Source organism: Pseudomonas vranovensis, assembly GCF_040438935.1.
GTDB classification, from domain to species: Bacteria; Pseudomonadota; Gammaproteobacteria; order Pseudomonadales; family Pseudomonadaceae; genus Aquipseudomonas; species Aquipseudomonas vranovensis.
In genome coordinates this window covers 4,443,573-4,501,243 of record NZ_CP159259.1, presented here as the reverse complement: position 1 = coordinate 4,501,243, position 57,671 = coordinate 4,443,573, and the positions used below count along the sequence as shown (strand labels likewise).

Here is a 57,671-nt window from a genome sequence, read left to right as displayed (position 1 = left end):
ACTGGATGCCAAGGGCCTGGCCATGTACGGCCAGATGACCGCCGGCAGCTGGATCTACATCGGCAGCCAGGGCATCGTCCAGGGCACCTACGAAACCTTCGTCGAAGCCGGTCGCCAGCACTACAACGGCAGCCTCAAGGGCAAGTGGGTACTGACCGCAGGCCTGGGCGGCATGGGCGGTGCCCAGCCACTGGCCGCGACCCTGGCCGGTGCCTGCTCGCTGAACATCGAATGCCAGCAGAGCCGCATCGACTTCCGCCTGAGCAGCCGCTATGTCGACGAGCAAGCCAAGGACCTGGACGACGCCCTGGCCCGTATCGCCAAGTACACCGCCGAAGGCAAGGCCATCTCCATCGCCCTGCTGGGCAACGCCGCCGAAATCCTGCCGGAACTGGTCAAGCGTGGCGTGCGTCCCGACATGGTCACCGACCAGACCAGCGCCCACGACCCACTGAACGGCTACCTGCCAGCCGGCTGGACCTGGGAACAGTACCGCGACCGCGCCCAGACCGACCCGGCTGCCGTGGTCAAGGCTGCCAAGCAATCGATGGCCGTACACGTCCAGGCCATGCTCGATTTCCAGAAGCAGGGCATCCCGACCTTCGACTATGGCAACAACATTCGCCAGATGGCCAAGGAAGAAGGCGTCAGCAATGCCTTTGACTTCCCGGGTTTCGTACCGGCCTACATCCGTCCGCTGTTCTGCCGCGGTATCGGTCCGTTCCGCTGGGCGGCACTGTCGGGCAACGCTGAAGACATCTACAAGACCGACGCCAAGGTCAAGGAACTGATCGCCGACGACGCCCACCTGCACAACTGGCTGGACATGGCGCGCGAGCGCATCAGCTTCCAGGGCCTGCCGGCACGTATCTGCTGGGTTGGCCTGGGCCTGCGCGCCAAGATGGGCCTGGCCTTCAACGAAATGGTCCGCAGCGGCGAGCTGTCGGCGCCGATCGTCATCGGCCGCGACCACCTGGACTCGGGCTCGGTGTCCAGCCCCAACCGCGAGACCGAGTCGATGCAGGATGGCTCCGACGCCGTCTCCGACTGGCCACTGCTCAACGCCCTGCTCAATACCGCCAGCGGCGCGACCTGGGTTTCGCTGCACCACGGTGGCGGCGTCGGCATGGGCTTCTCCCAGCACTCGGGCATGGTGATCGTCTGCGACGGTACCGATGAAGCGGCCGAGCGTATCGCTCGCGTACTGCACAACGACCCGGCCACCGGCGTCATGCGTCACGCCGATGCCGGCTACCAGATCGCCATCGACTGCGCCAAGGAACAAGGCTTGAACCTGCCGATGATCACAGGCTGATCTTCGCCAATTGGTTGATACTGATATCTATGCAGGCGAATACGCCTCACGAGTACGGAGCATTAACGTGACTGAATTGACCCTGAAGCCCGGCACCCTGACCCTGGCTCAGCTGCGTGCGATCTACAAGCAGCCGGTAAAACTCAAGCTGGATGCCAGCGCCGATCAGCAGATCGATGCCAGCGTCGCTTGTGTCGAGCAGATCCTGGCGGAAAACCGCACCGCCTACGGCATCAACACCGGGTTCGGCCTGCTGGCCTCGACCCGCATCGCCAGCCACGACCTGGAAAACCTGCAGCGCTCGCTGGTGCTGTCCCACGCCGCTGGTGTAGGCGCGCCAATCGATGACGCCCTGGTGCGCCTGATCATGGTGCTCAAGGTCAACAGCCTGAGCCGTGGTTTCTCCGGCATCCGTCGCAAGGTCATCGATGCGCTGATCGCCCTGATCAACGCCGAGGTGTACCCGCACATCCCATTGAAAGGTTCGGTAGGCGCATCCGGCGACCTGGCGCCACTGGCGCACATGTCGCTGGTGCTGCTCGGCGAAGGCAAGGCCCGCCACAACGGCCAGTGGCTGCCGGCCACCGAAGCCCTTGCGGTTGCCGGCCTTGAGCCGCTGACCCTGGCGGCCAAGGAAGGTCTGGCCCTGCTCAACGGCACCCAGGCGTCCACCGCCTTTGCCCTGCGCGGCCTGTTCGAAGGTGAAGACCTGTTCGCCGCCGCCATGTCGGTCGGTGCCCTGACGGTTGAAGCAGTATTGGGTTCGCGCTCGCCGTTCGATGCCCGTATCCATGAGGCCCGTGGCCAGCGCGGCCAGATCGACGCCGCCGCCTGCTACCGCGACCTGCTCGGTGACGGCAGCGAAGTCTCGGCTTCGCACCAGAACTGCGGCAAGGTGCAGGACCCGTACTCCCTGCGCTGCCAACCACAAGTCATGGGTGCCTGCCTGACCCAGTTCCGTCAGGCAGCCGAAGTGCTGGTGGTCGAGGCCAACGCCGTATCCGACAACCCGCTGGTATTTGCCAAAGAAGGTGATGTGATCTCCGGCGGCAACTTCCACGCCGAGCCTGTGGCCATGGCAGCTGACAACATGGCCTTGGCCATTGCCGAGATCGGTTCGCTCAGCGAGCGCCGCATCTCGCTGATGATGGACAAGCACATGTCCCAGTTGCCGCCGTTCCTGGTGGCCAATGGCGGCGTCAACTCGGGCTTCATGATCGCCCAGGTGACCGCTGCTGCACTGGCCAGCGAGAACAAGGCCCTGGCCCACCCGCACAGCGTCGACAGCCTGCCGACCTCGGCCAACCAGGAAGACCACGTGTCGATGGCCCCGGCTGCCGGCAAGCGCCTGTGGGAAATGAGCGACAACGTGCGCGGCATTCTGGCCGTGGAGTGGCTGGCTGCCTGCCAGGGCCTGGACCTGCGCGAAGGCCTGAAAACCTCGCAAAAGCTCGAACAAGCCCGCCAGACCCTGCGCAGCAAGGTCGCCTACTACGAGAAAGACCGCTTCTTCGCCCCGGACATCGAGGCGGCAATCGCCCTGTTGGCCGAAGGTCACCTGACCGGCCTGCTGCCGGCCAAGGTCCTGCCTAGCCTGTGATCCTCGGGCTGGCCATCGTGCCAGCCACCTGCCGCACGGACCTTCATCGGTCCGTGCCGCTTTTCGCCTACAACAAAAACAGGACGCGAAATGCACACTCAAGCACAAGGACTCACGCGCGGATTGAACGCGCGTCATATTCGCTTCATGGCATTGGGATCGGCGATCGGAACCGGTCTGTTCTACGGTTCTGCCTCGGCCATCCAGATGGCCGGCCCGGCCGTATTGCTGGCCTATCTGATTGGGGGCGCCGCGGTCTTCATGGTCATGCGCGCGCTGGGTGAAATGGCCGTACACAACCCGGTGTCCGGCTCTTTCGGCCAGTACGCCAACACCTACCTGGGGCCGATGTCCGGGTTCATCCTGGGGTGGACCTACGCCTTTGAAATGATCATCGTCTGCCTGGCCGACGTCACGGCGTTCGGCATCTATATGGGCTTCTGGTTTCCGGAGGTGGCCCGCTGGATCTGGGTGCTGGGCATTGTCTTCCTGATCGGCGGCCTGAACCTGTGCAACGTCAAGGTGTTTGGCGAGATGGAATTCTGGCTGTCCTTGCTCAAGGTCGGTGCCATCGTTGCAATGATCCTGGCCGGTTTCGGCATCATGGCGTTCGGGCTGAGCAATGCCGATGCCGGAAACGTGGTGGGCGTCAGTAACCTGTTCGAGCATGGCGGTTTCATGCCCAATGGCATCGGCGGCCTGATCGCCTCGTTTGCCGTGGTGATGTTCGCCTTCGGCGGCATCGAAATCATCGGCATCACCGCCGGCGAGGCCAAGGATCCGCAGCGCGTCATCCCCAAGGCGATCAACGCCGTGCCGCTGCGCATCCTGCTGTTCTACATCCTCACCTTGTTCGTGCTGATGTGCCTGTACCCATGGCCACAGATCGGCAGCCAGGGCAGCCCGTTCGTGCAGATCTTCAGCAACCTGGGCATCGGCTCGGCGGCGACTGTGCTGAACATCGTGGTGATTTCGGCAGCGGTATCGGCCATCAACAGTGACATCTTCGGTGCCGGTCGGATGATGTACGGCCTGGCACAGCAAGGCCATGCACCCAAAGGCTTCGCCAAGATTTCCCGTCACGGCGTACCGTGGATGACCGTGATGGTCATGGGCGCCGCCCTGCTCGGGGGTGTGGTGCTCAACTACTTGATCCCGGAAAACGTGTTCCTGCTGATTGCCTCGATCGCCACCTTTGCTACTGTCTGGGTCTGGCTGATGATTCTGGTGACCCAGGTTGCCATGCGTCGCAGCATGAGCCGTGAAGAGGTGGCCCAGCTCAAGTTCCCGGTGCCGTTCTGGCCATACGGGCCGGCAGCGGCAATTGCCTTCATGCTGTTCGTGTTCGGCGTGCTCGGTTACTTCCCTGATACTCAGGCAGCGTTGCTGGTGGGCGTGGTCTGGGTGCTGTTCCTGGTCGCTTCCTACCTGCTGTGGTGCAAGCCGCGGGCAGCCAAGGGCGAATTGCCTCTGGCCCAGGATCCTTCTCAATCTCACCGCTAACAACGGAGACACTCCATGAAAACCCTCTGGCAGCACTGCCATGTGGCGAGCATGGCCCAAGGCAGCTATTCGATCATCGAGGATGCGGCGATAGTCACCAGCGCCGGCCACATCGAGTGGATCGGCCCGCGCCAGGCGCTACCGGCCATTACCGCTGACAGAACCGTGGACCTGGGCGGTGCCTGGGTCACGCCGGGGCTGATCGACTGCCACACCCACGCGGTGTTCGGTGGCAATCGCAGCGGCGAGTTCGAGCAGCGCCTCCAAGGCGTGAGCTACGCCGAGATCGCCGCCCAGGGCGGCGGCATTGCCAGCACCGTGCGGGCTACCCGCGCAGCCAGCGAAGATGAACTGTTCGCCAGTGCCCGCCAGCGGGTGCAGGCGCTGATGCGCGATGGCGTGACCACCCTTGAGGTGAAGTCTGGCTACGGCCTGGACCTGGCCAACGAGCGCAAGATGCTCAAGGTGGCCCGTCGCCTGGGCGAGGAGCTGCCGGTTACCGTGCGCAGCACCTGCCTGGCCGCCCATGCCTTGCCGGCTGAGTACAAGGATCGCGCCGACGACTACATCACCCACATCTGCGACGAAATGCTCCCCGCCCTGGCTGCCGAAGGGCTGGTCGATGCCGTGGATGCGTTCTGCGAGTACCTGGCCTTTTCCCCGGCCCAGGTCGAGCGGGTGTTCATCACGGCCCATGCGCTGAAACTGCCGGTCAAGCTGCACGCCGAGCAACTGTCGTCGCTGGCGGGCTCGAGCCTGGCCGCGCGATACCAGGCGTTGTCGGCCGATCACCTGGAGTTCATGACCGAAGACGATGCCATCGCCATGGCTGCGTCGGGGACCGTGGCGGTGTTGCTGCCCGGCGCCTTCTACTTCTTGCGTGAAACCCAGCTGCCGCCCATGGATGCCTTGCGCACGCACGGGGTGAAAATCGCCATCGCCAGCGACCTCAACCCGGGTACCTCACCAGGGCTGTCGTTGCGACTGATGCTCAACATGGCCTGCACGCTGTTCCGTATGACCCCGGAAGAAGCCCTGGCCGGTGTTACTCTGCATGCCGCCACGGCCCTGGGCCTGGGCCATAGCCATGGCTCGCTGGAAGTCGGCAAGGTGGCTGACTTTGTCGCCTGGCAGATCGAGCGCCCGGCAGACCTGTCGTACTGGCTGGGCGGCGACCTGCCCAAGCGGGTGGTGCGCCGGGGCCATGAAATTTTCAACTGATTGAAGGAGGGCCTATGGACAAGGTACTGAGTTTTCACCAGGGCAGCCTGCCGCTGCTGATCAGCATGCCCCATGCCGGTTTGCGCCTGACCCCCGTGGTTAAAGCCGGGCTGGTGGCGCAGGCGCAAAGCCTGCCGGACACCGACTGGTACATTCCGCAGTTGTACGACTTTGCCCGTGAACTGGGCGCCAGCGTGGTGGCGGCCGAGTACTCGCGCTTTGTCATCGACCTGAACCGCCCGGACGATGACAAACCCTTGTACGCCGGCGCCACCACCGGGCTGTACCCGGCCACCCTGTTCGAAGGCGAGCCGCTGTTCGAGGCGGGCAAGGAGCCGTCGGCCGAAGAGCGGGCCGAGTACCTGGAAGGCATCTGGCGTCCTTATCACAACACCATCCGCAGTGAACTGGATCGCCTGAAAAAGCAGTTCGGTTACGCACTGCTGTGGGATGCCCACTCGATCCGTTCGCATATCCCGCATCTGTTCGACGGCAAGTTGCCGGACTTCAACCTGGGCACCTTCAACGGCGCCAGTTGTGCTCCGCAGCTGGCCGAGCGCCTGCAAGCGGTTTGCGCCAGGGCCGACCAGTACAGCCACGTGCTCAATGGTCGTTTCAAGGGTGGGCATATCACCCGTCACTATGGCGACCCGGCCAACAACATCCATGCGGTGCAGCTGGAACTGGCGCAGAGCACCTACATGGAAGAGGTCGAACCGTTCAAGTACCGCGAAGACCTGGCCCAGCCGACCCAGGTGGTATTGAAGCAGTTGCTGGAGACTATGCTGGCCTGGGGCAAGGCCCACTAGCGCTGTAGGCGCAGTGGTGATGATGCTCAAAGCGCAATTCGGGTTTATGATGCCCAACGGCAGAATAATTCCCACACGGAGTGCGTAATGCAGACCTTGTACCCGCAGATCAAACCCTACGCCCGGCACGATCTGGCCGTGGAAGCACCGCATGTGCTGTATGTCGACGAGAGCGGTTCGCCGGAAGGTCTGCCGGTGTTGTTCATCCACGGTGGCCCGGGTGCAGGCTGCGATGCCCAGAGCCGCTGCTACTTCGACCCCAACCTGTACCGGATCATCACCTTCGATCAGCGTGGCTGTGGTCGCTCGACCCCCCATGCCAGTCTGGAAAACAACACCACCTGGCACCTGGTCGAAGACATCGAGCGCATCCGCAAGCACCTGGGCATCGACAAGTGGGTGCTGTTCGGCGGCTCCTGGGGTTCGACCCTGGCCCTGGCCTACGCCCAGACCCACCCCGAGCGCGTTCACGGGCTGATTCTGCGCGGCATCTTCCTGTGCCGCCCGCAAGAGATCGAGTGGTTCTACCAGGCAGGCGCCAGCCGCCTGTTCCCGGACTATTGGCAGGACTACATTGCCCCGATCCCGGCCGAAGAGCGTGATGACCTGGTCAAGGCCTTCCACAAGCGCCTGACCGGCAACGACCAGATCGCCCAGATGCACGCCGCCAAGGCGTGGTCCACCTGGGAAGGGCGCACCGCTACCCTGCGGCCCAACCCGCTGGTGGTCGATCGCTTCTCCGAGCCCCAGCGCGCGCTGTCGATCGCTCGCATCGAGTGTCATTACTTCACCAACAATGCCTTTCTCGAACCCGACCAGCTGATCCGCGACATGCCGAAGATCGCCCACCTGCCGGCGGTGATCGTGCATGGCCGCTACGACGTGATCTGCCCGCTGGACAACGCCTGGGAGCTGCATCAGGCCTGGCCCAACAGCGAACTCAAGGTGATTCGCGACGCCGGCCACGCTGCGTCCGAGCCGGGCATCACCGATGCCCTGGTACGTGCTGCCGACCAGATGGCCCGGCGTCTGCTCGATCTGCCATTGGAAGAAGCATGAAGGGTTTGCTGCAACGCGTGCGTGGCGCGCGGGTCGATGTAGAAGGGCAAACCGTCGGGGCAATCGACCAGGGCCTGCTGGTGCTGGTGGCGGTCGAACCCGGCGACACCCCGGCCCACGCCGACAAGCTGTTGCACAAGCTGCTCAACTACCGGGTATTCAGCGACCCGCAAGGCAAGATGAACCTGTCGCTCAAGGACATCGGCGGCGGTCTGCTGCTGGTGTCGCAGTTCACCCTGGCCGCCGACACCCAGAGCGGGCTGCGGCCCAGCTTCTCGACCGCCGCGCCACCGGCACTGGGGGCCGAGTTGTTCGACTACCTGCTGGCCCAGGCCAGGCTCAAACATGAAACGGTTGCCAGTGGCCAATTTGGTGCAGACATGCAAGTGCATCTGGTCAATGATGGCCCCGTAACATTTATGTTACAAATCTGATGGCAAAAAACCCCTGTTTGTAGGAAAACAAGGGGTTTTGTGGCAGAAATAGTTTGTTTGGCCTGATGCGTTGTAACGCAGCCTGCTGGATAATCGCGCGCTATTGGGCCTGCGTTCGTGGGTTCGTTTCACTCTGACTTGAGACTGTCTGGAACCGTTTGGGGAATCATTGCGCCCTTTCGGAGTCCGAACAGTGCTCGCCAACCTGGCATTTGTCGCTGGCCGTTGGTTCTTTAGATCTGTTTTCGGCGAGGGTTGCTCGTGATTGTAAGTCCCTGTAATGCACCAAGAACTCCTGGCAATCGGCTGCGCAAGGCCCTGCTGGCGGGCGCTACGCTGGTAGGCCTGTTCAGCGCCGGCCAGCTCTGGGCGTTCAACCTTGACGATGTCGCGGCCAAGGCGAAGGATCTTGCCGGACAGAAATATGAGGCTCCAAAAAGCAATCTGCCGGCCGTGTTCCGTGACATGAAATACGGCGACTACCAGCAGATCCGCTTCCTGAATGAGAAAGCCGAATGGGCGAATGAGAAAACCCCGTTCAAGCTGTCGTTCTATCACCAGGGCATGCACTTCGACACGCCGGTGAAAATCAACGAAGTCACGGCTACCACGGTCAACGAGATCAAGTACGACCCGAGCCGCTTCGATTTCGGTACTGTGCAGTTCGATCCAAAGGCCACCGAGAACCTGGGCTATGCCGGTTTCCGTGTCCTGTATCCGATCAACAAGGCCGACAAGCAGGATGAGATCATGACCCTGCTTGGCGCCAGCTACTTCCGCGTGGTCGGCAAGGGCCATGTGTATGGTCTGTCTGCCCGTGGCCTGGCCATCGACACCGCGCTGCCGTCCGGCGAAGAATTCCCGCGCTTTACCGAGTTCTGGGTCGAGCGCCCGAAGCCTGCCGACAAGCACCTGGTGATCTACGCGCTGCTCGACTCGCCGCGTTCCACCGGCGCCTACCGCCTGACCCTGCGTCCGGGCAGCGACACCATCGTCGACGTCAAGTCCAAGGTGTTCCTGCGTGACCACGTCAGCCGTCTGGGCATTGCCCCGCTGACCAGCATGTTCCTGTTCGGCGGCAACCAGCCATCCAAGGTGCTGAACTACCGTCCGGCCCTGCATGACTCCGAAGGCCTGTCGATCCACGCCGGTAACGGCGAGTGGTTGTGGCGCCCGCTGAACAACCCGAAACACCTGGCCGTGAGCAATTTCAGCGTCGAGAACCCGCGTGGTTTCGGCCTGCTGCAGCGCCAGCGTGAATTCAGCCAGTTCGAAGACCTGGACGACAACTATCAGAAGCGCCCAAGCGCCTGGATCGAGCCGGTGGGCGACTGGGGCAAGGGTACCGTCGATCTGGTCGAGATCCCGACCGCCGACGAAACCAACGACAACATCGTTGCGTTCTGGAGCCCGGAAAAACTGCCGGAGCCAGGCACCCCGTTCGAATACGCCTACCGCCTGCACTGGACCATCGACGAGTCCGCGTTCCACTCGCCGAACCTGAGCTGGGTCAAGCAGACCCTGCGTTCCACCGGTGACGTCAAGCAATCCAACCTGATTCGCCAGCCAGACGGCAGCGTTGCCTTCCTGGTCGACTTCGAAGGCCCGGTATTGGCTAAACTGCCGGAAGACACCGCTGTGCGCAGTCAAGTCAGTGTTGGCGACAACGCCGAGCTGGTCGAGAACAACCTGCGCTACAACCCGGAAATCAAAGGCTGGCGCCTGACCCTGCGGTTGAAGGTCAAGGATCCGAGCAAGTCGGTTGAAATGCGCGCGGCGCTGCTGCGTGACGTTCCGGTCGAGCCGGCCAAGCCCGCTAAAACCGCCAAGCAGGAAAAAGCTGCGGCCAAGCATGCCAAGGCCGAGAAGCCTGCCGAGCAACCTGCCGCCGACGCGGCGCCTACCACCGGGACACCGGCCACCACCGAACAGGTGTTGACCGAGACCTGGAGCTACCAGTTGCCTGCCGATGAGTAACTCTCAAGCACGGCCAGAATCGCTTGGCGAATACCTGGCCCATCTACCACTGAGCGACGAGCAGCGGGCAGAACTTGCCAGCTGCAACTCGTTCAGCGAGCTGCACCAGCGTTTGTCTTCGCAGCCAGCTGTCCGTGATGCCGACGCCGTGCAGGCGTCGGTGGGCAGCCGCCTGACCCTGACCAGCGCCGCTGAAATGGAAGAGGCCGAGATGCTCGGCCTCGACGCCAGCGGTCGCGTGTGCCTGAAGGCCACGCCGCCGATCAAGCGTACCCGGGTGATTCCCGAGCCATGGCGGACCAACATCCTGATCCGCGCCTGGCGTCGCCTGACCGGGCGTACCAACGCCCCGGCGCCGGCCAAGCGCGAGCTGCCCAAGGCACGCTGGCGCTGGGTCGGTTCCATGCGCCGCTACATCCTGCTGACGCTGATGCTCGGCCAGACCATTGTCGCCGGCTGGTACATGAAGGGCATCCTGCCGTACCAGGGCTGGTCGTTCGTCGATCTTGACGAAGTCATGCACCAGCCGCTGCTGCAAACGGCGACCCAGGTCTGGCCGTATGCGCTGCAGACCAGCATCCTGATCTTGTTCGGTATCCTGTTCTGCTGGGTCTCGGCCGGTTTCTGGACCGCGTTGATGGGCTTCCTCGAGTTGCTGACCGGCCGCGACAAGTACCGCATTTCCGGCAGCAGTGCCGGTAACGAGCCGATCGAGGCGGGTGCGCGTACCGCCATCGTCATGCCGATCTGCAACGAAGATGTACCACGGGTATTCGCTGGCCTGCGTGCGACCTTCGAATCGGTGGCGGCCACGGGCGACCTGGACCGCTTCGACTTCTTCGTCCTCAGCGATACCAACGACACCGACATTGCCGTGGCCGAGCAACAGGCCTGGCTTGAAGTCTGCCGCGAGTCCAAGGGCTTCGGGCGGATCTTCTACCGTCGCCGCCGTCGCCGGGTCAAACGCAAGAGCGGTAACCTCGACGACTTCTGCCGTCGCTGGGGCAGCGACTACCGCTACATGGTGGTGCTCGACGCCGACAGCGTCATGAGCGGCGAATGCCTGACCAGCCTGGTGCGGTTGATGGAAGCCAACCCGGACGCCGGTATCATCCAGACCGCGCCGAAGGCTTCGGGCATGGACACCCTGTATGCGCGCATGCAGCAGTTCGCCACCCGCGTCTATGGCCCGCTGTTCACCGCCGGCCTGCACTTCTGGCAGCTCGGTGAGTCGCACTACTGGGGCCACAACGCGATCATCCGCATGAAGCCCTTCATCGAGCATTGCGCCCTGGCGCCGTTGCCGGGTAAAGGTGCATTCGCCGGCGCCATCCTGTCCCATGACTTCGTTGAAGCTGCGCTGATGCGCCGTGCCGGCTGGGGCGTGTGGATTGCCTACGACCTGCCGGGCAGCTATGAAGAGTTGCCGCCGAACCTGCTCGACGAGCTCAAGCGTGACCGGCGCTGGTGCCACGGCAACCTGATGAACTTCCGCCTGTTCCTGGTCAAGGGCATGCATCCGGTACACCGCGCGGTGTTCCTCACTGGGGTGATGTCGTACCTGTCGGCGCCGCTGTGGTTCTTCTTCCTGGTGCTGTCGACGGCCTTGCTGGCGACCAATACCCTGATGGAGCCGCAGTACTTCCTCGAGCCACGGCAGCTCTATCCGCTGTGGCCGCAATGGCACCCTGAGAAGGCCATCGCGCTGTTCTCCACTACCATCGTGCTGCTGTTCCTGCCCAAGCTGCTCAGCGTCATCCTGATCTGGGCCAAGGGTGCGAAAGAGTTTGGCGGGCGCTTCAAGGTCACCCTGTCGATGCTGCTGGAGATGCTCTTCTCCATGTTGCTGGCACCGGTGCGGATGATCTTCCACACCCGTTTCGTGCTCGCCGCGTTCCTGGGGTGGGCTGCGACCTGGAACTCGCCGCAGCGTGACGACGACTCAACGCCGTGGAGCGAAGCGGTACGCCGTCATGGCCCGCAAACCCTGCTGGGTGTGGCTTGGGCGCTGCTGGTGGCGTGGCTGAACCCGAGCTTCCTGTGGTGGCTGGTGCCGATCGTAGGTTCGCTGATGCTGTCGATCCCGGTCTCGGTGATCTCCAGCCGCGTACACCTGGGCCTGCGTGCCAAGGACGAAAGCCTGTTCCTGATCCCCGAGGAATACGCCACGCCCCACGAGCTGCTGGCCACCGACCAGTACACCCACGAGAACCGCTGGCACGCCATGCACGACGGTTTCGTCCGTGCCGTGGTCGACCCGCAGCAGAACGCCCTGGCCTGCGCCCTGGCGACTGCGCGTCATGGTGTCGCAGCGCCGATCGAATCGCTGCGCGCCGAGCGCATCGAAAAAGCGCTGGACCTGGGGCCGACCGGCCTGGACGGCAACACCCGCCTGGCCCTGCTCAGCGACCCGGTCGCCCTGGCTCGCCTGCACAATCGCGTGTGGGATGAGAAGCACGAGCCGTGGTTGAGCGTGTGGCGTCAGTCGATCGCCAACGATCCGCACTCGCCGTTGCTGCCGCTGCATCCAGAGCCGGTGGCACAGCCTTCGATGGCCAGCGCCTGATTCATCGCGGTGCAAGCCCGCTCCCACAGCCACTGTGGGAGCGGGCTTGCACCGCGATGATCTCCCCCCTTTTTCCGATACCCACAACGCTGTCCATGCGTTAGCATCCCCTCCGAATATCTCGCACCGTCCTGTAGGACGATTCGCGCTAAAAATAAAATTCGAGCTTTCTTGCTGGGGGATCTGGTGATGTTGAAAAAGTATCTGTCGATGCTGCTGGTCGGCGTCACGGCGCTGGTTGCGGTCAATGCCGCCCAGGCAGCCGGGGCTATTGATGATGCAGTCAAGCGTGGCACCCTGCGTGCAGGCATGGACCCTACCTACATGCCGTTCCAGATGACCAACAAGCGCGGCGAGATCGTCGGCTTCGAAGTCGATATCCTCAAAGCCATGGCCAAGTCCATGGGCGTCAAGCTGGAGATGGTCTCCACGTCCTACGACGGTATTATCCCGGCCCTGATGACCGACAAGTTCGACATCATCAGCAGCGGCATGACCCTGACCCAGGAACGCAACCTGAAGCTGAACTTCAGTGAACCCTTCATCGTGGTCGGCCAGACCCTGCTGATCCGCAAGGAACTGGCGGGCGAGATCAAATCCTACAAGGATTTGAACAACGAGAAATACCGCCTGACCTCCAAGCTCGGCACCACTGGTGAAATGGTCGCCAAGAAGCTGATCGGCAAGGCCAAGTACCACGGCTACGACAACGAGCAGGAAGCGGTGATGGATGTGGTCAACGGCAAGGCCGATGCCTTCGTCTACGACGCACCGTATAACGTGGTTGCCGTGAACAAGGCCGGTGCCGGCAAGCTGCTATTCCTGGACAAGCCGTTCACCTTCGAACCCCTGGCCTTCGGCCTGAAGAAGGGCGACTACGACAGCCTGAACTTCATCAACAACTTCCTGCACCAGATCAAGCACGACGGTACCTACGATCGAATCCACGACAAGTGGTTCAAGGACACCGCCTGGCTCAAGGACATGGAATAAGGCCACGGCGCAGCGCCTGGCTTGAAACCCGACGCGCAGGCTGGCCCTGCGCGTTCGCTTTTACGGAAGTACCCTTACGTGATCAAACACAAAAAATCCCAGTGGCCCTGGCACGGGCTCACCGCGCTGGTCCTGGTTGGCCTGGCGCTGAGCCTGTACTACGCGACCTCGATGATCTCCTACGAGTGGAGCTGGAACCGGGTGCCGCAATACTTCGCCTACGAGGCCGAAGTTGCCCAGCGGGCCCCCGAAAACGGCACCATCGAGTCGATTACCCCTCAAGGCACAATGGCCACCGTCACCGTGCGTGACGAGAGCGGTGCCGAGCAGGTATTCGAGGTCGAACAGACCAGTGTGCAGCTGTCGCGTGGCGATGATGTCAGCGAAGGCGACCTGATCGGCGTCACCCATCACTGGGCCGCCGGACCCTTGGCCTGGGGCCTGTGGACCACCATCTGGATCTCGGTAGCCTCTGGCGTACTGGGCCTGGTGATCGGCCTGTTCGCCGGCCTGTGCCGGTTGTCGAGCAACCCGACCCTGCGTGACCTGTCCACGGTCTACGTCGAGCTGGTGCGCGGCACACCCCTGCTGGTGCAGATCTTCATTTTCTACTTCTTCATCGGTACGGTGCTGAACCTGTCCCGGGAGTTTGCCGGGGTGGCGGCGCTGGCGCTGTTCACCGGAGCCTATGTGGCCGAGATTGTCCGTGCCGGCGTGCAGTCGATTGCCAAGGGGCAGGGCGAAGCAGCCCGTTCCCTGGGCTTGAGCGCAAGCCAGTCGATGCGCCATGTGGTATTGCCACAAGCCTTCAAGCGCGTGCTGCCGCCGCTGGCCGGGCAGTTCATCAGCCTGGTCAAGGACACCTCGCTGGTGTCGGTGATTGCCATTACCGAACTGACCAAGAGCGGGCGCGAAGCGATCACCACCTCGTTCTCGACCTTCGAGATCTGGTTCTGCGTGGCCGGGTTGTACCTGTTGATCAACCTGCCGCTGTCGCACATGGCCAGCCGGCTCGAGCGGAGGCTTGCGCAAAGTGATTGAAGTCCGTGATCTGGTAAAAGTCTTCGATACCCGTGGCCAGGTGGTGCGCGCGGTCGATCATGTCAGTACCGATGTAGCCAAGGGCGAAGTGCTGGTGGTGCTGGGGCCGTCGGGGTCGGGCAAGTCGACGTTCTTGCGCTGCCTGAACGGTCTGGAGTCCTTCGACGAGGGCACCGTGGCCATCGACGGCCTGCAACTGGCCGACCCCAGGACTGACGTCAACGCCTACCGCCGCGAAGTCGGCATGGTGTTCCAGCACTTCAACCTGTTCCCGCACATGACCGTGCTGGAGAACCTGTGCCTGGCGCAGAAGGTGGTGCGCAAGCGTGGCAAGGCCGAGCGCGAGGCCAAGGCCCGGGCACTGCTGGAGAAGGTCGGGATCGCCCAGAAGGCCAACGAGTACCCATCGCGGTTGTCCGGCGGGCAGCAGCAGCGGGTGGCGATTGCCCGCGCCCTGGCGATGGACCCGAAGGTCATGCTGTTCGATGAACCGACTTCGGCGCTGGACCCGGAAATGGTCGGCGAAGTGCTGGATGTGATGAAGACCCTGGCCCTGGAAGGCATGACCATGGTCTGCGTGACCCACGAAATGGGCTTTGCCCGGGAAGTGGCGGATCGGGTGTTGTTCTTCGACCACGGCAAGCTGCTGGAGGACTCGCCACCCGAGCAGTTCTTTACTTCGCCCAAAGACCTGCGGGCGCAGGCCTTCTTGCGTCAGGTCCTTTAGAACCTTCGCGGGGCAAGCACGCTCCTGGCTGTAGGCGCGAGCTTGCCCCGCGAAACGGTTTACAGCTGGAAGCGCCCGACCAGCATCTGCAAGTGATTCCCCAGCCGCGCCAGTTCCACACTGGAGGCCGCCGTTTCTTCACTGGCCGCTGACGTCTGATCCGACACATCCCGCACGTTCATCACGCTACGGTTGATCTCCTCAGCCACGGCGCTCTGCTGCTCGGCCGCCGCCGCAATCTGCTGGTTCATCGCCTGGATCGCCGACACCGTGCGGGTGATGGTCTCCAGTGACGTGCCAGGCGCGGCGAGTCAGTTCGACGCTGCTGTCGGTCAGGCTGCGGCTGGCGTCCATTACCGTGGCCACTTGCTGGGTACCGTTCTGCAAGCCGGCGATCAGTTGCTCGATTTCTTCAGTGGACTGCTGGGTGCGCTGGGCCAGGCTGCGTACTTCGTCGGCGACCACGGCAAAGCCGCGTCCGGCTTCACCGGCGCGCGCTGCTTCGATAGCGGCGTTGAGGGCCAGCAGGTTGGTTTGCTGGGCCACCGACTTGATCACATCGAGCACGCTGCCGATCTTGTCGCTTTCGGCCTTGAGCTGGCCCATGGCTTCGCTGGAGTGGTTCACTTCCCGGGCCAGGTGTTCGATCTGGGCGATGGCTTCGCCCACCACCCGATCCCCTTCGCGTGCCTGCTGGTCGGCCACCACGGCTGCCTCGGAGGCTTCCTCGGCGTTACGTGCGACCTCATGCACGGTGGCGGCCATTTCGTTCATGGCGGTGGCCACTTGGTCGGTCTCGACCTTTTGATTGTTGACCCCGGCGCTGGTCTGCTCGGTCACTGCCGAGAGCTCTTCGGCAGCGCTGGCGATCTGGGTGACGCCGTCACCGATGCCGCCAATCAGCTCGCGCAGGCTGACAGTCATGCGCTGCATGCTGCGTTGCAGCTGGCCCAGTTCGTCGCGACGCTCGACGTTGAGGTCCTGGCGCAGGTCGCCGCTGGCGATGCGGTCGGCGGCATTCAAGGTCTGGCGCAGGGGAATGACGATCTGGCGGGTGATGGCCCAGGCGGCCAGCAGGCTGAACAGCAGGGCCAGCACGGTGGCCAGGGTCAGCATGGACTTGGCGTGCTGCGATTCTTCATCGCGTACCTGGGTCAGGGCAATGGTCAGTTGCTTGCTCTGGTCGATCAGGGTCTGGCCCAGGCCGGCCATGTGTTGCGTCGCTTGCTCGTTGGCGCCCTGGGCAACGCCGAACTGGACGACGGCTGCGCGGTAGCTGTCCAGGGAGCGTGCGGCTTGCTGGAAGCTGCTGGTGAAGTTGGCGGGCAGTACTTCGGCCAGGGTTCGCAGTTGGGCAGTGGCCTGGTCGATGGACTCGAGTGCTGCCTGCTGGAATTCTGCCTTGGCGCTGTAGGTGTAGCCACGCACCTGGAAGCGCGCCTGCAGCAGCAGCTTGCTCGCATCGACAACGCTGTTGAACAGGTTCAGGTCGCTGCCACCGAGCAGTTGTTGTTCGACTTCGGTAATGAGCTTCACGGCCTGGTCGGCGCTGCTGCTCATCACCTGGCGGCTGGCTTCGCGCTGCCTTGCCGCCTCTTGAGCCTGTTGCAGGGCCTGGCGATACGCTCGCACCGCCTGGTTCTGCTGCTCGATGTGCTGTTTGTCCCGGGGGCGGGTGATGCGCTGGTCAATTTGCTGCAACTGGCGTTCAAGGCTGGTGAGCGTGTTGTCGAGGGTTTGGGCCGAGGCCTCGTCGCCCCGCAATTGGTAGCCCTGACGTGCGATGCGCAGGTCCAGGGTAGCTTCCAGCACCTGGGAGATGCCACCCAGGGTGTCGCCCCGTTGGGTCACGCCACTGATGCCCTGCCAGCCGGTCAGGGTAATGCTCAGGGTGAGCAGCAGCACCAGGCCGAAGCCGATGCCGAGTTTACGATTGACGCTCACGTTACCCAGGTTTTGGGCTAACCAACGGTACATGGTGGGACTCCATTGCGATCGGCAGAGGCGATTTATTGTTCTGGTGCCCATGCATCGGCGCCGGATCGCAAAACTGAAGTCAGAACAGACGAGCGAGCAGGGCGGTAACCGCCGTCTCCACGCGCAGGATGCGCTCGCCCAGTTGCACCGGGGCAAGGCCTGCCTTGCCCAGGAGGTCGATCTCGTAGGGGATCCAGCCGCCTTCCGGGCCGATGGCCAGGGTCACCGGCTCGTCAAGGCCACGCGGGCAGGGGGGGTAGGGACCAGGATGGCCGACCAGGCCGAGGGTGCCCGCGGCGATGGCCGGCAGGCGGTCTTCGACGAACGGCTTGAAACGTTTCTCGACGATGATCTCGGGGAGAATGGTGTCGCGGGTCTGTTCCAGGCCCAGTATCAATTGCTCGCGAATCGCTTCGGGCTCCAGAAACGGTGTTTGCCAAAAACTTTTTTCGACCCGGTAGCTGTTGACCAGGATCACCGTGGGCACACCCATGGTGGCGACGGTCTGGAACACCCGGCGCAGCATCTTCGGGCGCGGCAGGGCCAGTACCAGGGTCAGCGGCAGCTTGGCCGGCGGTTCGCGGTCGAAGCTGACCGAGAGCTCCGCTTCGTGACCTTCCAGGCGCAACACCCGGGCTTCACCCATCAATCCGCCGATGCGTCCAACGCGCAGGCTGTCGCCCACCGCCACGCGGTGGATTTCCTGCATGTGGGTAAAGCGCCGGTCGGCCAGGACGACGCGGTCAGCCGCGATGAAGTCGGCCTCCTCGAGGAGCAACAGGTTCACGGCTGGGTCGCTGGCGGCTGGTCGTTGTGGTCGTCGGCTGCGTCATCCTGTGGCGCGCTGCGCTTGCGGATCAACGAGCCAAACAGAATGCCGATCTCGAACAGCAACCACATGGGCACCGCGAGCAGGGTCTGGGAGAAGATGTCCGGCGGGGTCAGGACCATGCCGACCACGAAGCAGCCGATGATCACATAGGGGCGGATCTTCTTCAGGTACTTCACGTCGACCACGCCGATCCACACCAGCAGCACCACGGCCACGGGGATCTCGAAGGCGACGCCGAAGGCGAAGAACAGGGTCATGACGAAGTCCAGGTAACTGGCAATGTCCGTCATCATCGACACCCCTTCAGGGGTGGCACTGGCAAAGAACCCGAAGATCAGCGGGAACACCAGGAAGTAGGCGAAGGCCATCCCGGCGTAGAACAGGAAAATGCTCGAGACCAGCAGCGGAATGGCGATGCGCTTTTCGTGGCGGTACAGGCCCGGGGCGATGAAGCCCCAGATCTGCTGCAGGATCAGCGGGATGGCGAGGAACAGCGAGACGATCATGGTCAGTTTGAACGGCGTCAGGAACGGCGAGGCCACGTCGGTGGCGATCATCGTTGCATTGGCCGGCAAGTGCGCGCGCAAGGGCGCTGAGACCAGGGTGTAGATCTGCTGCGCGAAGGAGAACAGCCCGGCGAAGATCAGGAAGATAGCCGCGACGCAGCGCAGCAGGCGTGTACGCAGCTCGGTGAGGTGCGAAACCAGCGGCATCGGCTGGTCGTTTTCCGGAATATCGCTCATGGGGCTCGCGGGGGCTGTGTCGGTTCGGTGGTCACGCTGGCGGCTGGCGTGGTGTCGCTGCTGGCCGGGGTCGGCGCGGCGGCGGTCTCGCTGCTGGCTGCCGGGGCTACCGGCGGCTGCGGGCTCACGCTCTGCGGGTTGAGGATCTTGCGCGCTTCTTGCTCCATGGAAAGGATGTGCTCGTTGTGCAGCTGGCGACGGATGTCATCGGCGCCGATTTCACGCTCCACCTCCTGCTTGATCGCATTGAAGCTGCGCTTGAGGCGGCCGATCCACAAACCGGCGGTACGCGCGGCACCCGGCAGGCGCTCGGGGCCGAGTACCAGCAGGGCCACCAGGCCCACGAGCAGAAGTTCGCCGAAGCTGATCCCGAACATTGATCAATCTTTCCTGATGGGCTCTTCGACTTTGTGCGCCTGGCCGTCGATGGTCTGCGGCTGGTTCAGCGGCGAGGCCTGGGGCTGGACGGGCTGTGCCGGTTGCACCGGCGGCGGGGTCGATTCGGCAGGCTTGGACTCTTCTTCGTTCATGGCCTTGCGAAAGCCCTTGATCGATTCGCCCAGGTCACTGCCCAGGTTCTTCAGCTTCTTGGTGCCGAACACCAGTACCACCACGACCAGCAGGACAACCCAGTGTTTCCAGTCAAAAATACCCATGGTGCAATCCCTCGAGATAATTCAGTTAGGCCGAAGGCTGGCGCGCGGCCTTTTCGGCGTGCCCGGACAGGCCGAAGCGGCGGTCCAGCTCGTCCAGCACCGCCTGCGGGTGCTGGCCCAGTGCGGCGAGCATGACCAGGCTATGGAACCACAGATCGGCGGTCTCGTAGATGACATCGCTGTAATCTCCGCTGTGGGCGGCATCCTTGGCAGCGATGATGGTCTCGACCGACTCTTCGCCGAGCTTTTCCAGAATCTTGTTCAGGCCCTTGTGATACAGGCTGGCGACGTAGGAGCTGTCGGGTTCGGCGCCTTTGCGCGACTCCAGTACTTCAGCCAGGCGGGTCAGGGTGTCGCTCATGTCAGTGTCCTGCGCTGTAGATGGCATGGGGATCCTTGAGGACCGGGTCGACAGTTTTCCACTCACCATTTTCGTACACACGGTAGAAGCAGCTCTCGCGACCGGTATGGCAGGCGATATGCCCCAGTTGCTCGACCATCAGGATGATCACGTCGGCGTCGCAGTCCAGGCGCATTTCGTGCAGCTTTTGCACATGGCCGGACTCTTCGCCCTTGCGCCACAGTTTGCCACGGGAACGCGACCAGTAGATGGCGCGCTGCTCGGTGGCGGTCAGGCTCAATGCTTCGCGGTTCATCCAGGCCATCATCAGCACGCGCCCGGTCTTGTGGTCCTGGGCAATGGCCGGTACCAGGCCATCGCTGTTCCAGTTGATCTCGTCCAGCCAGTCTTTCATGTTCGACTCCAAATCAGGGCCTGATCCTTTGCCAGGCCCTGGCGCTAGTGTGCCAGCCGCAGGCGCGGCTGGCTATCGACGCACTATCAGGTAGAGGCCTGCAGCGAGCATCAGCCAGGCCGGCCAGGCTGCCGGGGCGCTGAGGCTCACGGCGCCGGCGGCCAGGGTTGCGCCGCCGGCGAGCAGGCCGGCACCGAGCAGGCGCAAGGCCCAGCCATCGCCCTTCTGCTGCCAGGGGCTGGGTGGGTCGGCCAGGTGCGGCTGCGACATGCGTTCGAGCAAGTCGCGGGTCATGCCGGCCAGGTGCGGAATCTGTTCGACCTGGCCGTGCAGGTTCTGCAGCAGGGTCTTGGGACTGACGCGCTCGCGCATCCAGCGTTCCAGGAATGGCTGGGCAGTGCTCCACAGGTCCAGGTCGGGGTACAGCTGGCGCCCCAGGCCTTCGATATTGAGCAGGGTTTTTTGCAGCAGCACCAGTTGCGGCTGGACTTCCATGTTGAAGCGCCGCGCGGTCTGGAACAGGCGCATCAGCACTTGGCCGAAGGAGATGTCCTTGAGCGGCTTCTCGAAGATCGGCTCGCACACGGTGCGGATCGCCGCCTCGAATTCGTTGAGCTTGGTATGGGCCGGCACCCAGCCCGAGTCGATGTGCAACTGGGCCACGCGACGGTAGTCGCGCTTGAAGAAGGCGAACAGGTTGCGGGCGAGGTAGTCCTGGTCTTCGGGGGTCAGGCTGCCGACGATGCCGCAGTCGATGGCAATGTACTGCGGGCTCCACGGCTTCACGGTGCTGACAAAGATGTTGCCCGGGTGCATGTCGGCATGGAAGAAGCTGTCGCGGAACACCTGGGTGAAGAAGATTTCGACACCCCGTTCGGCAAGCATCTTCATGTCGGTGCGCTGGTCGGCCAGGGTGGCCAGGTCGGTGACCTGGATGCCGTAGATGCGCTCCATCACCAGCACCTTGGGGCGGCACCAGTCCCAGTAGACCTGGGGCACGTACATCATCTCCGAGCCTTCGAAGTTGCGTTTTAGCTGGCTGGCGTTAGCTGCCTCGCGCAGCAGGTCGAGCTCGTCGTAGATGGTTTTCTCGTAGTCGTTGACCACCTCTACCGGGTGCAGCAAGCGGGCGTCGGCCGAGACGCGCTCGGCACCGCGGGCGATCAGGAACAGCCAGGCCAGGTCTTGGGCGATGACCGGTTTGAGGCCCGGGCGCACCACTTTGACCACCACCTCTTCGCCGCTCTTGAGCTTGGCCGCGTGTACCTGGGCTACCGAGGCCGAGGCCAGTGGCTCGACGTCGAAACGGCTGAACACTTCGCTGATCTTCGCGCCGAGCTGCTCTTCGATCAGGGCCACGGCCTTTTGTGGGTCGAAGGGCGGCACCCGGTCCTGCAGCAGCATCAGCTCATCGGCGATGTCTTCGGGCAGCAGGTCGCGGCGGGTCGAAAGCAATTGGCCGAACTTGATGAAGATCGGCCCCAGGTCCTGCAGTGCCAGGCGCAGGCGAGCACCGCGGCTGAGCTCCAGGGTCTTGCGGGGAAACCAGCGCCAGGGCATCAGGTGCCGCAGGGCCATCAGCCACCAGGGCAACGGCAGTTCGAACAGCAAGTCATCGAGACGGTAGCGGATGACCACGCTCTGGATGCGCAACAGACGGCGGACGGCAAGCAGCTTCATGCGTTATCGCTGGTATCAAGGGATCGGGCAAGGCGCTCGATGCGCGCCTCGAGGCGTTCAATATCGACTTTGAGCGTGTCGAGTTCGCTGAAGCGGGCTTCGGCTTCACGCTGGCCCACCAGGGTTCGGGCTTCTTCGGCCAGGTACTCCGAGAGGTTCTGGTTCAAGTTGGCCAGGCCCTGGCGCGTCCAGCTGGCGCGGCTGCGCAGGTGGCCACTGAGCAATTGCGTGGCGACCGGGCCGAGCCAGCGCGAGACTTCGTATTCCCAGTCCAGGTCCAGGTCCTGCAGCACCGCGACCAGATCCAGTAGCACTGCGCTGTCGCCTTCAAGTTCTACCTGCGGGCTGTGCAGCACTGCCGGTTTGTCCTGGCTGAGGGCCAGGCGAGCCAGGCTGCTGGCCGGGGCACGCAGGGTGCAGTCGGCTTCAATCTCCCAGTGGGCGGCAAGCATCAGGCCGTCTTCACCGGGCAGGATGAACAGTTGCAGCGCTGGCTGGCGACAGTCGATGGCAATCACTTTGCCATTGAGCGCCGCCAGGCGCGGCAACGCCGTGCTGTCCAGACGCAGGACACGGTTGAGGCCGTGTTCGACGCTGGCGAGAAGACCGGCCAGGAGCATCAGGGCTTGATGCCCCGGTGCAGGGCAACGATGCCGCTGGTCATGTTGTGGTAGGTGACGCGGTCGAAACCGGCCTCGACCATCATGGCCTTGAGGGTTTCCTGATCGGGGTGCATGCGGATCGATTCGGCCAGGTAGCGGTAGCTTTCCGAGTCGTTGGTGATCAGCTTGCCGGCCAGGGGCATGAAGGCGAACGAGTAGGCGTCGTAGACCTTGGACATCAGCTTGTTGGTCGGCTTGGAGAACTCCAGCACCAACAGGCGGCCACCGGGCTTGAGCACGCGCAGCATCGAACGGATGGCGTCTTCCTTGTGGGTGACATTACGCAGGCCGAAAGCGATGGTGACGCAGTCGAAATGGTTGTCGGGGAACGGCAGCTTTTCAGCGTCGGCCTGGACGAACTCGATATTGCCGGCCACGCCGCGGTCGAGCAGGCGGTCACGACCGACCTTGAGCATCGACTCGTTGATGTCGGCCAGCACCACCTGGCCGGTGGGGCCGACCAGTTGCGAAAACTTGGCGGCCAGGTCACCCGTGCCACCGGCGATGTCCAGTACCCGGTTGCCGCTGCGCACACCGGACAGCTCGATGGTGAAGCGCTTCCACAGGCGGTGCATACCACCGGAAAGCACATCGTTCATCAGGTCGTACTTGGCTGCTACAGAATGGAAAACCTCAGCGACCTTCTCCGCTTTCTGGCTTTCCGGCACGTTCTGATAGCCGAAATGGGTGACGGGTTCGGCGTTGTCGCCTTTGCGCTGATCGTTCATATCGCTTCACCGGAAAAAATTACTGGCCATTCTAGGGCGTACGGTCGGATTTGTCTTGGCGGGGTGTGTCGCAGGTGGGGGGCGGGCATAATAGACAGTATGCCTCTGAACCCAGGATTGAATGAATGACCCAGATCAGCGTTGAACGCAAACACAGCCTGGGCCGCCAAGCGGCTCGCGAAAAGGCCCAGGCCCTGGTCGACAAACTGGCCCGCGAATACGACCTCACCGCCCGCTGGGACGGCGACCGGGTCGAGGTCAAGCGCAGCGGCGCCAACGGCAGCGTGCAGATCGGCGAAGACAGCATCAAGGTCGAGCTCAAGCTGGGCATGATGCTGTCGATGATGAGCGGGACCATCAAGAGCGAGATCGAGCGGGCCCTGGACAAGGCGCTCGCCTAGTGGCTCAAGAGGGGAGCTTCACGCTGCAAGTGGTGCAGTGAAGGGAGGGGGCGAAGGTATCCACGATCACCGCTGCCCTTTCTTGTCGTGTGAAGCTTATGGCTTGCAGCTGCCCTTATTAGTGTGTGGTTTCTAATTTTTCTCCCTACCTTATGCTCAAGCCCAACTTCCATGGGCAGTTCCTCCATATCTATTCGAGCGTGAGGTGCAGAGCATGGCCAAAGTGATCCTGAAGAAAAAAGACGACGCCCAGCGTACGCTGGGTGAGGTGCGCGGCTACGCGCGCAAGATTTGGCTGGCAGGCCTGGGCGCTTATGTCCGGGTGGGTCAGGAAGGTGCCGACTACCTGAAAGAATTGGTCAAGGCCGGCGAAACCGTCGAGAAACGCAGCAAGAAACGTATCGACCACGAGCTCGATGCAGCCAATAGCCAGATCGATTCGGTCAAGGGCGAGATCTCCAGTGTGAAGGGCAAGGTCGAGGTCCAGCTCGATAAAATCGAAAAGGCTTTCGACACACGGGTTGCCAGCGCCTTGAATCGCATCGGCATACCGTCTAAACATGACGTGGAGGCACTTTCTGCCAAGCTCGATGAGCTGACGGCATTGCTCGAACGTGTCGCGCGCAAACAATAAGGAGATCGGGATGGCTGGCAAGAAGAATAGCGATAAAGAAAGCAGCTCCTGGGTCGGGGGGATCGAGAAGTATTCCCGCAAGATCTGGCTGGCTGGTTTGGGTATCTACTCCAAGATCGACCAGGACGGCAACAAGCTGTTCGAGTCCCTGGTCAAGGACGGTGAGAAAGCTGAAAAACAGGCCAAGGGCTCCGTTGACTCGGCCAAGGCTTCGGCCAAGTCGGCCACCTCTCGGGTGGGTGATGTGAAAGACCGCGCGCTGGGCAAGTGGAGCGAGCTCGAAGAGGCTTTCGACAAGCGCCTGAACAGTGCCATTTCGCGACTGGGTGTGCCGAGCCGCAATGAGGTCAAGGCGCTGCACCAGCAGGTCGACACGCTGACCAAGCAGATCGAGAAACTGACCGGTGCCTCGGTCAAGTCGGCTTCCAGCAAGCCTGCGGCCACCAAGACTGCGGCCAAGCCACTGGCCAAGGCTGCGCCGAAAGCGGCAGCCAAGCCTGCGGCGAAAACCGCGGCGGCCAAACCCGCAGCCAAACCTGCGGCGGCGAAGACTGCAGCGGCCAAGCCGGCTGCCAAACCTGCAGCCAAGCCGGCAGCAGCCAAAGCGGCAGCCAAACCGGCCGCGGCGAAAAAGCCAGCGGTGAAGAAAGCACCGGCCAAGCCAGCAGTGGCCAAGCCGGGCAGCGCCGGCGGCCAGTGCGGCGCCTGCACCGAGTGCTGTACCTGCTGCTTCGGCACCGGCAGCGCCGTCGGCACCTGCGCCATCGGCTTCGGTGAGTCCGATCAACCCGTCCTGATCACGGGTGTTTCAATCGCGGGGCAAGCCCGCTCCCACAGCGGTTTGTGGGAGCGGCTTGCCCCGCGATGCTTTCAGCCGTCCAGATAGCGCAAGGCAATCTGCTCCGCTGCATGCCTGGAGCCGGTTTCAAGGTGCGGCGCCACCAGCATCATCACCTGGTACACCACCACCCCCACTTCACCCTCACGGGCCAGCACTCGCTGGTAGTCGAGGGAGAACAGCAACGTCAGGGTGATCTGCTCCACCAGTTGCCCCAGGGCCCGAGTATCACTGGTCACTTGCCCCTGGGCCTTGAGGCTGGCGAGCAGGGCAGCCAGGGTGCGCTTGAGGGCGTTGAGCAGGTTGCGCATGCCACGAGCCAGCTTGGGCAGGCGGCCGGTCAGGTTCGACAGGTCCTGGAACAGGAAGCGGTACTGGGCCATGCGCTCGACGATCAGGTGCAGAAACAGCCAGTAGTCCTCGGCATCCAGACGCACTTCAAGCGGCGGGTCGAGCAGCGGTGTCAGCTCGTCTTCAAAACGTTCGAACAAGCCCAGTACCAACGGCTCCTTGCCGTGGAAGTGGTAGTACAGGTTGCCCGGGCTGATGCCCATTTCGTTGGCAATCTCGAGTGTCGAGACATTCGGTTCGCCCTGCTGGTTGAACAGCTGCAGGGCACATTCCAGAATACGGTCGCGGGTTTTCATCCGTTCTACTTGTTCAGCGCGCCTGCACGTAAGTGCCAGGGGCGGGGTCCATGGGAGGGTAGTTCTGGTTGCCCAGGGTGAGCAGGGTTTCGCGCTGGGCACCTGAACGGGCCTGAATCCACTCCAGCCACTGTGGCCACCAACTGCCGTCGATCTGCTTGGCGTCGTAGAACCAGGCCCTTGGGTCGCTGCTCAGGCGTGGGTTGTCGACGTAATGCGCCTTGGGATTGCCCGGTGGGTTGAGGATGCTCTGCACATGGCCGCTGTTGGCCAGGATGAAGCGCTTGTCGCCCCCCAGCAGCAGGGTCGAGCGATAGACCGCATCCCACGGGGTAATGTGGTCGTTGCTGCCGGCCACACTGAAGCTGTCGACATTGACCTTCTGCAGGTCGATGGGAGTGCCGCAGACCTCGAGGCCTGCCGCGTGGGTCAGGGGGTTGTGCTTGAAAAAATCCAGCAGGTCGCCGTGCAAGGCCGCCGGCAGGCGGGTGTTGTCGTTGTTCCAGTAGAGGATGTCGAAGGCTGGAGGCGCCTTGCCCAGCAGGTAGTTGTTGACGAAGTAATTCCAGATCAGGTCATTGGGGCGCATCCAGGCGAAAACCTTGGCGATCTCCCGACCATCGAGCACGCCTTGCTGGTAGGAGCGGCGCTTGGCGGCCTCCAGCGTCTGCTCGTCGGCGAACAGGCTGGCCGGGCTGTCGATCTGGCTGTCGAGCAGGCTGACCAGGTAAGTGGCGCTGCTGATCCGACGCAACTGGCGCTTGGCCTGCAAGTGACCCTGCAGCGCTGCCATGGTCAGGCCACCGGCACAGGCACCCATCAGGTTGACCTCGCGGCTTCCGGTAATCGCCCGGCATACATTCATGGCTTCCTCCAGCGCCTCGACATAACTCGACAGGCCCCACTCGCGATGACGCGGGTCGGGGTTGCGCCAGCTGACCATGAAGGTCTGCAGGCCGTTCTTGAGCATGTACTGGACGAAGCTGTTGGCCGGGCTCAGGTCGAAGATGTAGAACTTGTTGATCTGTGGCGGTACCACCAGCACGGGGCGGGCGTACTGGGTTTCGCTCATCGGCTTGTACTGGATAAGCTCCAGCAGCTCGTTGCGAAACACCACTGCCCCGGGGGTGGTGGCCAGGTTTCTGCCGACTTCAAAGGCATCGGGGTTGACCTGGCGCGGCAAGCCGTCGTTATGGCGAAGGTCGTCGATGAGGTGGTGAACTCCGCGTACCAGGCTCAGGCCGCCGGAATTGAGCAGCTCCTTGACCGCCGCCGGATTGAGCAGGGAGTTGCTTGGCGCCATCGCATCGTTGAGCAAGGCGAAGAGAAAGTGCGCCCGGGCGCGGTCATCGGCGTCCAGCTGGCTTTCGTCGATCCACTGGCGGGTCTGCTTCTGCCAGGCAAGGTAGGCCTGCAGGCCACGGCTGTAAAAGGGATTGAGGCTCCAGGCAGGGTCCTTGAAGCGGTTGTCACGCGGGTTGGGCTGGTGAGGGGTATCACCGAGCAGTACCCGGCCCAGCTGGCTGCCCAGGGCGAGCACATGCTTGGCCGTGTGCAGGGGGTGCCGCAGGCTGTGACGGCTGACATTGCGCAGTGTTGAAATCAGGTCGCGGCCACGCAGGCCGCTGATCGCACTCTGCACGTTCATGTAAGTGGCGGGGACCGGTACCGACCCCTTCGCGGGCTTGTCTTTCATCAGGCAACACTCCGTCGTCAGGCCATCAACAAATAGATCAATGCAAAAGCGGCACCAACCTCATGCCGCGCAGCGGGCCACCTGGCATCCTGCCGCGGGCTCGGGTTCGTTGCGTCTCAGCTGGGGGCGGGCCGAGGGTGCATGACGGCGCGTTGGCGCTCTTGCTGGAGGAACTTCATGATGATCGGGGCCACGGCTTCGGCCCGGGTGATCAGGAACAAATGACCATCGTCGATTATGTGTAGCTGGGCATTGGGAATACGCCAGGCCAACAGGCGCATATTGATCAGTGGAATCAGCGGATCGTCGTCGCCGGCCAGTACCAGGGTGGGCTGCTGGATCTTGTGCAGCCAGTGGATGCTGGTCCAGCCGAGCCCGGCAAACAGCTGCCAGTAGTAGCCGAGCTTGCCCGAGGAACGCACCTTGGCAGCATGGGCTGTGGCCAGGTCAGGGTCGCGGCGGAAGGCGCCGCCATAGATCTGCGGTGCGATGCGGATGACATGCGAAGGCTGGATGTAGCGCCGCGGGCTTGCCATCAACCACAGTACCTTGGGCTTGCCCGGCACCATTACCGCGCCGGCGGCGGTAGCGGCGAGCACCAGCTTCTTGCAGCGCTCGGGATAGTCGTGGGCGAACTGCTGGGCCAGGGCCCCGCCCCAGGACACACCGATGGCGTTGACCTGGCCGTAGTTCAGGTAATCGAGCATGCGGGCGGTGAGCCGGGCCAGTCCGGGAAAACGGTAAGGATGCCGGGGTGTGGACGAGCCGCCCACCCCGGGGACGTCGAAAGCAATGACCTCCAGGTCCGGGTCCAGGGCCTGGATAAACGGGAACACCAGTTCCAGGTTGGCGCCGATGCCATTGAAGATCAGCAAGGGCGTCAAATGCGGCTTGCCGGGGCGAACCGCGGTGCGGATGGTCTGGCCATCCAGGTCGACGGTTCTGAATATATACGGTTGCGGCATGCGCGAAGCCCTGTGGTGGGTGAGGCGCCGTGGCCTGGCGGTGGCCACGGCGGTCGGAGGTATCAGCGCTCGTGCACGTAGGTACCCGGTGCTGCTTCGGCGGATGGATGGGCCCGGTTGCCCAGGCGCGTCGGTGCCTTCTTCAGCTCGCCGGAACGCTCGGTCAGCCAGTTCTGCCAGTGCAGCCACCAGGAGTCGGTGTGCTTGTGGGCATTCTCCTGCCATTCAACGACACACGCCGGCCGGTCACTGCTGGTCATGTAGCGTGCCTTGGGGTTGCCAGGCGGGTTGAGGATGCTCTGGATATGCCCGCTGTTGGACAGCACGAATTCAACGTTGCCACCAAACAGCTGGGCTGACCGGTAGCAGGCCTGCCAGGGGGTGATGTGGTCGGTGGTGCCGGCCAGGCTGTAGATGTCAGAGGTGACTTTCTTCAGGTCGATCGGCGTTCCGCACACTTCCAGTGCATCGGCGCGGGTCAGTGGATTACTTTTGAACATTTCGATCAGGTCGCCATGGAAGGCGGCGGGCAGGCGGGTGGTGTCGTTGTTCCAGAACAGGATGTCGAACACGGGAGGCTCGTTGCCGAGCAGGTAGTTGTTGACCCAATAGTTCCAGATCAGGTCGTTGGGTCGCATCCAGGCGAACACCTTGGCCATGTCGCGGCCTTCAAGCACGCCGGCCTGGTAGGACTGGCGCTTGGCGGACTCGAGCGTCTGCTCGTCGACGAACAGGGCCACCTGGTTGTCGAGGGTGGTGTCGAGCACGCTGACCAACAGGGTCAGCGCATTGACCTTGGTTTCGCCCAGTGCCGCATAGTGGCCCAGCAGCGCTGTGCAGGTGATGCCGCCGGAGCAGGCACCGAGCATGTTCAGGTCTTTGCTGCCGGTGATCGCCAGGATCACGTCGACCGCTTCCTTGAGGGCATCGATATAGGTCGACAGACCCCATTCGCGCTGGGCCTTGGTCGGGTTGCGCCAGCTGACGATGAAGGTCTGCACGTTGGAGCGCAGGCAGAAGCGTGCCAGGCTCTTCTCGGGGCTGAGGTCGAAGACGTAGAACTTGTTGATCTGTGGCGGGACCACCAGCAGCGGCCGGGCCAGGACCTGCTCGGTGATGGGACGGTACTGGATCAGTTCCAGCACGTCGTTGCGAAACACCACCGCACCTTCGCTGGTGCCCAGGTTCTTGCCAACCTCGAAGGCGTCCATGTTCACCTGGCTGGGCATGCCGCCATTGTTGACCATGTCCTTGGCCAGGTTCGACAGGCCGTCGAGCAGGCTCTTGCCACCGGTTTCGAAGAAGCGTTTGACCGCTGCGGGGTTGGCTGCCGTGTTGGTCGGCGCCATGGCTTCGGTCATCAGGTTGATGACGAAATGGCCGCGGCTGATGTCCTGGTCGGACAGGTTGCTGGTGTCGATCCAGTCGTGCAGCTCCTTGCGCCAGGCCAGGTACGTTTGCAGGTAGCGGCGATACAGCGGGTTCTGGCTCCAGGCCGGATCGTTGAAGCGACGGTCGTCGTTCTCCGGTTGCAGGCCCGACTTGCCGAAGATCACATCCTTGAGTTCCATGCCGAAATGCGCGACATGCTTGGCACTGTGCAGCGGTTGACGAATGGCCTGACGCAGCACCATTCGAGCAGAAGTCAGCAAATCCTTGCGGCGCAAGCCGATTACCGGGTTCAGACCCAGGGTATTTTCCGAGGCTTGGCGCTGCAGGTCATCGTTGTTCTTGTTACTCATCTACGACGCTCCGTTGTCCTGAGACGAGTACCGGCCTGCTGTGCGCGTTACACAGACGAGTGCCCGGTACTGCTGCTCGGGTGACCAGTGATAACGAACTGCGGTCCTGCGGCCGGATGCAAACGACGATGAGCCCTGCGGGTTTTTTCTGCGTGAGAAGACTGCCTGCTTTCGCTCGCGACCTCTGCATTCCAGCCCGACCCTGCTTCACATTCAATGCAGGGAACTTGCCAGATCCATTGGTTACCCGACTTTTGGGTGATGCGCAAGACGGCCATTCATTGGCCGTTGAGCAGGCATTCAAGCAGATAGAATTAGAAAATGCGCTCTAAACCCTGGAGGGCCCGGACTAGAGCATCAGCTTGACGATCGACTCGGACGGGTCGCGGGATTTTCCGGCTTTTGCCAGGTCGTCGAGGTACTCGGCCCAGAGCTGTTCCTGACGCAGGCACAGCTGTTCCAGGTACTCCCAGGTGAACAGGCCGCTGTCGTGGCCGTCATCGAAGGTCAGTTTCAGTGCGTACTGGCCAGCCGGTTCGATTTGCGAAAGACCAACGTTGATCTTGCCGAATTGCAGGATGGGATTGCCGTGGCCCTGGACCTCGGCGGAGGGAGAGTGAACCCGCAGGAACTCGGCGGGCAGGTGATACACCTCATCAGGCCCGTAGGTCAGCGACAGGGTCTTGGAGGCTTTGTGCAGGTTGATACCGGTAGGAAGTCTGGGCATGAGGGGAAACACTCTTGGGCTATGAGCTGCACGCTACAAGCTGCGAGAGAGAGCGTCTAGCGCTCTGCAACTTGCAACTTGCAGCTTGCAGCTTACCGCTTGCAGCTTTAGAGAATATAGCGCGAGAGGTCTTCGTTCTGCGCCAGTTCGCCCAGGTGGCTGTTGACGTACTCGGCGTCGATGCGGATCGGCGCTTCGTTGTGAGCGCTGGCCAGGTCGCCGGCGCTGAACGACACCTCTTCAAGCAGGCGCTCGAGCAGAGTGTGCAGGCGACGGGCTCCGATGTTCTCGGTCTTCTCGTTGACCTGCCAGGCGATCTCGGCCAGGCGCTTGATACCTTCGGCAGCGAACTCGATGTTCAGGCCTTCGGTCTTGAGCAACTCACGGTATTGCTCGGTGAGTGAGGCGTGCGGCTCGCTGAGAATGCGCTCGAAATCTTCCGGGGTCAGGGCCTTGAGTTCGACACGGATCGGCAGACGGCCTTGCAGCTCGGGTACCAGGTCGCTTGGCTTGCTCAGGTGGAACGCACCGGAGGCGATGAACAGGATGTGGTCGGTCTTGACCATGCCCAACTTGGTGTTCACGGTGCAGCCTTCGATCAGTGGCAGCAGGTCGCGTTGTACACCTTCGCGGGAGACGTCAGCGCCGCCGACGTTGCCGCGCTTGGCCACCTTGTCGATCTCGTCGATGAACACGATGCCGTGCTGCTCGACCGCTTCCAGGGCCTTGGCCTTGAGCTCTTCTTCATTGACCAGGCGGCTGGCTTCTTCGTCGCGTACCAGCTTGAGCGCTTCCTTGACCTTGAGCTTGCGGCTCTTGCGCTTGCCCTTGCCCATGTTGGCGAACAGGTTCTGCAGCTGGTTGGTCATCTCTTCCATGCCCGGTGGCGCGGAAATATCGACGCCCATGGACTCGGCCACTTCGATCTCGATTTCCTTGTCGTCCAGTTGGCCTTCGCGCAGGCGCTTGCGGAACAGCTGGCGAGTGTTGGAGTCCTGGGTGTTGACCTGGTCTTCGTTGAAACCGGTGCGCGCCGGTGGCAGCAGGGCATCGAGGATGCGGTCTTCGGCGGCGTCTTCGGCGCGGTGGCCCACGCGGATGATTTCCTGCTCGCGCAGCATCTTGATGGCGGCATCGGCCAGATCACGAATGATCGACTCGACATCACGGCCAACGTAACCGACTTCGGTGAACTTGGTCGCTTCGACCTTGATGAACGGGGCGTTTGCCAGCTTGGCCAGGCGACGGGCGATTTCGGTCTTGCCGACACCGGTCGGGCCGATCATCAGGATGTTCTTGGGCGTGACCTCGACGCGCAGCTCGGCAGGGAGCTGCATGCGGCGCCAGCGGTTGCGCAGGGCAATGGCAACGGCGCGCTTGGCGTCGTCCTGGCCGATGATGTGGCGGTTGAGTTCGTGGACGATCTCGCGGGGGGTCATGGACATGGTTGTGATGGTCCTTGGGCTCGATGAATCAGCGTGGAAAAGCCCGGCCACCGGGGCCGGGCGCCAGAACAGCTGAGTTACTCGGCCAGGTCCTGCTCCTCGATGGTCAGGTTGTGGTTGGTGAACACACAGATGTCACCGGCGATGTTCAGTGCGGTTTCAGCGATTTCACGGGCCGAGAGGTCGGTCTTCTGCAGCAGGGCGCGGGCAGCGGCCTGGGCGTAGGCACCGCCGGAGCCCATGGCGATCAGGCCGTCTTCGGGCTCGACCACGTCACCGTTGCCGGTGATGATCAGCGAAGCGTCCTTGTTGGCGACCGCGAGCATGGCTTCCAGGCGGCTCAGGGAACGGTCGGTACGCCATTCCTTGGCCAGCTCTACAGCGGCACGGATCAGGTGGCCCTGGTGTTTTTCCAGCTGGCCTTCAAAACGCTCGAACAGGGTGAATGCGTCGGCGGTGGCACCGGCGAAACCGGCGATGACCTGGCCGTGATACAGGCGACGGACTTTCTTGGCGTTGCCTTTCATCACGGTGTTGCCGAGAGAAACCTGGCCGTCGCCGCCCATGACGACTTTGCCGTGGCGGCGAACTGAAACGATGGTGGTCAAGGGAGAGTCTCCACGCAGCGGGGCGAAAATGCCTGATGCAGACTCATATGGGGGTGCAGGGAAGAATTTCAACCTTGCGGGATGAGTGGTTGTGCAAACTGCAGGTGAAGGACGGCAGGAGCAGATTCATCCGCGAAGGACTGCGCAGCAGTCCCCAGAAGCAGGGCCGCGCTGCGACCCTTTGCGGATGAATCCGCTCCCACACTTCAGGCTCAGGCCTCGTGGCTGATATGCCCGTCAACCAGGGTGTAGCGCACCGCCCCGGGCAGGCAGTGTCCGATGAATGGGCAGTTGTCGCCCTTGGAACGCCATTGTTCGCCGGCAACGGTGGAGGCTTTCGGGTCGAACAGCACCAGGTCTGCCGCACCGCCAGCCTTGAGCTGGCCTGCAGGCAGGCGCAACGCCTCGGCGGGGCCGCTGGACAGGCGCGCCAGCAGTGTCGGCAAGTCGAGCAGGCCGTCTTCGACCAGGGTCATGGCCAGCGGCAGCAGCAATTCGACGCTGCTGATGCCTGGCTCGGTAGCGCCGAAGGGGGCCAGCTTGGCATCGCGCTCATGAGGCTGGTGGTGACTGGAGATCGCCTGGATCACCCCGGACTTGACCGCTTCGCGCAGGCCGTCACGGTCGGCATGAGTGCGCAGCGGCGGTTGCACGTGGTAGAGGCTGGAAAAGTCACGCAGCGCTTCGTCGGTGAGAATCAACTGGTACAGGGCCACGTCGGCGGTGACCGGCAGCCCCAGTTCCTGGGCCTGGGCGATCAGCCGGGCGCCACGGACGCTGGTCAGCTGGCTGAAGTGCGCACGCACGCCGGTTTGTTCCACCAGCAGCAGGTTGCGCGCCAGGGCCACGGTCTCGGCGGTTTCCGGGATGCCCGGCAGGCCGAGGAAGCTGGCCATGGCACCTTCGTGGGCCAGGCCGCCCTGGGCCAGGTCGCGGTCCTGGGAGTGGAAGATCACCGTCAGGTCGAAGGTGGCGGCATATTCCAGGGCGCGGGCCAGGGTACGGTTGTTGGCAAACGCATTCAGGCCATTGCCGAAGGCTACGCAGCCGGCATCGCGCAGGGCGATCAGCTCGGCCAGTTGCTCGCCTTCCAGGCCTTTGCTCAGGGCGCCGATCGGGAAGACCTTGCTGTGACCGGCCTCACGGGCGCGGTCGAGGATCAGTTCGGCCACGGCCGAGGTGTCGAGGACCGGCTTGGTCTGTGGCGGGCAGCACAGGCTGGTGACGCCACCGGCAGCTGCGGCGCGGGTCTCGCTGGCAATGCTGCCTTTGCGGCTGTAGCCCGGCTCGCGCAGGGCGACATTGAGGTCGACCAGCCCGGGCGCGGCGATCAGGCCCGTGGCGTCGATGCTGCGAGCCGGGGTGAAACCGGCCGGCGCTGCACCCAGGGCAACAATTTTGCCGGCATCGATGTGCAGGTCGGTGACCTGGTCCAGGCCGCTGGTGGGATCAATGACCCGGGCGCCGAGAATACTGAGGGTCACTGGGCGTTCTCCTGCTCGAATTGACGTTGGGCAGTCTGCCCGCTCATGGCCATGGACAGCACCGCCATGCGCACCGCAATGCCGTAGGTGACCTGATTGAGGATCACCGAATGGGCGCCGTCGGCCACTGCCGATTCGATTTCCACGCCACGGTTGATCGGCCCCGGGTGCATGACGATGGCATCGGGCTTGGCACCCGCCAGGCGCGCGGTGGTCAGGCCGAACAGGCGGTAGAACTCACCTTCGCTGGGCAGCAGGCCACCGGCCATGCGCTCACGCTGCAGGCGCAGCATGATCACCACGTCGACGTCCTTGAGGCCCTGCTCGAGGTCGGTGTAGACCTTCACGCCGTACTGTTCGATACCGATTGGCAGCAGGGTTTTCGGACCGATCACACGGATGTCCGGGCAACCGAGGGTCTTCAGGGCGAGCATGTTCGAGCGTGCAACGCGCGAGTGCAGGATGTCGCCGACGATGGCCACCGAGAGGTTCTCGAAGCTGCCCTTGTGCCGACGAATGGTCAGCATGTCGAGCATGCCCTGGGTCGGATGGGCGTGGCGGCCGTCGCCGCCGTTGATGATCGCCACCTCCGGGCAGACGTGCTCGGCGATGAAGTGCGCGGCACCGGAATCGCCATGGCGCACGACGAACATGTCGGCGGCCATGGCTTCAAGGTTGCGCAGGGTGTCGAACAGGGTTTCGCCCTTGCTGGTCGAGGAGGTCGACACATTCAGGGTGATCACGTCGGCCGACAGCCGCTGGGCCGCCAGTTCGAAGGTGGTGCGGGTGCGAGTGGAGTTCTCGAAGAACACGTTGCATACGGTCTTGCCGCGCAGCAACGGGACTTTCTTGACGGCCCGGGCGCCGACTTCAAGGAACGAGTCGGCGGTGTCGAGGATTTCGGTCAGCAGTTCGCGGGGCAAACCGTCGAGCGAGAGAAAGTGGCGCAGCTGGCCCTGATCATTGAGCTGCAGCGGGCGCTTGGCGTCGATTGGCGTCATCGCGAGGGACTCTTAAAGTGCGGAAGCGGAGGCGAGGTCCTGGCGCTCGAGGGCGAGCGGTGCGGGTCCGGTCAATTTTACCCGTTCATGGGCGGCCAGCGACAGGGTGGCACCGACCACATTTGGCCGGATCGGCAATTCGCCGGCATCCAGGTCGAGCAGGCAGACCAGGGTGACGCTGGCCGGGCGGCCGTAGTCGAACAGTTCGTTGAGGGCGGCGCGTATGGTCCGACCGCTCATCAGCACGTCGTCCACCAGGACCAGGTGCTGGCCTTCGATCTCGAACGGCAGGTCCGAGGGACGCACCTGGGGGTGCAGGCCATTCTGGCTGAAGTCGTCGCGGTAGAAGGACACGTCCAGGGTGCCGAGGGGGGCATCGTTGCCCAGTTCTTCGAGCAGCGCCTGGGCAACCCAGATGCCCCCGGTACGGATGCCGATGAAGCGTGGCTCGGTAATGTTGCGACGGGCCAGATGGGCACGAAGATCGACGGCCATCTGCCGGATCAGTTCGGCGGGATTGGGTAGGCTCATGCTTGCTCCTCAAGAGGCCGGGAGCATAGCGCTGGCCCGGCTTGAATCCGATGATCTGGGTCAGGACTGCCCGGTATTGGCCTCCAGCCAGCCTTGCAACAGCAGGGCGGCGGCAATGGCGTCCACTGGGTTGTCGCGGTAACTGCCGCGCTGGCCACCACGGGCCATGCGCTCGCCCTTGGCTTCAAAGGTGGTCAGGCGTTCGTCGTGGGTATGCACGGGCAGGTTGAAGCGACCGTTCAGGCGTCGGGCGAACTTCTCGGCGCGTTCGCTCATTTCGCTGGGAGTGCCGTCCATGTTCAGGGGCAGGCCGACCACCAGGGCGTCGGGTTTCCACTCCTTGATCAGCTTTTCCACCTGGGTCCAGTCGGGCGTGCCGTTCTGGGCCTTGAGGGTACACAGTTCGCGGGCCTGGCCGGTGATCACCTGGCCGACGGCGACACCGATCTGGCGGCTGCCGTAGTCGAAGCCCAGCAGTAGGCGTACTTCGCTCATCAGGCGTGCCCCGCCTGGCTGGTGAGCAGGCTCAGGTTGATCCCAAGGCTTGCGGCGGCGGCAGCCAGGCGCTGCTCGCAGGCCATGCCGAAGATGATCTCGGGATCGAACGGGCAGTTCAGCCAGGCGTTGTCGGCCAGCTCCGCTTCCAGTTGCCCGGCTTCCCAGCCGGCATAGCCGAGGGTGATCAGGCTTTGCTGGGGGCCGAAGCCGTCGGCAATGGCAAACAGGATGTCCTGGGAGGTGGACAGCGACATGCCATCCAGCTCAATGGTGGCCTGAAACGCTTTGTCCGAGGTGTGCAGCACGAAGCCGCGGTCGGTTTGCACCGGGCCGCCGATGTAAATCGGTATCTGCATGCAGTCGGCTGGCGGCTCGACATCGGGACGCAGTTGCTCAAGGATATCGGCCAGGTTCAGGTCTTGCGGCCGATTGACCACCAGCCCCATGGCGCCATTGGCGTTGTGCTCGACGATGTAGGTCAAGGTGTGCGCGAAGTTCGGGTCGGCCATGTGCGGCATGGCGATCAGAAACTGGTGCTTGAGGTAACTCGGGCTGAGGTTTTTCATGGTTGATAGTGTGGCGTTGGGGCGCCGGACTGACAAGCCCGCTCCTGCAGGTATCAGTTGCTCGACAGGCGGTCGCCGCGGGCGAAGCGCCAGGTGCGGATGATTTCCAGGCGGTCGATATCGGCCAGGTCGCCGGTGAACGGTGCGAAAGGAGCAGCCAGGCGCACGATACGCTGGGCCGCTTGGTCCAGCAGTGGCTGGCCGGACGACTCCAGCACCAGCACTTCATACAGCGAGCCGTCGCGGTTGATCGAGACCATCAACCGAAGACTGCCGTAGATCTGCTGCCGACGGGCCTCGTCGGGGTAGTTGAGGTTGCCGATACGCTCGACTTTCTTGCGCCACTCGTCCTTGTACCAGGCGCCTTTGTCACGCATGGTCGAGGCAGCATTGAGGCGGTGGATGCGCGGGCGCTTGGCGTACAGCTGTTGTTCCTGGGACAGCTCGGCTTCGAGGCTGGCGATCTGGCTGGAGAGCTGCGAGCTGTCGAAATCAGGCGTGGCGGCCTTGGGTTTGGGCTGTGGCTTGACCTCTTTGGGCCGGGTCTCGACTTTTTGCGGCTTGGGTGCCTGGGTGGTGACTACTGCCTTTGGCGGTGCCGGTTGGGGTTTGACTTCAGGCTTGGCGGCCGGTGGTGGCGTCACCTTGTTGATCTTGCTGTCCTGGAATGGCGCGATCTCAGTAGTCTTGGGCACCGCTTTCTTGTCCAGGGTGCCACTGCCTTGCTGGTTGTCCTGGGCCAGGTAATCGGCCTTCTCGGGGGCTTTTTCGCTCTTGAAGGTGGCCAGGGTGATTTCCATGGTCCGGCGGATCTCCTCAGGCTTGGCGAAGGAAAAGCCAAGGCCCAGGATCAGCGCCAGGTGAATCAGGGCCGCCAGGAACAAGGTAAAGCCGAGCCGATCCGCCGGGCGAACACGGGGCGGGACAAAGTCGGCAGGGATGTCAGCAGGCAGCGTCATCGGGTATCCAGCAGCCGCAAGGCCGGGGGCGAGCCGGCAAAGCAGGGCGCTTCAGGTCAAAATCGACCGGCATGATACCCCACTCTGCACGGTTGCTTCGCGTCGGCTGTCAGCGCGCTTTGAGCTTGCGATCAATGGCGTCCATCAACTGCACGCCGATTCGGGTACCAAAGGCGTTGTCGATTTCGCGGATGCAGGTCGGGCTGGTGACATTGATCTCGGTCAGGTGCTCGCCGATCACGTCCAGGCCGACAAACAGCAGGCCTTTTTCCCGCAGGGTCGGGCCGATCTGTTCGGCGATCCAGCGGTCACGGTCGGTCAGCGGGCGGGCTTCGCCACGACCGCCGGCGGCCAGGTTGCCACGGGTCTCGCCGCTGGCCGGGATGCGTGCGAGGCAGTACGGAACCGGCTCGCCATCGATCATCAGGATGCGCTTGTCACCGTCCTTGATGGCTGGCAGGTAGGCTTGTGCCATGATCTGCTGGGTGCCGTGAAGGGTGAGGGTCTCGAGGATCACCGACAGGTTCGGGTCGCCCGGGCGATGACGGAAGATCGAGGCGCCGCCCATGCCGTCCAGTGGCTTGAGGATGACGTCGCCATGCTGGGCGGCAAACTCACGCAGAATGTCGGCGCGACGGCTGACCAGGGTGGGCGGTGTGCACTGCGGGAACAGGGTGGCAAAGAGTTTCTCGTTGCAGTCGCGCAGGCTCTGCGGGCGGTTGACCACCAGCACGCCAGCGGCCTCGGCCTGCTCCAGCAGGTAGGTGCTGTAGACGAACTCCATGTCGAAGGGCGGATCCTTGCGCATCAGGATCACGTCCAGCTCGCTCAGGGGGCTGTCTTGCTCGTCTTCAAGCTCGAACCAGTGCTCGGGATCGGCGAATACCTTCAGGGGGCGCATCCGTGCCCGGGCAGCACCTTCGCCTTGGTAGAGGTCTTTCTGCTCCATATAGAACAGCGACCAGCCGCGCTCCTGGGCGGCAAGCAGCATGGCCAGCGAGCTGTCCTTTTTATAGGAAATGCGCGCAATGGGGTCCATGACAATCCCGAGGCGAACGCTCATGGGCTATATCCTCTAAAGCGGCGCGGGGCCGCGTTGGCTCAAATGAAAAGTGGCGTCAGGGTGGCGCTCGCTGCGCTGGCGGTCAAGGGAAAAACGCAGACCGGACGGCACGGTGACGGGCCGATGGAATGCACCCCCAGAGTGTGCTAAAAAGGCCTGGCACGTGGCCTGCACGGCCGTCTACAGCTGCAAGCCATCAGCCACAAGTAAAAGCACGCCACGTATGCCCTGCTTTTCTTGCCGTTGGAAACTTATAGCTTGCCGCCCATAGCGAGCAGCGATGGTAGAGCAATTATGGAACAGTCCGGTGCGGCACTGAAGGTGATGGTGATCGATGACTCAAAGACGATTCGCCGAACCGCCCAGATGTTGCTCAGTGAAGCAGGGTGCGAGGTCATCACGGCCACCGACGGGTTCGACGCCCTGGCCAAGATTGTCGACCAGCATCCGCAGATCATTTTCGTCGACGTGCTGATGCCGCGTCTGGATGGCTACCAGACCTGCGCCCTGATCAAACACAACAGCGTCTTCAAGGACACGCCGGTGATTCTGCTGTCGTCCCGCGACGGCCTGTTCGACAAGGCCAGGGGCCGCGTGGTCGGCTCCGATCAATTTTTGACCAAGCCTTTCAGCAAGGAAGAACTGCTGGATGCAATCCGCGCGCATGTGCCCGGGTTCGCCGCAGAAGAACAACACGCACCCTGACGCCGCGCCCCGGCAGCGGCGTCCTTTCCTTTGATGGGGAACAGCATGGCTCGAGTTCTGATCGTCGATGATTCGCCGACTGAAATGTACAAACTCACCGGAATGCTTGAAAAGCACGGGCATCAGGTGCTGAAAGCCGAGAACGGCGCCGACGGCGTGGCCCTGGCGCGCCAGGAAAAGCCCGATGCGGTGCTGATGGATATCGTCATGCCCGGCATGAACGGATTCCAGGCCACCCGCCAGCTGAGCAAGGATGCCGATACCGCGCACATCCCGGTGATCATCGTCACCACCAAGGACCAGGAAACCGACAAGGTCTGGGGAGCCCGCCAGGGCGCCAAGGACTACCTGACCAAGCCTGTGGATGAGGACACCCTGATCCAGAAGCTCAATGGCGTGCTCAAAGGTTGACCACGCAGCCCACGGGCGAGTCGCTGACGGCCTTCGAGCTGCTGCTGGACATCGACCGGCGTTGCCGGCTGCTGGCGGCCGACTTGCCCTTGCAGGAAACCCGGCTGCAAAGCTGGAGCGGGATTGGTTTCCGTATTGCCGACCAGTGGTTCGTGGCGCCCATGGGCGAGGTCGCCGAAGTGCTGCACGAGCCTCATCTGAGCCGTATTCCCGGGGTCAAGCCCTGGGTGAGCGGAGTGGCCAACCTGCGCGGCCGCCTGCTGCCGGTGATGGACCTGTGCGGCTTTTTCGGCCTTGGGCTGTCGGCACCGCGCAAGCAGCGTCGGGTGCTGGTGCTCGATCATGACGAGCTGTTCGCCGGGCTGTTGGTCGATGAAGTCCTGGGGCTGCAGCACTTTCCCCTGCACAGCCTGGAGCTTTCACCGCCCACGCCCTTGCTCGATGGCGCGGCACCTTTTGTGCGAGGTCATTTCCAGCGCCAGCGCTGCTGGGCCATCTTCAGCCCGTTGGCCCTGGCCCAGGCGCCGGGTTTTCTCGACGTGGCGTTGTAAAGGAATGCCTGATTCGTGACCACTACCAAGTCGTCTACTTCGACCCAAGGCTCACGCAGCAGCGCCCGGATTGCGGCGCTGTTCGTCGTTCTGATCCTGTCGATCATCCTGCTGTTCGCCAACTTCGCCTACCTCAACACCCAGGCCAATTACGACAAGCAGTACATCGGCCATGCCGGTGAGCTGCGGGTGTTGTCCCAGCGTATAGCCAAGAACGCTACCGAGGCTGCGGCTGGCAAGTCTCGCGCGTTTCGGTTGCTGAGCGAGGCGCGCAACGATTTCGAGCAGCGCTGGGGCTACCTGAAAAAAGGCGATGCGGCCACCGGTCTGCCAGCCGCACCGCCAGCGGTGCGCAACGAAATGGATGCAGTGCTGCGCGACTGGGAAGGCCTGCGCAAGAACACCGATACCATTCTGGCCAGCGAGCAGACTGTGCTGTCGTTGCACCAGGTGGCCGCGACCCTGGCCGAGACGGTGCCGCAGTTGCAGATCGAATATGAAAAAGTCGTGGAGATCCTGCTACAGAGCGGGGCGCCGGCCAGCCAGGTCGCGGTGGCCCAGCGCCAGTCGCTGCTGGCCGAACGTATCCTCGGCTCGGTCAATACGGTGTTGGCCGGGGATGACACTGCCGTGCAGGCGGCCGACGCCTTTGGCCGCGACGCCAGCCGCTTCGGCCAGGTGCTGGACGGTATGCTCGGTGGCAACCAGACCTTGCAGATCACCCGCGTCCAGGACCCCGATGCCCGGGCACGGCTGGCCGAAATTGCCGAGCTGTTCCAGTTCGTCGCAGGCTCGGTGGATGAAATTCTCGAAACCTCGCCGGAACTGTTCCGGGTGCGTGAGGCCGCCGGCAGCATCTTCAACCAGTCGCAGACCCTGCTCGATGAGGCATCGCGCCTGGCCAACGGTTTTGAGAACCTGGCCAGCGGCCGCACCCTGGATACGGTCGGCGGCTATGTGCTGGGCCTGCTGGCGCTGGCCTCGATCATCCTTATCGGCCTGGTGATGGTCCGCGAAACCCACCGGCAGTTGCGCGAAACGGCGGAAAAGAACGAACGCAACCAGCAGGCGATCATGCGCCTGCTCGATGAGATTGAAGACCTGGCCGACGGCGACCTGACCGTCACCGTGTCGGTCACCGAAGACTTCACCGGGGCTATCGCCGATTCGATCAATTACTCCATCGACCAGTTGCGTGACCTGGTCGCGACCATCAACCTCAGTGCCGAGGAAGTGGCCGCGGCCGTACAGGACACCCAGAACACCGCGCACCAACTGGCCAAGGCCTCGGAGCACCAGGCCGAGCAGATCAGCGAGGCATCGGTTGCCGTAGGTGACATGGCCGAGTCCATCGACCGCGTATCCACCCATGCCTATGAGTCGGCCAAGGTGGCCGAGCGTTCGGTGGCCATTGCCAACAAAGGCAACGAAGTGGTGCATAACACCATCCACGGCATGGACAACATCCGCGAGCAGATCCAGGACACCGCCAAGCGGATCAAGCGCCTGGGCGAGTCGTCACAGGAAATCGGCGATATCGTCAGCCTGATCGACGACATTGCCGACCAGACCAACATCCTTGCCCTCAACGCGGCAATCCAGGCCTCGCTGGCAGGGGAAGCCGGCCGCGGCTTTGCCGTAGTAGCCGACGAAGTTCAGCGTCTGGCCGAACGCTCGTCGTCGGCCACCCGCCAGATCGAGGCACTGGTGCGCACCATCCAGGCCGATACCAACGAAGCGGTCATTTCCATGGAGCAGACCACGGCTGAAGTGGTACGCGGTGCGCGCCTGGCGCAGGATGCGGGCGTGGCCCTGGCAGAGATCGAAGGGGTATCGCAGACCCTGGCCGAACTGATCCACAGCATCTCCGACGCCGCCCAGCTGCAGACCTCATCGGCTGGGCAGATCTCGCATACGATGGCTGTGATCCAGCAGATCACCTCACAGACGTCGGCAGGCTCCAGCGCGACGGCCGAAAGCATTGGCGACCTGGCCCGCATGGCCAGCGAAATGCGTCGCTCGGTGTCCGGCTTCACGCTGCCACCGACGCCGCCACGTTGAGCGCGCGCCAGTGAGCATGGCAACGGGAGCAGATATGGCTGAGCTGCATGACACGGTAGCCCTCGCCTGGGTCAAGGGCGCCATCGGTGACTGCCTGGCCCAGGCGCGCCTGGCACTGGAACAGTTTTCCGCCGAGGGCGGGGATGAAGACGCCCTGGCCGGATTTGTCGACAACCTGCACCAGGTGCGCGGTTGCCTGGTGATGCTGGAGCTGAGCGGCGCCGCGCTGCTGGCCGAAGAGCTGGAGCAGCTGGGGCGGGCGCTGCGGGCCAAGCGCGTTGGTCAGCGAGGCGAAGCGCTGGGTGCGCTGTTTCGCGGCCTTGAGCAATTACCGTTGTACCTCGACCGCCTGCGCAGTGCCCGGCGCGACCTGCCGCTGGTGGTACTGCCAGTGCTCAACCAGCTGCGCGCGGAGCGCGGGGTCGAGCCTCTGGGGCAGGGCAGCCTGTTGACGACAGCGCCAGCACCGGCTGAAGATCTGGCCAATCTCGACCTGTCCCTGAGTGCCTTGCGCGAGCGTTTGCACGCAGGCTCCGACCGCGACGCCATGCGTTCGGTGGTGGCGGCGTTGTGTGAGGACCTGATGCGGGTCAAGGAACGCCTGGACCTGTTTGTGCGCAGCGATCGCCAGCGCCTGGATGACCTGCAGCCGTTGCTCTCGCCGCTGCGGCAAATTGCCGACACGCTGGCGGTGCTGGGCTTCGGCCAACCACGGCGGGTCATTATCGATCAGGTGCTGGTGTTGCAGAGCCTGGCCCAGGGCCAGCGCGCGCCGGATGACGCGGTGCTGATGGATGTCGCCGGAGCGTTGCTGTATGTCGAGGCGACGCTGGCCGGCATGGTGGGGCCCCTGGAGCATCACCCCAGCCAGACCTCGCTGCCGGGCACCGACCTGGCCGAGATTCGTCAGTTGGTGCTAGAGGAAGCCAACGCGGTGCTGCAGCAGGTCAAGGACCAGATCGGTGACTCGCTGGAGGCCGGCTGGCAGCCCCATCGGATGCAACCCTTGCCCGGTTTGCTGCAGCAGGTACGTGGCGCCCTGGCCATGCTGATGTTGCCGCGACCAGCGGCCTTGATGGGGCGTTGTGGCGACTATGCCCAGGCCAATTTGCTTGGCACCGCTGCACCGGACACCACAGCCCTGGCGCACCTGGCCGACGCCCTGAGTGCCTGTGAGTGTTACCTGCAGTGGCTGATTGCCGACCCGCAGGCCAACCCCTGGTATTTTCTCGAGGCTGCCCAGGCAAGCCTCGCTGCGTTGGGTTATGCGCCTGAGCCGATGCCGGCGGTGGAAGCCCACGTGCCGGCTATTGAGGAGCCGGCAGTCGATGAAGAACTGCGCGAGGTGTTCCTGGAGGAGGCCGAAGAGCTGTTGCCGCAACTCAATGCGCAATGGGCGCGCTGGCAGGCCAATCCGGCCGAGCGCGATGCGCTGGTAGAACTGCGCCGCGGACTTCACACCCTCAAGGGCAGTGGCCGCATGGTGCGGGCTCAGGGGTTGGCCGAGCTGGCCTGGGCGGCCGAGCATTTTCTCAACCGGGTGCTGGAAGGTCGCGTGGAAATTGGTGCCGCGCCCCTGGCTGGCTTGCAACAGGTACTGGATCTGATCCCCGGACTGCTGGCGGCCTTTGCCAAGGGCCAGTCGCAAGCTGCAAAAGACATCGAGCAACTGGCATTGCGCCTGCATGCACTGGCGATGAATGACGCGCCCCATGAGGCGGCTGGCAACGAGTCGATTGACCCTCAGTTGCTGGAGATCTTCCGCAGCGAGGCCCAGGGGCATCTGGCGAGCCTCGACAGCTTTCTCGAACTGGCCGAACAGCATTTGCCGCAGCCGGTCAGCGATACATTGCAGCGCGCCCTGCATACCCTCAAGGGCAGTGCCGCCATGGCCGGTGTCGCGTCCATCGCCGAACTGGCCGGGGCCCTCGATCTGCTGGCGCGGGAGTTCAAGGCCCACCAACTGGCTTTCGACCTTGAGGAAATCTACCTGCTGGAAAGCGCCGAGCCGCTGTTGAAACGCGGACTTGAGCAACTGACCAGCGCACCGCTGGCTCCAATAGTCGGCGCATCGACCCTGATCGAAGAAATCCACCAGTTGGTCGAGGCGCGCTTGCAGGCGCTGCTGGAGGCTCCGAGCCATGGCGTGCGGATCAAGCGCGACCCACAGTTGATCGCCAGCTTCCTGGCCCAGGGCATGGATATCCTGCTGGATGCCGAGTCGCTGTTGCTGCGCTGGCAGGAACACCCGGGTGAGCGCCAGGAACTCACCGCGCTGCTCGATGAGTTGACCACCCTGGGCCAGAGTGCTCACCTGGCCAACCTGTGGCAGGTGGATGACCTGTGCGAGGCGCTGCTGGACCTGTACGGTGCGGTCGAGGAAAGTAGCCTGGCTGTCAGCGGGCACTTCTTCGAGGAGGCGCAGCATGCCCATGAGGCGCTGATCGACATGCTCGACCAGATCGCCGCAGGCCAGGAGGTAGACCCGCGGCCGGAACGTCTGAAGGCCCTGCGTGAGCTGCTTGACGAGGCATTGGCACCCGATGCCACGGGTTTGATCAGCACCCGCAATGGCCAGGCAAACATCGCCGAACTGGGTGCCGCCACGGCAGCCCTGGACGCGGAACCTGCCATGGTCGAGCTGTTTCTCGAAGAAGCCTGCGATGTGCTTGAAAGCGCTGACCAGGCGTTGGCCCGTTGTTTGGCCGAGCCCGACAATGTGTCGGCCCTGTCGTCGCTGCAGCGCGATCTGCAAACCCTCAAGGTCGGGGCGCAGATGGCCGCCATAGGCGGGGTTGAAGTACTGGCCCGGGAGCTGGAGCTGCTCTACGAGGGGCTGGTCGATCGCCGTTTCAGTCTGACCCCTGAGTTGGGCGATCTGCTCAGGCGCAGCCACGCCCAGCTGGCCCAGGTACTTGCCGCGCTGCAGCAAGGGCAGGCGCCTGCAGCCGCCGTCGAGTTGCTGGCGGCGCTGCGTGAGTTTCGCCATGAGGCGCCACCGGCCGTGGTGGCGGACAAACCTGCCGACCCGGTGCAGGAGGCGGGCGACAAGGAGTTGCTGGAGATCTTCCTCGAAGAGAGTTTCGATATCGTCGAAAGCTCGGGTGCAGCTTTGCTGCGCTGGCAGGCCGAGCCACGCAATGGCGTCGAGGTGGAGAATCTGTTGCGCGACCTGCATACCCTCAAGGGCGGTGCGCGCATGGTCGAGATTGCGCCGATAGGCGACTTGGCCCATGAACTGGAGTTTCTTTACGAACTGCTGGCCGCCGGGCAGTTGCAGCCCAGTGCAGCGCTGTTCAGCCTGTTGCAGAACTGCCATGACCGCCTGGCGCATATGCTCGATGCCGTACGCCTGCTTCAGCCGCTGCATGCCGCCACGGCACTGATCGACTACATTCGCAACTTCAGCAGCGCCGCCCTGGCCGATACCGCAGCCCAGCATTCCAACCCGGATGCAGCACCGGTGGAATTGCCGGTGGCTGCACCTGAGCGTGGGCCGGTGGACATGGTCAAGGTGGCATCGGAGCTGCTCGATGACCTGGGTAACCTGGCCGGTGAGCATTCGATCATTCGCGGGCGTATCGAACAGCAGGTCAATGATGCCCAGGTAGCGTTGAACGAAATGGAAACCACCCTGGAGCGCATGCGCGATCAATTGCGCCGCCTGGATACCGAAACCCAGGGGCGGATTCTCAGTCGCCAGCAAGCTGATGGCGACAACCAGGCCTACGACGACTTCGATCCGCTGGAAATGGACCGTCACTCGCAGTTGCAGCAACTGTCCAGGGCGCTGTTCGAATCGGCGTCCGACCTGCTCGATCTCAAGGAAACCCTGACGGTACGGGCTCAGGATGCCCACAGCCTGTTGCAACAACAGGCGCGGGTGAACAGCGAGCTGCAGGAAGGCCTGATGCGCACGCGCATGGTGCCGTTCGAGCGCCTGGTGCCACGCTTGCAGCGGGTCGTGCGGCAGGTGGCCAGCGAGCTGGGCAAACAAGTCGAGCTGGTGGTGGGCAATGCCGAGGGCGAGATGGACCGCAGCGTGCTGGAGCGCATGGTGGCGCCGCTTGAACATATGCTGCGCAATGCCGTCGACCATGGCCTGGAGGCCCGCGATGTGCGTCTGGCGGCGGGTAAACCGGAGCAGGGGCTGATTTCGCTGAACTTGCTGCATGAAGGCGCCGACATCGTCATCGAAATGACCGACGACGGTGCGGGCGTGCCGCTGGAGGCGGTACGGCGCAAGGCGATCAAGCGCGGCTTGCTCGACCCAGTGGCGGTGCTCAGTGATCACGAGATCATGCAGTTCATTCTGCAACCGGGCTTCTCCACGGCGGAGAAGATCACCCAGATATCCGGACGCGGCCTGGGCATGGACGTGGTGCATGAAGAGGTCAAGCATCTGGGCGGCTCGATGGTGATCGAGTCCAATCCGGGCAAGGGGGCACGCTTTTTGATTCGTCTGCCATTCACCGTCTCGGTCAACCGGGCGTTGATGGTGCAGTTTGGCGACGAGCAATATGCCGTACCGCTCAACACCATCGAAGGCATCGTCAGGGTGCCGCCTGCGGAGCTGGAGGCCTGTTACCAGCTCGAGTCGCCCCATTACGAATATGCCGGGCATCGCTACGCGCTTCATTATCTGGGTGAGCTGCTGCAAGGGGCGGTGCAACCGCGCCTGCTTGGCCAGAGCCTGCCACTGCCGGTGCTGCTGGTGCATTCCCAAGAGCAGCAGTTCGCCATCCAGGTCGACAGCCTGGCCGCCAGTCGCGAAATTGTGGTCAAAAGCCTGGGGCCGCAGTTTGCCGGTGTCCAGGGCTTGTCCGGGGCGACTTTGCTGGGTGATGGCCGGGTGGTGCTGATTCTGGACTTGCTGGGACAGTTGCGCGGTCTGCAGCAGCGACAGTTCCAGCAAGCGGGCAGCAATGCCAGCCTTCGCCGCCAGCAGATCGAGCGGGCGCCGAAGCGGCCGTTGCTGGTGATGGTGGTCGATGACTCGGTGACGGTACGCAAGGTCACGGGGCGCCTGCTGGAGCGCCACGGCATGAACGTGCTGACGGCCAAGGACGGTGTCGATGCCATGGCGCTGCTGCAGGAGCACCGTCCCGACATTCTCCTGCTGGACATCGAGATGCCGCGTATGGACGGCTTCGAGGTCGCCACCCAGATACGCCATGACCCGGAGCTCCAGGACCTGCCGATCATCATGATCACGTCGCGGACCGGGCAGAAGCACCGCGACCGGGCCATGTCCATCGGCGTCAACGACTACCTGGGCAAGCCTTATCAAGAATCGGTGCTGCTGCAGAGCATCGCCCTGTGGAGTCGCCGCCATGCTTGAACAATCGGTACGTAACGGCCGCCGCACGAGCTTGACTGGGCTGCTGTTGGCCCTCGGCGATCGCTGCCTGGTGTTGCCCAACGTCGCGGTGGCCGAATTGATCGGTTACCAGGTTGGCACCCCAGCCGAGCAACAACCGGCGTGGATGCTCGGCTGGATCGACTGGCGCAACCAGCGCTTGCCGTTGCTCAGTTTCGAGGCCGCGTGCGGGGGCTCGGTGAAGGTCGGCGAGCGGGCACGGATTGTGGTGCTCAATGCCTTGGGCAGCAGCCGCCAGCGTTTTATCGCCTTGCTGGTGCAGGGTATTCCGCGTTCCTGCAAGCTCGACAGCCAACTCAACTATGTCGATGTGCCGCTGGCGCCACTGGAGCTGGCGGCGGTGCAGGTCGGCGATCAGGTCGCCAAAGTGCCGGACCTTCCAGCACTGGAACGCTTGCTGGAGGACGCAGGGCTGGTTTGAAACATTTGCCTGTGTAGGATGGGAAGTCAGTCCGTTGTCTGGAGGACCCTGTTGCATGTATCACGGTGAACGTTTCAACGCCTGGACGCATTTGGTCGGCGCGGTGCTGGCCTGTATCGGCGCCATCTGGTTGCTGGTGGTGGCAAGCCTCCAGGGCGACCCCTGGAAGATTGTCAGCCTGGCGATCTATGGCTTCACGCTGCTGCTGCTCTACAGCATCTCTACGGTCTATCACAGCGTGCGCGGCCGAGCCAAAGTGGTGATGCGCAAGCTTGACCACCTATCGATTTATTTGTTGATTGCCGGTAGTTACACACCGTTCTGCCTGGTCAGCCTGCGCGGCCCCTGGGGCTGGAGCCTGTTCGGCGTGGTCTGGGGGCTGGCGCTGATCGGCATGTTGCAGGAGATCAAGCCGCGCTCCGAAGCCCGGGTGCTGTCGATCATCATCTATGCAGTGATGGGCTGGATCGTGCTGGTGGCGGTCAAGCCGCTGCTTGCGAGCCTGGGGGCAGCGGGTTTTGCCTGGCTGGCCGCCGGTGGCGCGTTCTACACCATCGGCATCATTTTTTTCGCCTATGACAGCCGCTTTCGCCACTGGCACGGCATCTGGCACCTGTTTGTCATTGCCGGCAGCCTGCTGCACTTCATCGCCGTATTCTTCTACGTGCTCTAGAAGTCGCCCCACAACTGCTGAGCGACAGCCAGGGCCACCACCGGTGCGGTTTCGGTGCGCAGCACCCGTGGGCCAAGGCGGGCGGCCTGAAAACCTGCGGCCTTGGCCTGGTCCACTTCGGCGTCGCTCAGGCCGCCTTCGGGGCCGATCAAGAATGCCAGGCTGTCGGGCTTCTGGTGGCTGACCAGCGGCTCGGCCACTGGGTGCAGCACCAGCTTGAGCTGTTCATCGCACGCCTTGAGCCAGTCGGCCAGCAGCACGGGCGGGTTGATCTGCGGCACGCTGGAACGGCCGCACTGCTCGCAGGCGCTGATGGCCACCTGGCGCCAGTGGGCCAAGCGCTTGTCGGCACGCTCGTCCTTGAGGCGCACTTCACAGCGCTCGCTGACGATCGGGGTAATGACGTTGGCACCCAGCTCGGTGGCTTTCTGGATAGCCCAGTCCATGCGCTCGCCCCGGGAAAGGCCCTGGCCCAGGTGAACCTTGAGGCTGGAGTCGGGCTGGCCGGCAACCGCTTGGTCGAGGCTCACGCGCACGGTTTTCTTGCCGACTTCCAGCAACTGGCCCAGGTATTCCTGGCCACTGCCGTCGAACAGCTGCACGGCAGCGCCGCTGGCCATGCGCAGTACACGGCCAATGTAGTGGGCCTGGGCTTCTGGCAGGTCGTGCTCGCCGAGGCTCAGGGGGGCATCAATGAAGAAGCGGGACAGTCTCATCTGCACACTCTGAATGAATAGGGGCTGTGTAGGCGTCATCGCCGGCGAGGCCGGCGCAGTTGACTAGCCCGGGTCGCGGAAGTCGGGGTGGAAATCGGCCGGTACCGCCACGCTGACACTGCTGCGGGTGGCGATGTCGATGCCTTCGCTGGCCACCTCGGCGAGGAAGTCGATCTGCTCGGGTGTGATCACGTAAGGCGGCAGGAAGTACACCACGCTACCCAGTGGGCGCAGCAGGGCGCCGCGGGTCAGGGCGTGCTCGAAGACCTTGAGGCCGCGACGCTCTTGCCAGGGGTAAGCCGTCTTGCTGGCCTTGTCCTGGACCATCTCGATGGCCAGGGCCATACCGGTCTGGCGCACTTCGGCGACATGGGGGTGATCGACCAGGTGCGCGGTGGCCGTGGCCATGCGGGCCGACAAGGCCTTGTTCTGCTCGATGACGTTGTCTTGCTCGAAGATATCCAGGGTCGCCAAGGCAGCGGCGCAGGCCAGCGGGTTGCCGGTATAGCTGTGCGAATGGAGGAAGGCGCGCAGGGTCGGGTAGTCGTCGTAGAACGCGCTGTATACCTCGTTGGTGGTCAGGCAGGCAGCCAGCGGCAGGTAGCCGCCGGTCAGGGCCTTGGACAGGCAGAGGAAGTCGGGACGGATGCCGGCCTGCTCACACGCGAACATCGTGCCGGTGCGGCCGAATCCCACGGCGATTTCGTCATGGATCAAGTGGACGCCGTAGCGATCACAGGCCTGGCGCAGCAGCTTGAGGTACACCGGATGGTACATGCGCATGCCGCCGGCGCCCTGGATCAGCGGTTCTACGATCACTGCGGCGACCGTGGCATGGTGCTCGGCCAGGGTCTGCTCCATGACGGCGAACATGTTGCGCGAGTGTTCTTCCCAGCTCATGCCTTCCGGGCGCAGGTAGCAATCCGGGCTTGGCACCTTGAGGGTATCGAGCAGCAAGGCCTTGTAGGTTTCGGTGAACAGCGGTACATCGCCGACCGACATCGCGGCGATGGTTTCGCCGTGGTAGCTGTTGCTCAGGGTGACGAAGCGCTTTTTCTCCGGCTGGCCTTTGTTCAGCCAGTAGTGAAAGCTCATTTTCAGCGCGACTTCAATGCACGATGAGCCATTATCGGCGTAGAAGCACCGGTCCAGGCCGTCGGGCGTCAACTTGACCAGGCGCTCGGACAGCTCGATCACCGGCTGGTGGCTGAAGCCTGCGAGGATCACGTGTTCCAGCTGATCGACCTGATCCTTGATGCGTTGGTTGATGCGCGGGTTGGCATGGCCGAACACGTTGACCCACCAGGAGCTGACAGCGTCCAGGTAGCGCTTGCCTTCAAAATCTTCCAGCCACACGCCTTCGCCGCGCTTGATCGGGATCAGGGGCAGGTGTTCGTGGTCTTTCATCTGGGTGCAGGGATGCCACAGGACCTTCAGGTCACGTTCCATCCACTGTTGGTTGAGGCCCATTTCGATTCTCCTGGCGACGACGGCGCGAACATGCGCCGCAAGCCTATGCAAAGCGTCGAGCGAGAACAACCCGTGGCATGCAATCAGGCTGTTGGCGTTGCTGGCGGGGACCCTTGGCCTGGCGTATCCTTCAGCTACTCTTTCCAGGGGGATTCCCCCCCACATTCTGCTTTGATCCGGAGTTCGCCAAAATGTCTGCTGGTTGGCTGCGCGCGTGTGCGCTGGTAATGATAGGACTGTTCAGTGGCGCCGCGCTGGCCAAGGACAAAACCCCGACGGCCATTGTCGTCGGCGGTGGGCTGGCCGGCCTTACGGCGGCCTATGAACTGCAGGGCAAAGGCTGGCAAGTCACCTTGCTTGAAGCCAAGTCGGGCATGGGCGGGCGCTCGGGCCTGGCCACCAGCGAGTGGATCGGCAACAGCAAGGCCCAGCCGATCCTCAACCAGTACTTGGACAGCTTCAAGATCACCACGCTGCCGGCGCCGGAATTCGTGCGTATACCGGGCTACCTGATCGACGGCGAGTATTACACCGCCACTGACCTGGCGACCAAGCAGCCGGCCACGGCCGAAGCGCTCAAACGCTACGAAAAGACCTTGGATGACCTGGCGCGCTCGATCGACGACCCGCAGAACCCGGCAGCCAACAGCACGCTGTTCGCCCTCGACCAACTGAACGTGTCGACCTGGCTGGACAAGCTGCAGTTGCCGACCACCGCTCGCCAACTGATCAACCAGCAGATCCGCACCCGCTACGACGAGCCATCGCGCTTGTCACTGCTCTATTTCGCCCAGCAGACCCGCGTCTACCGTGGCGTCGGCGACCGTGACCTGCGTGCTGCACGCCTGCCGGGTGGCAGCCCGGTGCTTGCCCAGGCTTTCGTCAAGCAGCTCAAGACCATCAAGACCAGCTCGCCGGTCAGCGCCATTATCCAGGACAAGGACGGCGTCACCGTCAAGGTCGGCAGCGTCGGTTACCAGGCCGACTATGTCGTGTTGGCGGTACCGCTGCGTGCCCTGGCGAAAATCCAGATGACCCCGGGCCTGGACAGTCAACACCTGGCGGCGCTCAAGGGCACCAACTACGGCTGGCGCGACCAACTGCTGCTCAAGTTCAAGACCCCGGTCTGGGAGCCCCGTGCCCGTATGTCTGGCGAGATCTTCAGCAACGCCGGTCTCGGCATGCTCTGGATCGAGCCTGCGCTCAAGGGCGGCGCCAACGTTGTGATCAACCTGTCGGGTGACAACGCCCGCTTGCTGCAAGCCTTTGGTGACAAGCAGATGGTCGATCAGGTGCTGATCCGCCTGCATGCGTTTTATCCACAGGCCCGTGGTTCCTTCACTGGCTACGAAGTACGCCGCTACAGCACCGACGCTGGCATGGGCGGTGCTTATCTGGCTTACGGCCCAGGTCAGATCAGCAAGTACTGGCGCCTGTGGGAGCGCCCGGTGCAGCGTGTAACCTTCGCCGGTGAACACACCGACGCCCTATATCCAGGCACCCTGGAAGGCGCCCTGCGCAGTGGCCAGCGCGCTGCCAGCCAGGTCCAGGACCTGGCGGCAGGCAAGTCCTTCGACCCAGTCAAGGCGGCAACCGTTGCCGGTGCTGCTGGCGCTGCAGCTGCAGCGAGCAAGGGCAATTTCTTCACCAATATGTTCGGTGGTTCGTCCGACAAACCGGCCAAGTCGACCGAGCCTGCCAAGCAGGAAGAGGCCAAGCCAGGGTTGTTCAAGCGTATGTTCGGGGGTGACGAGAAGCCGGTTGAAAAGCCTGCTGCCAAGCCGGTCGAACCTGCTGCCGCACCCGCTGTGGCACCGGCCGCGCCAGTCGCCCCGGTGGCCAAGCAGGAGCCGGTCAAGGCGGCGCCTGCCAAGGCTGTGCCGGTAAAAAAACCGGTAGCGAAGGCTGAGCAAAGCAAAAAGACGGCTGCCAAGCCGGCACCGGTCAAGAAGCCAGTGGCCAATACCCAGGCCAAGGCGCAATAAGCGACAGTCTTTATCGCGGGGCAAGCCCGCTCCTACAGGTTTTGTGTGCACTGGTAGGAGCGGGCTTGCCCCGCGAACTCTTCATACCTTCCCCCACAGTTAATGTTTCCTTAATAGCGTTGTTACAGAGTACTCATCGTTTTTCTCGATATTTCAAAGCAAAATTTTCCGCTTTAATTCGATATTTAACGCGTTAGTCTGTGCACAGTTCTTACAGGGAAACACGGCAATGCAACTGCGAAATTCGCCTTCTCGTTACGGCTTTGTCAGCATCTTCATGCACTGGGGTGTCGCACTGGCAGTCTTTGGACTGTTCGGACTGGGCCTGTGGATGATGGGGCTGGACTACTACAGCCCATGGCGCAAAGACGCCCCCGACCTGCACAAGAGCATTGGTCTTGTGCTGCTGGCAGTGATGCTGCTTCGCGTGCTGTGGCGTTTCGTCAGCCCGCCGCCGCCAGCCTTGCCCAATCACGGCAAATTGACCCGTTTCGCCTCCAAGGCCGGGCATGGTCTGCTGTACCTCGGTTTGTTCGCCGTGATGATCGCCGGCTGACATGATCTCGACTGCCGATGGCGTGGGTATCCCGGTCTTCGGCCTGTTCGAAGTGCCTGCAGTGGTCAGTAACTTGCCTGACCAGGCTGATGTTGCTGGCGAGATTCACTTTTACCTGGCCTGGGGCCTGGTGATTTTTGCCGGCCTGCATGGCCTGGCAGCCCTGAAACATCACTTTATCGACCGTGACGCGACCCTCAAGCGCATGCTGGGCCGCAAAGCTTGATGTTCAACCTCAACTCCAAAAGGATATAGACGCATGTTGAAAAAGACTTTTGCCGCTCTGGCGCTCGGTACCGCACTGCTCTCGGCTGGCCAGGCCATGGCGGCAGACTACAAGATCGACAAGGAAGGCCAGCATGCCTTCGTTGACTGGAAAATCAGCCACCTGGGCTACAGCTTCATCCACGGTACCTTCCGCGACTTCGACGGTACCTTCAGCTGGGATTCGGCCAAGCCTGCCGACAGCAAGATCGCTGTCGACCTGAAAACCGCCAGCCTGTGGTCCAACCACGCCGAGCGTGACAAGCACATCGCCAGTGCTGACTTCCTCGACGTGAAGAAGTACCCAGAAGCCAAGTTCGTTTCCACCAGCGTCAAGCCGACCGGCGACAAGACTGCTGACGTGACCGGCGACCTGACCATGCATGGCGTGACCAAGCCTGTGACCTTCAAGGCTGTGTTCAACGGCGAAGGCAAGGATCCATGGGGCGGTGAGCGCGCAGGCTTCAACGCCAAGACCACGCTCAATCTGAACGATTTCGGCATCAAGGGCCCGGGCGCGACTTCGCAGACTTTGGACCTGGATATCTCGATCGAAGGCGTTAAGAAGTAATACCGCTCTACGCTGAAACAAGAACGCCGCCCCTAGGGGCGGCGTTCTTGTTTCTGCTTTTGCTGGATCAGCGATTGCGTGTCAGCAAAGCAGGTTTCTCGCCACGTGGGCGGCTTGGCAATTGCTCAAGCTGCTCGGCAGTCGGGAAACGGTCGACCTTCGACTCTTTGTGCATGATTTTCGGTTGCGGCTGGCCTTCACGCGGATTGCGTACGGCCGGCTCGCCCGAGGAGCTGTCACTGGTCGGACGACGATTGCGACCGCCGCCACCGTCACGGCGCTGCTGGCCGCCGGTGCCGTTACGTGCGCCACCGCGTTTTTCGCCGTTGGCCGAGCCGCCCGTACCGGCGCCGCTGCGTGGGCCACTGTTGCGGCCGGTGCCGCCACCGTTGCTGCGTGGTTGACCTGTGCCGGCACCGGCCTGGGCAGGTGCCCCCGGACGACGGTTGCGACCCTGGCCGCCCTTGTTCTGGTAAGGGCTGACGTAGTCGGCGCGATTTCCGAAATTGTCCACTTCGTCATCCAGGAACTCTTCTGGATCACGGTTGGCCGGTACTTGCGGTACACCCGGTTGTGCGGACTGGGACTGGCGTGGCTTCTTGTCGCGCGGTTTGCGGTCCTGGCGGCCACCGGCAGATTTCTCCGCGGTTTTTTCCTTGTCCTTTTCGCGGCCTTTTTCCTTGCCTTGATCCTTGCCCTTGTCCTTGCGACCACCGTTGTTGGCATTGCTGCCATCGGCGCGCTGGCCACGGCCGCCGCGCGGATTGTTCTGCGGACGCTCGCGCACTTCAGGTTTTTCGGCTTCAACCTTGGAGGCATCGAAGCCCATCAGGTCACCGTCCTGGATCTTCTGGCGGGTGACGCGCTCGATGCTCTTGAGCAGCTTTTCTTCGTCCGGGGCGACCAGCGAGATCGCCTCGCCGGAGCGACCGGCACGGCCAGTACGGCCGATGCGGTGGACGTAGTCTTCTTCGACGTTGGGCAGTTCGAAGTTGACCACATGCGGCAGCTGGTCGATGTCCAGGCCACGGGCGGCGATGTCAGTGGCGACCATGATGCGCACGGTGCCGGCCTTGAAGTCGGCCAAGGCCTTGGTGCGTGCGTTCTGGCTCTTGTTGCCGTGGATGGCAGCGGCGGTCAGGCCGTGTTTTTCCAGGTACTCGGCCAGGCGGTTGGCGCCGTGCTTGGTGCGGGTGAACACCAGCACCTGTTCCCAGGCACCCATGGTGATCAAGTGGGCCAGCAAGGCGCGCTTGTGGCTGGCCGGCAGGCGGTACACACGCTGTTCGATGCGCTCGACCGTAGTGTTCGGTGGCGTGACTTCGATGCGCTCAGGGTTATGCAGCAGCTTGTCGGCAAGGTCAGTGATGTCTTTGGAGAAGGTCGCCGAGAACAGCAGGTTCTGGCGCTTGGCCGGCAACCGTGCGAGGACTTTCTTCACATCGTGGATAAAGCCCATGTCGAGCATGCGGTCGGCTTCGTCCAGGACCAGGATTTCGACGTGGGACAAGTCGACGCTACCCTGGCCGGCGAGGTCCAGCAGGCGGCCTGGGCAGGCGACCAGTACGTCGACACCGCGGGACATGGCCTGAACCTGTGGGTTCATGCCGACGCCGCCGAAGATGCAGGCACTGACGAAGTTCAGGTCGCGGGCATAGACTTTGAAGCTGTCATGTACCTGGGCGGCCAGTTCACGCGTGGGCGTCAGTACCAGAACACGTGGCTGGCGCGGGCCATGACGCTGGGATTTGTCTGGGTGACCACCTGGGAACAGGCGTTCGAGAATCGGCAAGGCGAAACCACCGGTTTTACCAGTACCTGTCTGGGCGGCGACCATCAGGTCGCGACCTTGCAACACGGCGGGAATGGCCCGCTGTTGCACCGGAGTGGGCTGGGTATAGCCCGCTGCCTCGATGGCGCGGACTAGAGCCTCGGAGAGACCGAGGGAAGCAAAGGACATGAGTAATCCTGTTCTTAGTGGGGGCTAAGCCCGATGGGATAATCTTGCCTGGCGCGACGGGCATCGGGTGATGCTATCGCGTCCGGTCCAGCAGGGTCTTCAATGCGCATCCGGAGTGTGGCGGGCGGGCTCTTGGCCGCGCTGTCCTGCCGGTCGGGATGCCTTTTGCAAGACCGAGCGTCCGGGCGTAAGCCTGGCGGGAAGGCCCGAGTATAACAGAGCAATCAGGGCGTGCTGTGTTCCTGCTGCTCAACGGCCGTCCGAAAGCCGTCTCCGGCACCGGCATAACGGGCGTTCAGGGCAGCATAGGCGGGTTCACGCTTGAAGCGGCGCAACTCGGCGGCGAAGCGCTGAACCAGTAGATCCATGCCGACATTGCGGCGCACGGCCAGGTACTGGCTCTGACGGCTGACCACCAGTGGCAGCTCGCTGATCTCCTGCTTCAGCCCCATATTGTTGATCATATAGCGCCCGACACGCCGGTCGGTGATCAGCAGATCGATGCGGCCACGCTGCAGTTTGCCGAAGTTGGCTTCATGGGTGGGGGCAGGTTCGCGGGTGAACAGCGGCGATTCGCTGAATGCCGAGGCGTAGGTGTAGCCGGGAGAGGTGCCCACCGTCAGACCGCGCAGGTCTTCAAGACTTTTGATCGCGTGGGGACGGGCGTTGGCGTAGAACAGTACGAATTCGACGTCCGACAGCGGTTCACTGGGGTAATACAGCTGACTGTCGCGCTGTTCAGTCTGGAATATATCCAGAACACCATCAGCCAGGCCTTGCTCGACCATGGCCAGACAGCGCTTCCAGGGCAGGAACTGCCACTCCACTTCCACGCCAAGGCGCTTGAAGACCTCGGCGGTGACC

At 63.1% G+C, this 57,671-nt stretch carries 50 protein-coding genes and 3 pseudogenes (2 of these 53 cut by a window edge); 25 read left to right on the top strand and 28 right to left on the bottom strand.

Annotated elements, in window-relative coordinates; genetic code table 11:
* The 12 genes from hutU to ABVN19_RS20840 all read left to right on the top strand — a co-directional run.
* On the top strand, positions 1–1,315 hold the 3' portion of the coding sequence (hutU, locus tag ABVN19_RS20895) for a urocanate hydratase (RefSeq protein ID WP_353632767.1). 365 nt of this gene lie to the left of the window's left edge; the window shows 1,315 of its 1,680 coding nt (coding positions 366–1,680); the start codon falls outside the window, past its left edge; the stop codon is at positions 1,313–1,315.
* A 67-nt stretch (positions 1,316–1,382) separates the two neighbouring features.
* Positions 1,383–2,915: a histidine ammonia-lyase gene (gene hutH, locus ABVN19_RS20890; protein ID WP_028945542.1), complete on the top strand. Its 1,533-nt coding sequence runs from the start codon at positions 1,383–1,385 to the stop codon at positions 2,913–2,915.
* A 90-nt stretch (positions 2,916–3,005) separates the two neighbouring features.
* A complete protein-coding gene (locus ABVN19_RS20885) occupies positions 3,006–4,418 on the top strand; it encodes an amino acid permease (RefSeq protein WP_028945543.1) in 1,413 nt (470 codons plus the stop codon).
* A gap of 15 nt (positions 4,419–4,433) precedes the next feature.
* A complete protein-coding gene (gene hutI / locus ABVN19_RS20880) occupies positions 4,434–5,639 on the top strand; it encodes an imidazolonepropionase (protein ID WP_028945544.1) in 1,206 nt (401 codons plus the stop codon).
* A gap of 14 nt (positions 5,640–5,653) precedes the next feature.
* The gene (hutG, locus tag ABVN19_RS20875; protein WP_028945545.1) at positions 5,654–6,448 is read left to right on the top strand and encodes an N-formylglutamate deformylase; all 795 of its coding nucleotides are present in this window, start codon (positions 5,654–5,656) and stop codon (positions 6,446–6,448) included.
* Between the two features lie 87 nt (positions 6,449–6,535).
* The gene (gene pip, locus ABVN19_RS20870; protein ID WP_028945546.1) at positions 6,536–7,507 is read left to right on the top strand and encodes a prolyl aminopeptidase; all 972 of its coding nucleotides are present in this window, start codon (positions 6,536–6,538) and stop codon (positions 7,505–7,507) included.
* Entirely contained in the window at positions 7,504–7,941 is a 438-nt protein-coding gene (dtd, locus tag ABVN19_RS20865) for a D-aminoacyl-tRNA deacylase (RefSeq protein ID WP_028945547.1), read from the top strand. Before pip ends, dtd begins: the two co-directional genes overlap by 4 nt.
* A 261-nt stretch (positions 7,942–8,202) precedes the next feature.
* Entirely contained in the window at positions 8,203–9,918 is a 1,716-nt protein-coding gene (locus ABVN19_RS20860; protein WP_084168032.1) for a glucan biosynthesis protein G, read from the top strand.
* Complete coding sequence (mdoH, locus tag ABVN19_RS20855; RefSeq protein WP_028945549.1) at positions 9,911–12,484, top strand: glucans biosynthesis glucosyltransferase MdoH; 2,574 nt, start codon at positions 9,911–9,913, stop codon at positions 12,482–12,484. Before ABVN19_RS20860 ends, mdoH begins: the two co-directional genes overlap by 8 nt.
* Before the next feature lie 192 nt (positions 12,485–12,676).
* Entirely contained in the window at positions 12,677–13,477 is an 801-nt protein-coding gene (locus ABVN19_RS20850) for a transporter substrate-binding domain-containing protein (RefSeq protein WP_028945550.1), read from the top strand.
* A gap of 78 nt (positions 13,478–13,555) precedes the next feature.
* Complete coding sequence (locus ABVN19_RS20845; RefSeq protein ID WP_105642372.1) at positions 13,556–14,518, top strand: amino acid ABC transporter permease; 963 nt, start codon at positions 13,556–13,558, stop codon at positions 14,516–14,518.
* A complete protein-coding gene (locus ABVN19_RS20840; RefSeq protein ID WP_028945552.1) occupies positions 14,511–15,245 on the top strand; it encodes an amino acid ABC transporter ATP-binding protein in 735 nt (244 codons plus the stop codon). Before ABVN19_RS20845 ends, ABVN19_RS20840 begins: the two co-directional genes overlap by 8 nt.
* A 59-nt stretch (positions 15,246–15,304) precedes the next feature.
* Here ABVN19_RS20840 and ABVN19_RS20835 read toward each other — a convergent pair.
* The 10 genes and pseudogenes from ABVN19_RS20835 to ubiE form a co-directional block, all read right to left on the bottom strand.
* A pseudogene (locus ABVN19_RS20835) lies at positions 15,305–17,222 on the bottom strand (methyl-accepting chemotaxis protein).
* Between the two features lie 79 nt (positions 17,223–17,301).
* On the bottom strand, positions 17,302–18,009 hold the full coding sequence (locus tag ABVN19_RS20830) for a 16S rRNA (uracil(1498)-N(3))-methyltransferase (RefSeq protein WP_028945554.1): 708 nt from the start codon (positions 18,007–18,009) through the stop codon (positions 17,302–17,304).
* The gene (tatC, locus tag ABVN19_RS20825; protein WP_105642371.1) at positions 18,006–18,797 is read right to left on the bottom strand and encodes a twin-arginine translocase subunit TatC; all 792 of its coding nucleotides are present in this window, start codon (positions 18,795–18,797) and stop codon (positions 18,006–18,008) included. The genes ABVN19_RS20830 and tatC overlap by 4 nt, the downstream gene beginning before the upstream one ends.
* Positions 18,794–19,174, bottom strand: a complete 381-nt coding sequence (gene tatB, locus ABVN19_RS20820; RefSeq protein WP_028945556.1) for a Sec-independent protein translocase protein TatB — start codon at positions 19,172–19,174, stop codon at positions 18,794–18,796. Before tatB ends, tatC begins: the two co-directional genes overlap by 4 nt.
* A gap of 3 nt (positions 19,175–19,177) precedes the next feature.
* A complete protein-coding gene (locus ABVN19_RS20815) occupies positions 19,178–19,453 on the bottom strand; it encodes a twin-arginine translocase TatA/TatE family subunit (protein WP_028945557.1) in 276 nt (91 codons plus the stop codon).
* 25 nt (positions 19,454–19,478) lie between these two features.
* Entirely contained in the window at positions 19,479–19,814 is a 336-nt protein-coding gene (locus ABVN19_RS20810; RefSeq protein WP_028945558.1) for a phosphoribosyl-ATP diphosphatase, read from the bottom strand.
* A gap of 1 nt (position 19,815) precedes the next feature.
* Positions 19,816–20,208 carry a phosphoribosyl-AMP cyclohydrolase gene (gene hisI, locus ABVN19_RS20805; protein WP_028945559.1) on the bottom strand — a complete coding sequence of 131 codons (393 nt, stop codon included), beginning with the start codon at positions 20,206–20,208 and terminating at the stop codon, positions 19,816–19,818.
* A gap of 72 nt (positions 20,209–20,280) precedes the next feature.
* Positions 20,281–21,888, bottom strand: a complete 1,608-nt coding sequence (ubiB, locus tag ABVN19_RS20800; protein ID WP_028945560.1) for a ubiquinone biosynthesis regulatory protein kinase UbiB — start codon at positions 21,886–21,888, stop codon at positions 20,281–20,283.
* Positions 21,885–22,508, bottom strand: coding sequence for an SCP2 sterol-binding domain-containing protein (locus ABVN19_RS20795; protein WP_028945561.1), 624 nt, complete (start codon positions 22,506–22,508; stop codon positions 21,885–21,887). Before ABVN19_RS20795 ends, ubiB begins: the two co-directional genes overlap by 4 nt.
* A complete protein-coding gene (gene ubiE / locus ABVN19_RS20790) occupies positions 22,508–23,278 on the bottom strand; it encodes a bifunctional demethylmenaquinone methyltransferase/2-methoxy-6-polyprenyl-1,4-benzoquinol methylase UbiE (protein ID WP_028945562.1) in 771 nt (256 codons plus the stop codon). Before ubiE ends, ABVN19_RS20795 begins: the two co-directional genes overlap by 1 nt.
* A 125-nt stretch (positions 23,279–23,403) precedes the next feature.
* Between ubiE and ABVN19_RS20785 the strand changes: the two genes are divergently transcribed.
* The 3 genes and pseudogenes from ABVN19_RS20785 to ABVN19_RS20775 all read left to right on the top strand — a co-directional run bounded on the left by ABVN19_RS20785 (position 23,404) and on the right by ABVN19_RS20775 (position 25,110).
* Entirely contained in the window at positions 23,404–23,679 is a 276-nt protein-coding gene (locus ABVN19_RS20785) for a polyhydroxyalkanoic acid system family protein (RefSeq protein WP_105642370.1), read from the top strand.
* 214 nt (positions 23,680–23,893) lie between these two features.
* Positions 23,894–24,313: a phasin family protein gene (locus ABVN19_RS20780; RefSeq protein ID WP_028945564.1), complete on the top strand. Its 420-nt coding sequence runs from the start codon at positions 23,894–23,896 to the stop codon at positions 24,311–24,313.
* 10 nt (positions 24,314–24,323) lie between these two features.
* A pseudogene (locus ABVN19_RS20775) lies at positions 24,324–25,110 on the top strand (phasin family protein).
* Between the two features lie 73 nt (positions 25,111–25,183).
* Here ABVN19_RS20775 and ABVN19_RS20770 read toward each other — a convergent pair.
* The 14 genes from ABVN19_RS20770 to gshB form a co-directional block, all read right to left on the bottom strand.
* Positions 25,184–25,798: a TetR/AcrR family transcriptional regulator gene (locus ABVN19_RS20770; RefSeq protein ID WP_028945566.1), complete on the bottom strand. Its 615-nt coding sequence runs from the start codon at positions 25,796–25,798 to the stop codon at positions 25,184–25,186.
* Positions 25,799–25,811: 13 nt separating this feature from the next.
* Positions 25,812–27,494 carry a class II poly(R)-hydroxyalkanoic acid synthase gene (gene phaC, locus ABVN19_RS20765; RefSeq protein WP_028945567.1) on the bottom strand — a complete coding sequence of 561 codons (1,683 nt, stop codon included), beginning with the start codon at positions 27,492–27,494 and terminating at the stop codon, positions 25,812–25,814.
* Positions 27,495–27,610: 116 nt separating this feature from the next.
* Complete coding sequence (gene phaZ, locus ABVN19_RS20760; protein ID WP_028945568.1) at positions 27,611–28,459, bottom strand: poly(3-hydroxyalkanoate) depolymerase; 849 nt, start codon at positions 28,457–28,459, stop codon at positions 27,611–27,613.
* A 62-nt stretch (positions 28,460–28,521) separates the two neighbouring features.
* Positions 28,522–30,201, bottom strand: a complete 1,680-nt coding sequence (gene phaC, locus ABVN19_RS20755; protein ID WP_028945569.1) for a class II poly(R)-hydroxyalkanoic acid synthase — start codon at positions 30,199–30,201, stop codon at positions 28,522–28,524.
* Between the two features lie 349 nt (positions 30,202–30,550).
* Positions 30,551–30,928, bottom strand: coding sequence for a DUF971 domain-containing protein (locus tag ABVN19_RS20750; protein ID WP_028945570.1), 378 nt, complete (start codon positions 30,926–30,928; stop codon positions 30,551–30,553).
* Between the two features lie 107 nt (positions 30,929–31,035).
* On the bottom strand, positions 31,036–32,373 hold the full coding sequence (gene hslU, locus ABVN19_RS20745) for an ATP-dependent protease ATPase subunit HslU (RefSeq protein ID WP_028945571.1): 1,338 nt from the start codon (positions 32,371–32,373) through the stop codon (positions 31,036–31,038).
* Between the two features lie 77 nt (positions 32,374–32,450).
* Positions 32,451–32,981, bottom strand: coding sequence for an ATP-dependent protease subunit HslV (hslV, locus tag ABVN19_RS20740; RefSeq protein WP_028945572.1), 531 nt, complete (start codon positions 32,979–32,981; stop codon positions 32,451–32,453).
* A gap of 212 nt (positions 32,982–33,193) precedes the next feature.
* Positions 33,194–34,465 carry a dihydroorotase gene (locus ABVN19_RS20735; RefSeq protein WP_105642368.1) on the bottom strand — a complete coding sequence of 424 codons (1,272 nt, stop codon included), beginning with the start codon at positions 34,463–34,465 and terminating at the stop codon, positions 33,194–33,196.
* Positions 34,462–35,466, bottom strand: a complete 1,005-nt coding sequence (locus ABVN19_RS20730) for an aspartate carbamoyltransferase catalytic subunit (protein WP_028945574.1) — start codon at positions 35,464–35,466, stop codon at positions 34,462–34,464. The genes ABVN19_RS20735 and ABVN19_RS20730 overlap by 4 nt, the downstream gene beginning before the upstream one ends.
* 12 nt (positions 35,467–35,478) lie before the next feature.
* Entirely contained in the window at positions 35,479–35,997 is a 519-nt protein-coding gene (gene pyrR / locus ABVN19_RS20725) for a bifunctional pyr operon transcriptional regulator/uracil phosphoribosyltransferase PyrR (protein WP_105642367.1), read from the bottom strand.
* Between the two features lie 60 nt (positions 35,998–36,057).
* Positions 36,058–36,495 carry a Holliday junction resolvase RuvX gene (ruvX, locus tag ABVN19_RS20720; RefSeq protein WP_167332140.1) on the bottom strand — a complete coding sequence of 146 codons (438 nt, stop codon included), beginning with the start codon at positions 36,493–36,495 and terminating at the stop codon, positions 36,058–36,060.
* Complete coding sequence (locus tag ABVN19_RS20715; protein WP_105642366.1) at positions 36,492–37,061, bottom strand: YqgE/AlgH family protein; 570 nt, start codon at positions 37,059–37,061, stop codon at positions 36,492–36,494. The genes ruvX and ABVN19_RS20715 overlap by 4 nt, the downstream gene beginning before the upstream one ends.
* A gap of 53 nt (positions 37,062–37,114) precedes the next feature.
* On the bottom strand, positions 37,115–38,020 hold the full coding sequence (locus ABVN19_RS20710; protein ID WP_028945578.1) for an energy transducer TonB: 906 nt from the start codon (positions 38,018–38,020) through the stop codon (positions 37,115–37,117).
* A 109-nt stretch (positions 38,021–38,129) separates the two neighbouring features.
* On the bottom strand, positions 38,130–39,083 hold the full coding sequence (gene gshB, locus ABVN19_RS20705; protein WP_028945579.1) for a glutathione synthase: 954 nt from the start codon (positions 39,081–39,083) through the stop codon (positions 38,130–38,132).
* A 294-nt stretch (positions 39,084–39,377) separates the two neighbouring features.
* On the opposite strand from gshB, the gene pilG reads away from it, so the two are divergent.
* From pilG to ABVN19_RS20670, 7 genes are read left to right on the top strand one after another with little or no spacing between them, the layout of a single operon-like run.
* Positions 39,378–39,788, top strand: a complete 411-nt coding sequence (pilG, locus tag ABVN19_RS20700; RefSeq protein WP_028945580.1) for a twitching motility response regulator PilG — start codon at positions 39,378–39,380, stop codon at positions 39,786–39,788.
* Between the two features lie 45 nt (positions 39,789–39,833).
* On the top strand, positions 39,834–40,199 hold the full coding sequence (gene pilH, locus ABVN19_RS20695) for a twitching motility response regulator PilH (protein WP_028945581.1): 366 nt from the start codon (positions 39,834–39,836) through the stop codon (positions 40,197–40,199).
* Entirely contained in the window at positions 40,196–40,750 is a 555-nt protein-coding gene (locus ABVN19_RS20690; RefSeq protein ID WP_105642365.1) for a chemotaxis protein CheW, read from the top strand. The genes pilH and ABVN19_RS20690 overlap by 4 nt, the downstream gene beginning before the upstream one ends.
* Before the next feature lie 15 nt (positions 40,751–40,765).
* Positions 40,766–42,811 carry a methyl-accepting chemotaxis protein gene (locus ABVN19_RS20685; protein WP_028945583.1) on the top strand — a complete coding sequence of 682 codons (2,046 nt, stop codon included), beginning with the start codon at positions 40,766–40,768 and terminating at the stop codon, positions 42,809–42,811.
* 34 nt (positions 42,812–42,845) lie between these two features.
* Positions 42,846–48,152, top strand: coding sequence for an Hpt domain-containing protein (locus ABVN19_RS20680; RefSeq protein ID WP_105642364.1), 5,307 nt, complete (start codon positions 42,846–42,848; stop codon positions 48,150–48,152).
* The gene (locus ABVN19_RS20675; protein WP_028945585.1) at positions 48,145–48,612 is read left to right on the top strand and encodes a chemotaxis protein CheW; all 468 of its coding nucleotides are present in this window, start codon (positions 48,145–48,147) and stop codon (positions 48,610–48,612) included. Before ABVN19_RS20680 ends, ABVN19_RS20675 begins: the two co-directional genes overlap by 8 nt.
* A 55-nt stretch (positions 48,613–48,667) precedes the next feature.
* Entirely contained in the window at positions 48,668–49,285 is a 618-nt protein-coding gene (locus tag ABVN19_RS20670; protein ID WP_028945586.1) for a hemolysin III family protein, read from the top strand.
* On the opposite strand, the gene ABVN19_RS20665 is transcribed toward ABVN19_RS20670, so the two are convergent.
* The gene (locus tag ABVN19_RS20665; protein ID WP_028945587.1) at positions 49,282–50,001 is read right to left on the bottom strand and encodes a 16S rRNA (uracil(1498)-N(3))-methyltransferase; all 720 of its coding nucleotides are present in this window, start codon (positions 49,999–50,001) and stop codon (positions 49,282–49,284) included. The genes ABVN19_RS20670 and ABVN19_RS20665 overlap by 4 nt on opposite strands.
* 63 nt (positions 50,002–50,064) lie before the next feature.
* The gene (locus ABVN19_RS20660) at positions 50,065–51,471 is read right to left on the bottom strand and encodes an adenosylmethionine--8-amino-7-oxononanoate transaminase (RefSeq protein WP_105642363.1); all 1,407 of its coding nucleotides are present in this window, start codon (positions 51,469–51,471) and stop codon (positions 50,065–50,067) included.
* 191 nt (positions 51,472–51,662) lie between these two features.
* Between ABVN19_RS20660 and ABVN19_RS20655 the strand changes: the two genes are divergently transcribed.
* From ABVN19_RS20655 to ABVN19_RS20645, 3 genes and pseudogenes are all read left to right on the top strand, one after another.
* Positions 51,663–53,456, top strand: a complete 1,794-nt coding sequence (locus tag ABVN19_RS20655) for an FAD-dependent oxidoreductase (protein ID WP_105642362.1) — start codon at positions 51,663–51,665, stop codon at positions 53,454–53,456.
* Between the two features lie 229 nt (positions 53,457–53,685).
* A pseudogene (locus ABVN19_RS20650) lies at positions 53,686–54,238 on the top strand (cytochrome b).
* Positions 54,239–54,271: 33 nt separating this feature from the next.
* Positions 54,272–54,847: a YceI family protein gene (locus ABVN19_RS20645; RefSeq protein ID WP_028945591.1), complete on the top strand. Its 576-nt coding sequence runs from the start codon at positions 54,272–54,274 to the stop codon at positions 54,845–54,847.
* A gap of 67 nt (positions 54,848–54,914) precedes the next feature.
* On the opposite strand, the gene ABVN19_RS20640 is transcribed toward ABVN19_RS20645, so the two are convergent.
* Entirely contained in the window at positions 54,915–56,807 is a 1,893-nt protein-coding gene (locus ABVN19_RS20640; RefSeq protein WP_105642360.1) for a DEAD/DEAH box helicase, read from the bottom strand.
* A 224-nt stretch (positions 56,808–57,031) separates the two neighbouring features.
* Positions 57,032–57,671, bottom strand: partial view of a transporter substrate-binding domain-containing protein gene (locus ABVN19_RS20635; RefSeq protein ID WP_028945593.1) — the 3' portion only. It continues 146 nt past the right edge of the window; 640 of the gene's 786 nt are visible here — the last part of the coding sequence; its start codon lies beyond the right edge, outside the window; the stop codon is at positions 57,032–57,034.

Bases quoted from the DNA above. Each gene is read 5' to 3' on its own strand.
- ABVN19_RS20885 (WP_028945543.1), top strand. From the start codon at position 3,006: ATGCACACTCAAGCACAAGGACTCACGCGCGGATTGAACGCGCGTCAT.
- hutI (WP_028945544.1), top strand. From the start codon at position 4,434: ATGAAAACCCTCTGGCAGCACTGCCATGTGGCGAGCATGGCCCAAGGC.
- hutG (WP_028945545.1), top strand. From the start codon at position 5,654: ATGGACAAGGTACTGAGTTTTCACCAGGGCAGCCTGCCGCTGCTGATC.
- pip (WP_028945546.1), top strand. From the start codon at position 6,536: ATGCAGACCTTGTACCCGCAGATCAAACCCTACGCCCGGCACGATCTG.
- dtd (WP_028945547.1), top strand. From the start codon at position 7,504: ATGAAGGGTTTGCTGCAACGCGTGCGTGGCGCGCGGGTCGATGTAGAA.
- mdoH (WP_028945549.1), top strand. From the start codon at position 9,911: ATGAGTAACTCTCAAGCACGGCCAGAATCGCTTGGCGAATACCTGGCC.
- tatC (WP_105642371.1), bottom strand. From the start codon at position 18,797: ATGAGCGATATTCCGGAAAACGACCAGCCGATGCCGCTGGTTTCGCAC.
- tatB (WP_028945556.1), bottom strand. From the start codon at position 19,174: ATGTTCGGGATCAGCTTCGGCGAACTTCTGCTCGTGGGCCTGGTGGCC.
- ABVN19_RS20815 (WP_028945557.1), bottom strand. From the start codon at position 19,453: ATGGGTATTTTTGACTGGAAACACTGGGTTGTCCTGCTGGTCGTGGTG.
- ABVN19_RS20810 (WP_028945558.1), bottom strand. From the start codon at position 19,814: ATGAGCGACACCCTGACCCGCCTGGCTGAAGTACTGGAGTCGCGCAAA.
- hisI (WP_028945559.1), bottom strand. From the start codon at position 20,208: ATGAAAGACTGGCTGGACGAGATCAACTGGAACAGCGATGGCCTGGTA.
- ubiB (WP_028945560.1), bottom strand. From the start codon at position 21,888: ATGAAGCTGCTTGCCGTCCGCCGTCTGTTGCGCATCCAGAGCGTGGTC.
- ABVN19_RS20795 (WP_028945561.1), bottom strand. From the start codon at position 22,508: ATGCTCCTGGCCGGTCTTCTCGCCAGCGTCGAACACGGCCTCAACCGT.
- ubiE (WP_028945562.1), bottom strand. From the start codon at position 23,278: ATGAACGATCAGCGCAAAGGCGACAACGCCGAACCCGTCACCCATTTC.
- ABVN19_RS20785 (WP_105642370.1), top strand. From the start codon at position 23,404: ATGACCCAGATCAGCGTTGAACGCAAACACAGCCTGGGCCGCCAAGCG.
- ABVN19_RS20780 (WP_028945564.1), top strand. From the start codon at position 23,894: ATGGCCAAAGTGATCCTGAAGAAAAAAGACGACGCCCAGCGTACGCTG.
- ABVN19_RS20770 (WP_028945566.1), bottom strand. From the start codon at position 25,798: ATGAAAACCCGCGACCGTATTCTGGAATGTGCCCTGCAGCTGTTCAAC.
- phaC (WP_028945567.1), bottom strand. From the start codon at position 27,494: ATGAAAGACAAGCCCGCGAAGGGGTCGGTACCGGTCCCCGCCACTTAC.
- phaZ (WP_028945568.1), bottom strand. From the start codon at position 28,459: ATGCCGCAACCGTATATATTCAGAACCGTCGACCTGGATGGCCAGACC.
- phaC (WP_028945569.1), bottom strand. From the start codon at position 30,201: ATGAGTAACAAGAACAACGATGACCTGCAGCGCCAAGCCTCGGAAAAT.
- ABVN19_RS20750 (WP_028945570.1), bottom strand. From the start codon at position 30,928: ATGCCCAGACTTCCTACCGGTATCAACCTGCACAAAGCCTCCAAGACC.
- hslU (WP_028945571.1), bottom strand. From the start codon at position 32,373: ATGTCCATGACCCCCCGCGAGATCGTCCACGAACTCAACCGCCACATC.
- ABVN19_RS20730 (WP_028945574.1), bottom strand. From the start codon at position 35,466: ATGACGCCAATCGACGCCAAGCGCCCGCTGCAGCTCAATGATCAGGGC.
- pyrR (WP_105642367.1), bottom strand. From the start codon at position 35,997: ATGAGCCTACCCAATCCCGCCGAACTGATCCGGCAGATGGCCGTCGAT.
- ABVN19_RS20715 (WP_105642366.1), bottom strand. From the start codon at position 37,061: ATGAAAAACCTCAGCCCGAGTTACCTCAAGCACCAGTTTCTGATCGCC.
- ABVN19_RS20710 (WP_028945578.1), bottom strand. From the start codon at position 38,020: ATGACGCTGCCTGCTGACATCCCTGCCGACTTTGTCCCGCCCCGTGTT.
- gshB (WP_028945579.1), bottom strand. From the start codon at position 39,083: ATGAGCGTTCGCCTCGGGATTGTCATGGACCCCATTGCGCGCATTTCC.
- pilG (WP_028945580.1), top strand. From the start codon at position 39,378: ATGGAACAGTCCGGTGCGGCACTGAAGGTGATGGTGATCGATGACTCA.
- pilH (WP_028945581.1), top strand. From the start codon at position 39,834: ATGGCTCGAGTTCTGATCGTCGATGATTCGCCGACTGAAATGTACAAA.
- ABVN19_RS20680 (WP_105642364.1), top strand. From the start codon at position 42,846: ATGGCTGAGCTGCATGACACGGTAGCCCTCGCCTGGGTCAAGGGCGCC.
- ABVN19_RS20675 (WP_028945585.1), top strand. From the start codon at position 48,145: ATGCTTGAACAATCGGTACGTAACGGCCGCCGCACGAGCTTGACTGGG.
- ABVN19_RS20670 (WP_028945586.1), top strand. From the start codon at position 48,668: ATGTATCACGGTGAACGTTTCAACGCCTGGACGCATTTGGTCGGCGCG.
- ABVN19_RS20665 (WP_028945587.1), bottom strand. From the start codon at position 50,001: ATGAGACTGTCCCGCTTCTTCATTGATGCCCCCCTGAGCCTCGGCGAG.
- ABVN19_RS20660 (WP_105642363.1), bottom strand. From the start codon at position 51,471: ATGGGCCTCAACCAACAGTGGATGGAACGTGACCTGAAGGTCCTGTGG.
- ABVN19_RS20655 (WP_105642362.1), top strand. From the start codon at position 51,663: ATGTCTGCTGGTTGGCTGCGCGCGTGTGCGCTGGTAATGATAGGACTG.
- ABVN19_RS20645 (WP_028945591.1), top strand. From the start codon at position 54,272: ATGTTGAAAAAGACTTTTGCCGCTCTGGCGCTCGGTACCGCACTGCTC.
- ABVN19_RS20640 (WP_105642360.1), bottom strand. From the start codon at position 56,807: ATGTCCTTTGCTTCCCTCGGTCTCTCCGAGGCTCTAGTCCGCGCCATC.